The organism is Pseudomonas sp. TZ252 (assembly GCF_056110345.1).
Genome location: NZ_CM148566.1, coordinates 1,408,612 through 1,450,000 on the forward strand (window position 1 = coordinate 1,408,612; position 41,389 = coordinate 1,450,000).

The 41,389-nt window shown below is 65.4% G+C and carries 37 protein-coding genes, 2 tRNA genes, 2 rRNA genes and 2 pseudogenes (2 of these 43 running past the window's edge); 19 read left to right on the forward strand and 24 right to left on the reverse strand.

The features are described 5' to 3' along the window. On the reverse strand, positions 1-194 hold the beginning of the coding sequence (gene hemH, locus ACYAF3_RS06505) for a ferrochelatase (protein WP_003099324.1). It extends 829 nt beyond the left edge of the window; the window shows 194 of its 1,023 coding nt (coding positions 1-194); the start codon lies at positions 192-194; its stop codon lies beyond the left edge, outside the window. Beyond that, a pseudogene (locus ACYAF3_RS06510) lies at positions 191-1,108 on the reverse strand (TIGR01777 family oxidoreductase). The gene hemH and the pseudogene ACYAF3_RS06510 overlap by 4 nt, the downstream one beginning before the upstream one ends. 413 nt (positions 1,109-1,521) lie before the next feature. On the opposite strand from ACYAF3_RS06510, the gene ACYAF3_RS06515 reads away from it, so the two are divergent. The 4 genes from ACYAF3_RS06515 to phrB all read left to right on the forward strand — a co-directional run bounded on the left by ACYAF3_RS06515 (position 1,522) and on the right by phrB (position 5,965). Further along, positions 1,522-2,505: an NAD(P)/FAD-dependent oxidoreductase gene (locus ACYAF3_RS06515; protein WP_003099318.1), complete on the forward strand. Its 984-nt coding sequence runs from the start codon at positions 1,522-1,524 to the stop codon at positions 2,503-2,505. A gap of 152 nt (positions 2,506-2,657) precedes the next feature. Continuing rightward, positions 2,658-3,614 (forward strand): DUF523 and DUF1722 domain-containing protein, encoded by a 957-nt coding sequence (locus ACYAF3_RS06520; protein ID WP_003099314.1) that lies wholly within the window; start codon positions 2,658-2,660, stop codon positions 3,612-3,614. A 9-nt stretch (positions 3,615-3,623) separates the two neighbouring features. Next, on the forward strand, positions 3,624-4,523 hold the full coding sequence (locus tag ACYAF3_RS06525; RefSeq protein ID WP_003094990.1) for a MerR family transcriptional regulator: 900 nt from the start codon (positions 3,624-3,626) through the stop codon (positions 4,521-4,523). Next, positions 4,520-5,965 carry a deoxyribodipyrimidine photo-lyase gene (gene phrB / locus ACYAF3_RS06530; RefSeq protein WP_003121048.1) on the forward strand — a complete coding sequence of 482 codons (1,446 nt, stop codon included), beginning with the start codon at positions 4,520-4,522 and terminating at the stop codon, positions 5,963-5,965. Before ACYAF3_RS06525 ends, phrB begins: the two co-directional genes overlap by 4 nt. 125 nt (positions 5,966-6,090) lie before the next feature. On the opposite strand, the gene pagL is transcribed toward phrB, so the two are convergent. The 6 genes from pagL to hemA form a co-directional block, all read right to left on the reverse strand. Continuing rightward, entirely contained in the window at positions 6,091-6,612 is a 522-nt protein-coding gene (pagL, locus tag ACYAF3_RS06535; protein ID WP_003099307.1) for a lipid A 3-O-deacylase, read from the reverse strand. A gap of 133 nt (positions 6,613-6,745) precedes the next feature. Continuing rightward, positions 6,746-7,543, reverse strand: a complete 798-nt coding sequence (gene murI / locus ACYAF3_RS06540) for a glutamate racemase (protein WP_003099300.1) — start codon at positions 7,541-7,543, stop codon at positions 6,746-6,748. Continuing rightward, complete coding sequence (locus tag ACYAF3_RS06545) at positions 7,533-8,291, reverse strand: molybdopterin-synthase adenylyltransferase MoeB (RefSeq protein ID WP_003135128.1); 759 nt, start codon at positions 8,289-8,291, stop codon at positions 7,533-7,535. Before ACYAF3_RS06545 ends, murI begins: the two co-directional genes overlap by 11 nt. Continuing rightward, the gene (prmC, locus tag ACYAF3_RS06550; protein WP_031634520.1) at positions 8,285-9,115 is read right to left on the reverse strand and encodes a peptide chain release factor N(5)-glutamine methyltransferase; all 831 of its coding nucleotides are present in this window, start codon (positions 9,113-9,115) and stop codon (positions 8,285-8,287) included. The genes ACYAF3_RS06545 and prmC overlap by 7 nt, the downstream gene beginning before the upstream one ends. Position 9,116: 1 nt before the next feature. Further along, positions 9,117-10,199: a peptide chain release factor 1 gene (prfA, locus tag ACYAF3_RS06555; RefSeq protein WP_003099290.1), complete on the reverse strand. Its 1,083-nt coding sequence runs from the start codon at positions 10,197-10,199 to the stop codon at positions 9,117-9,119. Positions 10,200-10,216: 17 nt separating this feature from the next. After that, positions 10,217-11,485 carry a glutamyl-tRNA reductase gene (hemA, locus tag ACYAF3_RS06560; RefSeq protein ID WP_003095001.1) on the reverse strand — a complete coding sequence of 423 codons (1,269 nt, stop codon included), beginning with the start codon at positions 11,483-11,485 and terminating at the stop codon, positions 10,217-10,219. Between the two features lie 143 nt (positions 11,486-11,628). Between hemA and lbcA the strand changes: the two genes are divergently transcribed. The 9 genes from lbcA to ACYAF3_RS06605 all read left to right on the forward strand — a co-directional run bounded on the left by lbcA (position 11,629) and on the right by ACYAF3_RS06605 (position 18,734). Then, positions 11,629-13,401 carry a proteolytic complex protein LbcA gene (gene lbcA / locus ACYAF3_RS06565; protein ID WP_128669495.1) on the forward strand — a complete coding sequence of 591 codons (1,773 nt, stop codon included), beginning with the start codon at positions 11,629-11,631 and terminating at the stop codon, positions 13,399-13,401. Between the two features lie 4 nt (positions 13,402-13,405). Further along, complete coding sequence (gene lolB, locus ACYAF3_RS06570; RefSeq protein ID WP_003095005.1) at positions 13,406-14,023, forward strand: lipoprotein insertase outer membrane protein LolB; 618 nt, start codon at positions 13,406-13,408, stop codon at positions 14,021-14,023. 1 nt (position 14,024) lies between these two features. Beyond that, complete coding sequence (gene ispE / locus ACYAF3_RS06575) at positions 14,025-14,873, forward strand: 4-(cytidine 5'-diphospho)-2-C-methyl-D-erythritol kinase (protein ID WP_003099284.1); 849 nt, start codon at positions 14,025-14,027, stop codon at positions 14,871-14,873. 36 nt (positions 14,874-14,909) lie between these two features. Then, positions 14,910-14,984 (forward strand) — tRNA-Gln (locus tag ACYAF3_RS06580). A 55-nt stretch (positions 14,985-15,039) separates the two neighbouring features. Continuing rightward, positions 15,040-15,981, forward strand: a complete 942-nt coding sequence (locus tag ACYAF3_RS06585; protein WP_003099281.1) for a ribose-phosphate pyrophosphokinase — start codon at positions 15,040-15,042, stop codon at positions 15,979-15,981. 116 nt (positions 15,982-16,097) lie between these two features. After that, positions 16,098-16,712 carry a 50S ribosomal protein L25/general stress protein Ctc gene (locus ACYAF3_RS06590; protein ID WP_003099279.1) on the forward strand — a complete coding sequence of 205 codons (615 nt, stop codon included), beginning with the start codon at positions 16,098-16,100 and terminating at the stop codon, positions 16,710-16,712. A 41-nt stretch (positions 16,713-16,753) separates the two neighbouring features. Beyond that, positions 16,754-17,338 carry an aminoacyl-tRNA hydrolase gene (gene pth, locus ACYAF3_RS06595; RefSeq protein ID WP_003099278.1) on the forward strand — a complete coding sequence of 195 codons (585 nt, stop codon included), beginning with the start codon at positions 16,754-16,756 and terminating at the stop codon, positions 17,336-17,338. Between the two features lie 40 nt (positions 17,339-17,378). After that, the gene (ychF, locus tag ACYAF3_RS06600; protein WP_003099270.1) at positions 17,379-18,479 is read left to right on the forward strand and encodes a redox-regulated ATPase YchF; all 1,101 of its coding nucleotides are present in this window, start codon (positions 17,379-17,381) and stop codon (positions 18,477-18,479) included. Between the two features lie 178 nt (positions 18,480-18,657). Further along, a tRNA-Met gene (locus ACYAF3_RS06605) sits at positions 18,658-18,734 on the forward strand. A gap of 139 nt (positions 18,735-18,873) precedes the next feature. Here ACYAF3_RS06605 and ACYAF3_RS06610 read toward each other — a convergent pair. The 3 genes and pseudogenes from ACYAF3_RS06610 to ACYAF3_RS06620 all read right to left on the reverse strand — a co-directional run. Continuing rightward, positions 18,874-19,179, reverse strand: coding sequence for a HigA family addiction module antitoxin (locus ACYAF3_RS06610; RefSeq protein WP_003099268.1), 306 nt, complete (start codon positions 19,177-19,179; stop codon positions 18,874-18,876). An 11-nt stretch (positions 19,180-19,190) separates the two neighbouring features. Continuing rightward, a complete protein-coding gene (locus tag ACYAF3_RS06615) occupies positions 19,191-19,469 on the reverse strand; it encodes a type II toxin-antitoxin system RelE/ParE family toxin (RefSeq protein WP_003113526.1) in 279 nt (92 codons plus the stop codon). Positions 19,470-19,521: 52 nt separating this feature from the next. Next, positions 19,522-19,647 (reverse strand): annotated as a pseudogene (locus ACYAF3_RS06620) (phage integrase); the annotation flags it as partial. Between the two features lie 150 nt (positions 19,648-19,797). Between ACYAF3_RS06620 and ACYAF3_RS06625 the strand changes: the two are divergent. Beyond that, positions 19,798-22,026, forward strand: coding sequence for a TonB-dependent receptor (locus ACYAF3_RS06625; RefSeq protein WP_003099265.1), 2,229 nt, complete (start codon positions 19,798-19,800; stop codon positions 22,024-22,026). Between the two features lie 69 nt (positions 22,027-22,095). Here the strand turns inward: ACYAF3_RS06625 and can are convergent, their stop codons facing one another. From can to ACYAF3_RS06665, 8 genes are all read right to left on the reverse strand, one after another. After that, complete coding sequence (can, locus tag ACYAF3_RS06630) at positions 22,096-22,743, reverse strand: carbonate dehydratase (RefSeq protein WP_003095021.1); 648 nt, start codon at positions 22,741-22,743, stop codon at positions 22,096-22,098. A gap of 61 nt (positions 22,744-22,804) precedes the next feature. Further along, positions 22,805-24,043: a C69 family dipeptidase gene (locus ACYAF3_RS06635; RefSeq protein WP_003113524.1), complete on the reverse strand. Its 1,239-nt coding sequence runs from the start codon at positions 24,041-24,043 to the stop codon at positions 22,805-22,807. 198 nt (positions 24,044-24,241) lie between these two features. Continuing rightward, positions 24,242-24,694 (reverse strand): ribosomal protein S18-alanine N-acetyltransferase, encoded by a 453-nt coding sequence (gene rimI / locus ACYAF3_RS06640; RefSeq protein ID WP_003095025.1) that lies wholly within the window; start codon positions 24,692-24,694, stop codon positions 24,242-24,244. Next, entirely contained in the window at positions 24,691-25,392 is a 702-nt protein-coding gene (locus ACYAF3_RS06645) for a hypothetical protein (protein ID WP_003121053.1), read from the reverse strand. The genes rimI and ACYAF3_RS06645 overlap by 4 nt, the downstream gene beginning before the upstream one ends. A 259-nt stretch (positions 25,393-25,651) precedes the next feature. Further along, on the reverse strand, positions 25,652-26,188 hold the full coding sequence (locus ACYAF3_RS06650) for a DUF6160 family protein (RefSeq protein ID WP_003113522.1): 537 nt from the start codon (positions 26,186-26,188) through the stop codon (positions 25,652-25,654). 30 nt (positions 26,189-26,218) lie between these two features. Further along, positions 26,219-27,238 carry a hypothetical protein gene (locus tag ACYAF3_RS06655; RefSeq protein ID WP_003095031.1) on the reverse strand — a complete coding sequence of 340 codons (1,020 nt, stop codon included), beginning with the start codon at positions 27,236-27,238 and terminating at the stop codon, positions 26,219-26,221. Position 27,239: 1 nt separating this feature from the next. Continuing rightward, entirely contained in the window at positions 27,240-28,286 is a 1,047-nt protein-coding gene (locus ACYAF3_RS06660; protein ID WP_031755323.1) for a DUF6160 family protein, read from the reverse strand. Positions 28,287-28,490: 204 nt separating this feature from the next. Then, positions 28,491-29,093 carry a hypothetical protein gene (locus ACYAF3_RS06665; protein WP_003095035.1) on the reverse strand — a complete coding sequence of 201 codons (603 nt, stop codon included), beginning with the start codon at positions 29,091-29,093 and terminating at the stop codon, positions 28,491-28,493. A 284-nt stretch (positions 29,094-29,377) separates the two neighbouring features. Between ACYAF3_RS06665 and mksB the strand changes: the two genes are divergently transcribed. From mksB to ACYAF3_RS06690, 5 genes are all read left to right on the forward strand, one after another. Then, complete coding sequence (gene mksB, locus ACYAF3_RS06670; protein WP_003095037.1) at positions 29,378-30,676, forward strand: Mks condensin complex protein MksB; 1,299 nt, start codon at positions 29,378-29,380, stop codon at positions 30,674-30,676. After that, entirely contained in the window at positions 30,666-31,361 is a 696-nt protein-coding gene (mksE, locus tag ACYAF3_RS06675; protein WP_003095041.1) for an Mks condensin complex protein MksE, read from the forward strand. The genes mksB and mksE overlap by 11 nt, the downstream gene beginning before the upstream one ends. Next, complete coding sequence (mksF, locus tag ACYAF3_RS06680) at positions 31,358-34,204, forward strand: Mks condensin complex protein MksF (RefSeq protein ID WP_003106141.1); 2,847 nt, start codon at positions 31,358-31,360, stop codon at positions 34,202-34,204. The genes mksE and mksF overlap by 4 nt, the downstream gene beginning before the upstream one ends. Before the next feature lie 111 nt (positions 34,205-34,315). After that, positions 34,316-35,323, forward strand: coding sequence for an iron ABC transporter substrate-binding protein (locus ACYAF3_RS06685; protein ID WP_003095046.1), 1,008 nt, complete (start codon positions 34,316-34,318; stop codon positions 35,321-35,323). Positions 35,324-35,343: 20 nt separating this feature from the next. Continuing rightward, positions 35,344-36,882, forward strand: a complete 1,539-nt coding sequence (locus ACYAF3_RS06690) for an ABC transporter permease (RefSeq protein ID WP_003161946.1) — start codon at positions 35,344-35,346, stop codon at positions 36,880-36,882. An 80-nt stretch (positions 36,883-36,962) separates the two neighbouring features. On the opposite strand, the gene ACYAF3_RS06695 is transcribed toward ACYAF3_RS06690, so the two are convergent. From ACYAF3_RS06695 to ACYAF3_RS06715, 5 genes are all read right to left on the reverse strand, one after another. After that, complete coding sequence (locus tag ACYAF3_RS06695; protein WP_003107435.1) at positions 36,963-39,269, reverse strand: PqiB family protein; 2,307 nt, start codon at positions 39,267-39,269, stop codon at positions 36,963-36,965. Then, entirely contained in the window at positions 39,262-39,882 is a 621-nt protein-coding gene (locus ACYAF3_RS06700) for a paraquat-inducible protein A (protein WP_003107436.1), read from the reverse strand. The genes ACYAF3_RS06695 and ACYAF3_RS06700 overlap by 8 nt, the downstream gene beginning before the upstream one ends. Then, positions 39,869-40,576 carry a paraquat-inducible protein A gene (locus ACYAF3_RS06705; RefSeq protein ID WP_079380608.1) on the reverse strand — a complete coding sequence of 236 codons (708 nt, stop codon included), beginning with the start codon at positions 40,574-40,576 and terminating at the stop codon, positions 39,869-39,871. Before ACYAF3_RS06705 ends, ACYAF3_RS06700 begins: the two co-directional genes overlap by 14 nt. Positions 40,577-40,722: 146 nt before the next feature. Then, positions 40,723-40,838, reverse strand: a 5S ribosomal RNA gene (rrf, locus tag ACYAF3_RS06710). A gap of 144 nt (positions 40,839-40,982) precedes the next feature. After that, positions 40,983-41,389, reverse strand: a 23S ribosomal RNA gene (locus ACYAF3_RS06715); it runs 2,484 nt beyond the window's last position.

A 41,389-nucleotide genomic window follows, 5' to 3' on the forward strand; every position in this document is an offset into this window, starting at 1 on the left:
ATCGAGCTGTAGGCGTGCGCCGATTCGGCCGGACGCTTGATCAGGATCAGCGACACCAGCAGGCGCCGCAGCGGCCAGGGCAGGTCGACCACGTAGGGATCCATGAGGAACTGGTCGAGATAGCGGCGGACATCCTCCACCCGGGTCGAATCCGGGGAGCCCAGGTTGAGCAACAGCAGGGCATTCTCGGTCATGCCTGATCCTTTCGTCGGGCGTCCAGGACATCGGCCAGCGCCACGTCCAGGTCGGTGAATTGAAAACGGTAGCCGGCGTCCTGCAAGCGTTGCGGCAAGGCTCGCTGGCCGCCGAGCAGCAATCCGGACATTTCTCCCAGCCCGAGGCGCAGGACGAACCCGGGGGTCGGTATCCGCGCCGGCTTGTGCAGCGCCCGGCCCAGGGCCTTGGCGAAATCGCGGTTGCGCACCGGGTTGGGAGCGCACGCATTATAGGGACCGCTGGCATCGGGCCGCCGCAAAAGAAAATCGATCAGCTCGATTTGATCCTCGATATGAATCCACGGCATCCATTGCCGGCCGTCACCCAGCGGTCCGCCCAGGCCGAGCCGGTAGAGCGGCAACAGGCGCCCGAGGAAGCCGCCCTCGGGGGCCAGCACCAGGCCGGTGCGCAACAGCACGACACGGGTGCCGAGCTTCTCCGCCTCGCGGGCGATCTGCTCCCAGGCGAGGCATAGCTCGCTGGCGAAATCCTCGCCGGCCGCCGCCCCCTCCTCGGTCACCGGGCGCTCGCCGCTGTCGCCATACCAACCCACCGCAGAACCCGATAACAGAAGGTCCGGGCGCTGCTCGCGAGCGTCCAGCCATTCCACCAGGCGCTCGGTAAGGCGTACCCGGCTTTCCCACAGCAGCGCCTTGCGCTTGTGACTCCAGGGTTTGTCCGCGATCGGCTCGCCGGCCAGGTTGACCACCGCGTCGAGCGGCTGGTCGCCGTACTCGTCGAAACGATCGATGCCGCGCACGCCGACGCCGCACAGCGATTCCACCTACTGCGGCCGCCGGCTGAACACGGTCAGCCGGTGCCCGGCCTGTCGCCAGCGGGCGCACAGGCGGCGCCCCATCAGGCCGGTACCGCCGGTCAAGAGAATGTGCATGGCTGTCTCCTCGTTTTGCCTGCGTGCCCTTTCAGTCTGGACCCTGGACATCGATCTGCCCGATGACCGTGCATCCTCCCCCCATTCCAGCGTTATCCTGTGGATGGAAGATCCGTCGGCTCCGGCCGGGGAACCCTGGCGTCGTTTTCGACTCAGCCAAGGAACAGGGCTTGCATCGCACTGGTGCCTTAGTGAACGGCGCCAGCCGTCTATTCTTCAGATAACTCGGTTGATACTTCCGAACGGAACGTCTGAAGGTTCGACAGGCCAGGAAGCGAGCCGTGCGCCGCAGGCGCGCCATCGGCGCGATGCAAGGTGCGCCTCGAAGCACGCGCAATACTGTACATTAAATCAAGCTTGTACAAGAAACCTGATTCGCCTGTCCAGACGCTACACAACCAGAGAGGCATGTCATGAGCGTCCCCATCGCCATCATCGGTACTGGCATCGCCGGGCTTTCCGCCGCCCACGCATTGAGATCCGCCGGCCAGACCGTACAACTGTTCGACAAGGGCCACGGCAGCGGCGGCCGCATGGCCAGCAAGCGCAGCGAGGCCGGCACGCTGGACCTCGGCGCGCAATACTTCACCGCCCGCGACCGGCGCTTCCTCGACGCCTTGCAACACTGGCGCGAGGAAGGCTGGGTGGACGAGTGGAAACCCGCTCTCTACCAATACCGCGACGGCCAGCTGAGCCCCTCCCCGGACGAGCAGCCACGCTGGGTCGGCATCCCACGGATGAGTGCGATCACCCGCGCCCTGCTCACCGATCTGCAAGTGGTCTTCTCCTGCCGCATCACCGAGGTCTTCCGCGGCAAGCAGCACTGGCACCTGCAGGACGCCGAGGGACAGAACCACGGTCCGTTCAACCAGGTCCTGATCGCCATCCCCGCTCCCCAGGCCACGCCGCTGCTGGCCAGCGTGCCGAAACTGGCGGCCACCGCCGCGAGCGTGGTCATGGAGCCGACCTGGGCGGTGGCGCTGGGCTTCCGCGAGGTACTCGACACCCCGGTGCAGGGCTGCTTCGTGCACGACAGTCCGATCGCCTGGCTGGCCTGCAATCGCAGCAAGCCGGGGCGCGACACCACCCTCGACACCTGGGTGCTGCACGCCACCAGCCAGTGGAGCCGGCAGCACATCGACATGGCCAAGGAGGACGTGGTCGAGCACCTGCGCTGCGCCTTCGCCGAAGTGATCGGCTGCGCCGTACCGGAAGCCGCCTTCAGCATCGCCCACCGCTGGCTCTATGCACGCCCGGCGGAGGCCCACCAGTGGGGCGCCCTCGGCGATCCCGACCTGGGCATCTACGCCTGCGGCGACTGGTGCTCCAGCGGCCGCGTCGAAGGCGCCTGGCTCAGCGGCCAGGAAGCCGCGCGGCGCCTGCTGGAACATCTCTGAGGGGATCGGGCCGTCGCCTGGCGGCCCGATGTGACAAGAAAATACCTATACAAATACATTGACCTGTACAAGATAAGTTCTAGGATGTGTCGTATGACCGCCTGACTGTCGAGCTGCGCGCGAACCTCCTTTCCCCTCGGGAGACGACACCGATGCACGAATCTCACCCTTCCCTGACGCCCCGACTCGGCATCAGCGCCTGCCTGCTCGGCGAACCGGTGCGCTTCAACGGCGGCCACAAGCGATCCGCGCTTTGCGAGGAACTGGCGCGACACGTCGAGTTCGTCTCCTTCTGCCCGGAACAGGCCATCGGCCTGGGCACGCCGCGCCCGGCGATTCGCCTGGAAGGCACTCCGGAAGCCGCCGAGGCGCGGAGCCGCGACGGCCTGGCGGTCGGCGGAGCGCTCGCCGAATATGCGCGGCGGGTGGCGCAACGGGCGGATACGCTGGACGGTTTCATCTTCATGCAACGCTCGCCGTCCTGCGGGCTGCAACGGGTCAAGGTCTATCCAGAAGGCGGCGGCGCGCCGCGCGCCGAAGGCCGTGGACGCTTCGCCGCAGCCCTTTGCGAAGCCTTGCCGGAGCTACCGGTGGAAGAAGAAGGCCGGCTGCACGATCCGGTCCTGCGGGAGAACTTCCTCACCCGCGTGTATGCCCATGCCCACTGGCAGGCCCTGCGCCAGCGCGGCCTCAGCCATTCGGCCATCGTCGCCTTCCATAGCCGCTACAAGTACCAGTTGCTGGCCCATTCGCCGGAGCACTACCGCAGCCTCGGCCGCCTGCTCGGCGAAGCCGGCCACTACCAGCCGGAAGCCCTCGGCACTCGCTACTTCGGCGAGCTGATGCAGGGCTTGCGCCGCTGCGCGACCCGCGGCAGCCATGGCAACGTGTTGCTGCACCTGAGCGGCTACCTGAAACGCGACCTCGCAACCGAAGACAGGCGTGAATTGCGCGAGCTGATCGAGCAATACCGGCATGGCAGCGTGCCGCTGGTGGTACCGCTGACCCTGCTAAAGCACCACTTCCGTCGCCACCCGCATGCATACATCGCCCAGCAGGCCTACCTGCAACCGCACCCGACCGAACTCGGCCTGCGCAACGCGCTCTAGGATTTCCCGATGAACTCGCCCCACCTCGAACGCGGCGGCCTGCCGATCCGCGAAGTCACTCGTCTGACCGGCGTCCATCCGGTCACCCTGCGCGCCTGGGAGCGCCGCTATGGCCTGGTGGTGCCGCAACGCACCGGCAAGGGGCACCGGCTCTACAGCGAAGAGCAGGTCGAGCGCATCCGCCGGATACTCGTCTGGCTCGAGCGTGGCGTCGCCATCAGCCAGGTGCGCGCGCTGCTGGAGCGTCCGGAGGAAACCCCGGCGGCGGATGTCGAATCCCCCTGGGAACGCCTGCACGAACAGCTGCTGGACGCCATCGCCGCGCTGGCCGAGCGACGCCTCGACGATCTGTTCAACCAGGCCGCGTCGCTCTATCCGGTAGCGACCCTCTGCGAAAAGCTTCTGCAACCCTTGCTGCAGCACCTCGAACGACGCTGGCAGGGACAGTTCGGCGCGCGCATGGAGCGGGCCTTCTTCTTCTCCTGGTTGCGCAGCAAGCTGGGCGCCCGCCTTTATCACCAGCAACGGCTGCAACAGGGCGCGCCGCTGCTGCTGGTCAACCAGTCCGAGCTGTCGCTGGAACCGAACCTCTGGCTGTGCAGTTGGTTGCTCGGCAGCGGCGAGGTGCCGCTACAGGTCTTCGACTGGCCGCTGCCACCGGCCGAACTGGCCCTGGCCTGCGAACGCCTGGAAGCTCGCGGCGTGTTGCTGTACGCCAGTCATCGCCTCAATCCGGAGCACCTGCCGCGCCTGCTGGCAGGGGTGAGCTGCCCGGTGGTGCTGGTCGGACCGGCCGTGGAGATCCAGCGCGAAGCCTTCGAAACCCTGGCGCTAACTGGCCTGCTGCTGGCGAGCACGCCCCTGGAAGCCCGCCGCCTGCTCGGCGAACGAGGTCTGTTGAACCCATGAACGGACTTCCGATGAACCTGATCTGGTTTCGCTGCGACCTGCGAACCACCGATAACAGCGCGCTCCTCGCCGCCGCCGATGGGCGCCCTTGCGTGGCTCTCTACCTGCTCAGCCCGGCGCAGTGGCGGGAACACGACGATGCGCCCTGCAAGGTCGACTTCTGGCTGCGCAACCTGGGCGAGCTGCAACGCCAGCTCGCCGCGCTGAACATCCCGCTGCTGGTGCGCGACTGCGGCCACTGGCGGCAAGCCCCGGAAGTCATCGGCCGGCTCTGTCGGGAGCTGGGAGTCGGCGCGGTACACGTCAACCAGGAATACGGGGTGAACGAGGAACGCCGCGACCAGGCCGTCGGCCAACGCCTGCGTGAACAGGGCGTGGCCTTCCACAGCCACCTCGACCAGCTGTTCTTCGCCCCCGGCTCGGTGCTGACCCGAACTGGCGGCTATTTCCAGGTGTTCAGCCAGTTCCGCAAGGTCTGCCACGAACGGCTGTACCAGGCCCTGCCGGGTGTCCGCCCGCGTCCGCAGCCCCAGCCACCGCACGCGCTGGCCAGCGACCCGCTGCCGGATGCCGTGCCCGCCTTCCCGCGGCCGGCCGATAGCTTGCGCCGCCTCTGGCCGGCAGGCGAAGAGGTAGCGCAGGAACGCCTGCGCGACTTCGCCGACCAGCATCTGGCCGACTACCATGAACGGCGCGACTTCCCGGCGCTTCCCGGCACCAGCCAACTGTCGCCCTACCTGGCCGCCGGCGTACTCTCGCCCAGGCAATGCCTGGACGCCGCGCTGGTTGCCAACCGCGGCGAGTTCAGCGGCGGCCAGCAAGGCGCCGCGACCTGGATCAACGAGCTGCTCTGGCGCGAGTTCTACAAGCACATCCTGGTCGGCTACCCCCGGGTCTCTCGGCACCGCCCCTTCCGCGAGGAGACCGAAGCCCTGCGCTGGCGCCAGGCCCCGGCGGAACTCGAAGCCTGGCAACAGGGGCGCACCGGCATACCGATCATCGATGCAGCAATGCGCCAGTTGCTCGCCACCGGCTGGATGCACAATCGCCTGCGGATGGTGGTAGCGATGTTCCTCAGCAAGAACCTGCTGATCGACTGGCGCGAAGGCGAACGCTGGTTCATGCGCCACCTCATCGACGGCGACCTGGCGGCGAACAACGGTGGCTGGCAGTGGAGCGCATCCACCGGCACCGACGCCGTCCCCTACTTCCGCCTGTTCAATCCGCTCTCGCAGTCCGAACGCTTCGATCCACGCGGCGAGTTCATCCGCCACTGGCTGCCGGAACTGGCCGGCCTGGAGCGCAAGGCGATCCACGATCCGTCCAGCCTGGGGCTGTTCGCCGGGGTCGACTATCCACGGCCGATGGTCGACCTGAAGGCCAGCCGCGAACGGGCGCTGGCGGCTTTCCGCAACCTGCCGCCGCGCGATGGTCGCGCGTAGGGCGCGTCAGCGAGCTATCGCCTCCCGCCAAATGGCTCGCTCTTTCCATAGGGCGGTGCGGCGTGGTGGAAGAATCGCAGGCATGAAAAAGCCGGGATGAACCCGGCTTTTTTCGACCGTGCCGACTAGATCGGGATCTTGTAGAACAGGCTGTAGGACTCGATACCGTCGTTCGGCTGTTTCAGGCCGGCGTTGGAATAGTGGATCGCCCGAACGCCGACCGACTGGCCGTTGGCGAACTTCAGGCCGGCGCCGATGCGGTCTTCGAAGTTCAGGGAGGAACCCAGGTTCTGGTCGCCGACACGGGTGCCGGAGAACGCCGCCACGCCGATACCGGCCTCGATGAATGGCTTGATCGAGTCGCCGGCGAACTCGTAGACGAATACCGGAGCGAACGACAGCGAATGCTTGCCGGCGCCTTCATCGCCACCTTCCCAATAGGTGTAGCCCGCATCCCAGTAGCCGGTCAGGCGCCCGGTGGAGGTCTGCCACCAGCTCTTGTCCCAATCCCAGCTCAGGCCCAGGCGATAGGTCATGCCCGACTGGCCGGTCGCACCGACGGCGGCCGAGACGTCCGCCGCCTGGGCGGAGGCCACGTGGACGGAGGAAAGTGCGGCCAGAACGGCCAGCGGAAGTAGTTTCTTCATTGAAACGTCCTTTTCGAAAGTTGCATGAAAGCCCCCGCATTCAAGCTGCGCATTATAAGAGCGCACTTACTAAAGCAGATACTAGACCAAACGCTTTAGTTCAAAAAATCGCTGTCACGTCTGCCAGGAACGACTAAACGACTAATTTTCCTACGCTTTCCGGGCTTCCCCAGAGGATCGGCAGGATCCTTTCCATCTCCTCCGGCAGCGCGCTGGTCCAGAAACGCGGCGTCGCGGCCTGGCCAGAGGCCAGTAGCGCCCGCGCCGACAATACGCGCTCCAGCTGCCGGGCGACAGCCGCTCCCGTATCGATCACCGCCATCTCCGCCGGGATCAGCTCGGCCAGCAGGGGTTTGACGAAGGGATAATGAGTACAGCCGAGGATCAGCGTATCGCAGCCCTGTTCGAGGATGGGCGCCAGCAGGCGTTCCAGCAGTGCCCGGGTTTGCGGCCCATAGAGATCGCCGGCTTCGATGCGCTCGACCAGCCCCGGACAGGGCTGAGTGAAGACCTGTACGTCGCTGGCGAAGCGGTCGAGCAAGGCGGCGAAACGCGCGCTCTTCAGAGTTCCGGTGGTGGCGAGGACGCCGACCCGACCGTTGCGGGTGGCCGCCGCGGCCGGCTTCACCGCCGGCTCCATGGCCACCAGCGGCACCTGCGGATAACGTTCGCGCAATTCCGCCGCAGCCGCTGCCGTCGCGGTATTGCAGGCCAGTACCAGAGCCTTGGCGCCCTGCTCCAGAAGGAAATCACCGATCCGCTCGCAGCGTTCGCGGATGTACTCCGCGCTCTTCTCGCCGTAGGGCACATGGGCGTTGTCGGCGACGTAGAGCAACGATTCGGATGGCAGGCGCGCACGAATCTCACGCAATACGCTGAGCCCGCCGACCCCGGAATCGAAAACGCCGACCGCGGCCGACTCAACCGCCATGGCGTTGCCCGCAGACGGCACAGGAAGGATCGCGACGCACCCGCAATTCGCGGAAGCGCGTGCCGAGGGCGTCCACCAGCAGCAGGCGGCCCACCAGCGGTTCGCCGAAACCGGCCAGCAGCTTGAGCGCCTCCAGCGCCTGCAGGCTACCGACCAGCCCCACCAGCGGACCGATCACGCCGGCCTCGCTGCAGGTCAGCTCGGCCTCGCTGCCGTGCCCGTAGAGGCAGTGGTAGCAGGGGCTTGCGTCGCGGCGGGTATCGAATACCGAAAGCTGGCCCTCGAGACGGATCGCCGCGCCGCTGACCAGGGGCTTGCCGGCGCGCACGCAGGCGACGTTGACCGCCTCGCGGGTGGCGAAGTTGTCGGTGCAGTCGAGCACCAGGTCGACCGCCGCCACGGCGGCATCGAGGGAGTCCTTGTCCAGCGCGGCGCTATGGCTGACCAGGCGGATCTGCGGATTCAGCGCGCCCAGCCGGCGCATCGCCGACTCCACCTTGCCGACACCGACGCTGGTGCCATCGTGGATGACCTGCCGTTGCAGGTTGGTCAGGTCGACCGTATCGAAATCCGCCAGGTGCAGCTCGCCGACCCCGGCCGCGGCCAGGTACAGCGCCACCGGCGAACCCAGGCCGCCAAGACCGACGATCAGTGCGCGGCTGCGCTTCAGGCGCAGCTGGCCCTCGACGTCGACCTGCGCCAGCAGGATCTGGCGACTGTAGCGCAGCAGTTCCTCGTCGCTCAGCATACCCATTGTCCGAGAGTGATCCGCTCGTTGCCGCCGAGGTCGCGCAACGTATGTACCCCGGCGAAGCCGCGGGCGCCGAGCAGTTCGCGCACAGCCGCCCCTTGATCATAGCCGTGCTCGAGCAGCAACCAGCCTTCGTCCAGCAAATGCTGCGGCGCCTGGGCGACGATCTGGCGGATATCGTCGAGGCCATCGCTACCCGCGACCAGCGCGCTCTTCGGCTCGAAGCGCACGTCGCCCTCGCTCAGGTGCGGATCGCTGGCAGGGATATACGGCGGATTGCCGACGATCATCCGGAAGCGTCGGCCATCGAGAGCGGAGAACCAGTGGCTGCGGCGCACCTCGACGTTCTCCAGGAGCAGCCGCTGGCGATTGCGCTCGGCCAGCGCCACGGCCTCTTCCACGCGGTCCACCGCAGTCACCGTCCACAGCGGCCGTTCGCTGGCCAGGGCCAGGGCGATGGCGCCGGTGCCGGTGCCCAGGTCGAGCACGGTAGCGGTGTCCGCCGTGAGGGTCGCCAGCGCGGTTTCCACCAGCAGTTCGGTGTCCGGGCGCGGGATCAGGGTGTGTGGCGCGACCTCCAGGTCCAGGCTCCAGAAGCCCTGGTGGCCAAGTATGTAGGCCACCGGCTCGCCGTTGCGCCGACGGGCGATCCAGTCGTCGAACAGCTCGTTGGCCTCGCGCGGCACGATGCGCTCCGGCCAGGTACGCAGGAAGCTGCGCGGCTTGCCCATCGCCGCCGCCAGCAGCAACTCGGTGTCGAGCCGGGCGCTGGGCGAATCGGGCAGTTGGGAATCCTTGAGAAGGGTACAGATAGTGGTCATGTCAGTCGCCCAGGGCCGCCAGTTGATCGGCCTGGTATTCCTGCAGCAGCGGCTCGATCACCTGTTCCACCGCGCCCTCCATCACCTCGCCCAGGGAGTACAGGGTGAGGTTGATGCGATGGTCGGTGACCCGCCCTTGCGGGAAGTTGTAGGTACGGATGCGCTCCGAGCGGTCGCCCGAGCCCACCAGCAGCTTGCGCGTGCTGGCGATCGCCTGCTGCGCCGCGGCCTGCTGCTGGTCGTTGAGCTTGGCCGCCAGCCAGGCCATGGCCTTGGCGCGGTTCTTGTGCTGCGAGCGCTCTTCCTGGCACTCGACCACGATGCCGCTGGGAATGTGGGTGATGCGCACCGCCGAGTCGGTCTTGTTGACGTGCTGGCCGCCGGCACCGGAGGAACGGTAGGTGTCCACCCGCAGGTCGGCCGGGTTGATCTCGATCGCTGCCTGCTCGTCCGGCTCCGGCAGCACCGCGACGGTGCAGGCGGAAGTGTGGATCCGGCCCTGGGATTCGGTTTCCGGCACCCGCTGCACGCGGTGCGCGCCGGACTCGAACTTGAGCTTGGCGTAGACGTTGTCGCCCTCGACCCGGGCAATCACTTCCTTGTAGCCACCGTGCTCGCCCTCGTTCTCCGACAGCGTCTCGACCCGCCAGCCCTGGCGCTCGGCGTAGCGCGAATACATGCGGAACAGGTCGCCGGAGAAGATCGCCGCCTCGTCGCCACCGGTGCCGGCACGGATCTCCAGGAACACGTTGCGGCTGTCGTTGGGATCCTTCGGCAGCAGCATGCGCTGCAGGCTGTCGCCGAGGGCGGCGAGGCGGCCGCGCGCTTCGGCGACCTCCTCCTCGGCGAGGTCGCGCAACTCCGGGTCGCTGTCCTTGAGCAACGCCTGGGCACCCTCGAGGTCGGCCTGCACCTTGCGGTAGTCGCGGAACGCCAGGATCACCGGTTCGACCTCGGCGTACTCGCGGGAATAGGCGCGGAAGCGGGTCTGGTCACTGATCACCTCGGCGTCGCCGAGCAGCGCCGTCAGTTCTTCGTAGCGATCGCTGAGGACATCCAGCTTTTTCAGCAGAGAAGCTTTCATGCAGGCATAGGTACCGGTCAGTGGCGCGGCGCGCCCTCGTCGAGGGCGAACAGCTCCTGGGCCAGGGCCAGCGCGTCGATGCGGCCCTCGGCGGACATTTTCTTCATCTGCACGCTGGGCGCGTGCAGCAGTTTGTTGGTCAGGCCGCGGGCCAGCTGGGCCATCACCTCGGCGGGGTCGGCACCGTTGGCCAGTTGCCGCTGGGCCTTGCCCAGCTCCTCATCGCGCAGGCGCTCGGCCTGCTGCCGATAGGCGCGCAGCACGTCCACCGCGGCCAGTTCGCGCAGGCGCTGCATGAACTCGGCGACGCCGCTGCCGACCAGTTCCTCGGCGGCCTGGGCAGCGCCCTGGCGGCTCTTGAGATTCTCCGCCACTACTTCGTGGAGGTCGTCGACGCTATAGAGGTAGACGTCGTCCAGTTCGCCGACTTCCGGCTCGATGTCGCGCGGCACGGCGATGTCGACCATGAACATCGGCTTGTGCTTGCGCTGCTTCAGCGCGCGCTCCACGGCGCCCTTGCCGAGGATCGGCAACTGGCTGGCAGTGGAGCTGATGACGATATCGCTGTTGGCCAACTCCTCGGGTATCTCCGAAAGCAGCACCGCATGGGCGCCGAACTGCTCGGCGAGCAGGCTGGCGCGCTCCAGGGTGCGGTTGGCCACCACGATGCGCTTCACGCCTTGCTCGAACAGGTGGCGCGCGACCAGGGTGATGGTCTCGCCGGCGCCGATCAGCAGCGCCTGGCTGCGGTGCAGGTCGCTGAAGATCTGCTTGGCCAGGCTCACCGCGGCGAACGCCACGGACACCGGGTTCTCGCCGATGGCGGTATCGGTGCGGACGGTCTTCGCCGTACTGAAGGTGGCCTGGAACAGGCGGCCGAGCAGCGGACCGACGGTGCCGGCCTCGCGCGCGACGGCGTAGGCCGACTTCATCTGGCCGAGGATCTGCGGCTCGCCGAGGACCATCGAGTCGAGGCCGGAGGCCACGCGCATCATGTGGCGCACCGCGTCTTCGTCCTGGTGCACATAGGCACAGGCGCGCAACTCGTCGAGAGTCAGGCGATGGTAGTCCGCCAGCCAGGCGAGCACGTCGTCCGCGGTCGGATGGTCGATCTCCAGGTAGAGTTCGCTCCGGTTGCAGGTCGACAGGATGGCCGCCTCGCGGCTGGTGGTCAGGCGGCAGAGCTGCTGCAGCGCCTCGACCATCTGTTCCGGAGTGAAAGCCACGCGCTCGCGGACAGCCACCGAGGCGGTCTTGTGATTGATGCCGAGGGCAATGAAGGCCATGCAGGATCGCTGAGCTAATCGGGGAAACGCGCAATTCTCCTACTTCGCCAAGGGCAGGACAACCATTGCCGATGTATTGACCCCATAGACAGCTTCGTCGACGCCCGTCCCGGCCCCCTTGGGCTTGCCGGACGGCTTATGTCATGATGGCGCCACCCTCGCAGGTTCAAGGCCGGCTTTCTTCCTCTATGAACAAATCCCTTGCGCTGCTGACCGTCACGCTGCTGCTCGGCGGCTGCCAGTCACTTATCCACAAGACTCCCGATGGCACCCCGCCGGTGGAAGACACCGCGGTCGAGACCAAGGCCAAGCCGGAAAAGTACGGCTCCTTCAGCGAGGACAGCCTGTATTCGCTGCTGGTGGCCGAACTGGCCGGGCAGCGCAACCGCTTCGACATCGCCCTGAGCAACTATGTGGTGCAGGCGCAGAAAACCCGCGACCCCGGGGTTTCCGAGCGCGCCTTCCGCATCGCCGAATACCTCGGCGCCGACCAGGAAGCCCTCGACACCTCCCTGCTCTGGGCGCGCAGCGCGCCGGACAACCTCGATGCCCAACGCGCCGCCGCGATCCAGTTGGCCCGCGCCGGGCGCTACGAGGAGTCCATGGTGTACATGGAGAAGGTCCTCAACGGCCAGGGCGACACGCACTTCGACTTCCTCGCCCTGTCTGCCGCGGAGACCGACCCGGATACCCGCGCCGGCCTGCTGCAGAGCTTCGACCACCTGTTGAAGAAATACCCGAACAACGGCCAGTTGCTGTTCGGCAAGGCCCTGCTGCTGCAACAGGACGGCCGCCCGGACGAAGCCCTGACCCTGCTCGAGGACAACTCCGCAAGCCGCCACGAAGTGGCCCCCCTGCTGCTCCGCTCGCGCCTGTTGCAGAGCATGAAGCGCAGCGACGAGGCCCTGCCGCTGCTCAAGGCCGGGATCAAGGAACACCCGGACGACAAGCGCGTGCGCCTCGCCTACGCGCGCCTGCTGGTGGAGCAGAACCGCCTGGACGACGCCAAGGCCGAGTTCGCCGGACTGGTCCAGCAATTCCCCGACGACGACGACCTGCGTTTCTCCCTGGCGCTGGTCTGCCTGGAAGCCCAGGCCTGGGACGAAGCCAGGATCTACCTGGAAGAACTGGTCGAGCGCGACAGCCACGTCGACGCCGCCCACTTCAACCTCGGCCGCCTCGCCGAGGAACAGAAGGACACCGCGCGTGCCCTCGACGAGTACGCCCAGGTCGGCCCGGGCAATGACTTCCTCCCGGCGCAACTGCGCCAGACCGACGTCCTGCTCAAGGCCGGTCGCGTCGACGAAGCCGCCCAGCGCCTGGACAAGGCGCGCAGCGAGCAACCCGACTACGGCATCCAGCTGTACCTGATCGAAGCCGAGGCGCTGTCCAACAACGACCAGCAGGAAAAGGCCTGGCAGGCCATCCAGGAGGGTCTGAAGCAGTACCCGGAGGACCTCAACCTGCTCTACACCCGCTCGATGCTGGCGGAGAAGCGCAACGACCTGGCGCAGATGGAAAAGGACCTGCGCTTCGTCATCGCCCGCGAGCCGGACAACGCCATGGCCCTCAACGCCCTCGGCTACACCCTGGCCGACCGCACAACCCGCTACGGCGAGGCCCGCGAGTTGATCCTCAAGGCGCACAAGCTGAACCCGGACGACCCGGCGATCCTCGACAGCATGGGCTGGATCAACTATCGCCAGGGCAAGCTGGCCGACGCCGAGCGCTACCTGCGCCAGGCGCTGCAGCGCTACCCCGACCACGAGGTCGCCGCGCACCTGGGCGAAGTCTTCTGGGCCCAGGGGCGCCAGGGCGACGCCCGGGCCATCTGGCGCGAATACCTCGACAAGCAGCCCGACAGCGACGTGCTGCGCCGCACCATCAAGCGCCTGACCGGCGCCGAGACTCCTTGAAACCATGCGTCTACGTCTTTTCCTCGCCGCCTCCGCGCTGGCCCTGCTCAGCGGCTGCGCCGGCCTGACCTCCCACGAAGCCCTGGAAGGCCAGGGCGATGCGCAGACCTGGAAAACCCACAAGCAGCAGCTCAGCGAGCTGGATGCCTGGCAGATCGACGGCAAGGTCGGCATCCGCGCCCCGCGCGACTCCGGCAGCGGCACCCTGTTCTGGCTGCAGCGCCAGGGCTACTACGACATCCGCCTGTCCGGCCCGCTCGGCCGCGGCGCAGCACGCCTGACCGGGCGTGAAGGCGCGGTGAGCCTGGAAGTCGCCGGTCAGGGCCGCTACCAGGCGGAGTCCCCGGAAGCACTGCTGGAAGAACAACTAGGCTGGCGCCTGCCGGTCTCGCACCTGCTCTGGTGGGTACGCGGCCTCCCGGCGCCGGACAGCAAGAGCCGCCTGACCCTCGACGCCGACAGTCGCCTGGCGCGCCTGGAACAGGACGGCTGGCAGATCGAATACACCCGCTACGCCGAACAGAACGGCTACTGGCTACCCGAGCGCCTGAAGCTGCACGGCCAGGACCTCGACGTCACCCTGGTGATCAAGGACTGGCAGCCGCGCCAGCTCGGCCGCTGACATGAGCGTGCGCCTCAGCCTGCCAGCCCCGGCCAAGCTCAATCTGTTCCTGCATATCCTCGGCCGCCGCGACGATGGCTATCACGAGTTGCAGACCCTGTTCCAATTCCTCGACCACGGCGACGAGCTGCATTTCGAAGCCCGCCAGGACGGCCAGGTACGCCTGCACACGGAAATCGCCGGGGTGCCGCACGACAGCAACCTGATCGTGCGCGCCGCGCGCGGGCTGCAGGAAGCCTCCGGCAGCCCGCAAGGCGTCGACATCTGGCTGGACAAGCGCTTGCCCATGGGGGGCGGCATCGGCGGCGGCAGCTCCGACGCCGCCACGACGCTCCTGGCCTTGAACCATCTCTGGCAACTCGGCTGGGACGAGGACCGCATCGCCGCCCTGGGCCTGCGCCTGGGCGCCGACGTGCCGGTCTTCACCCGCGGACGCGCAGCTTTCGCCGAGGGCGTGGGCGAAAAGCTCACCCCGGTGGACATCCCGGAGCCCTGGTATCTCGTCGTGGTTCCGCAAGTACTTGTCAGCACAGCAGAAATTTTTTCAGATCCACTGTTGACACGCGATTCTCCCGCCATTAAAGTGCGCACCGTTCTCGAGGGGGACAGCCGAAACGACTGTCAGCCGGTAGTCGAGAGGCGTTACCCAGAAGTTCGTAACGCTTTGATCTTGCTAAACAAATTTGTTTCAGCTAGATTAACCGGCACTGGAGGTTGTGTGTTTGGGAGCTTCCCAAACAAAGCTGAAGCTGATAAAGTCTCGGCCCTTCTTCCAGACCACCTTCAGAGGTTCGTCGCCAAAGGAAGCAACATCTCGATGTTGCACCGGAAGCTGGAAACTCTGGTCTGAGAAAGGAATGCCGAAACGGCATTCGAGCAATACCACAGGGGCGTCGCCAAGCGGTAAGGCAGCAGGTTTTGATCCTGCCATGCGTTGGTTCGAATCCAGCCGCCCCTGCCATTTTCCTCTTCTGTATTTCATCCGGATCCCTTCGGTCGACACAGGTACCTGTAGCGTGTCCAAGATGATGGTCTTCACGGGGAACGCTAACCCCGATCTTGCACGACGCGTCGTGCGTCAGCTGCACATTCCTCTTGGCGATGTTTCAGTTGGCAAATTCTCCGATGGCGAAATCAGCGTCGAAATCAACGAAAACGTCCGCGGCAAGGACGTATTCCTGATTCAGCCGACCTGCGCGCCGACCAACGACAACCTGATGGAACTGGTGGTGATGGCCGATGCCTTCCGCCGCTCCTCGGCCACTCGTATCACCGCTGTCATCCCCTACTTCGGCTATGCCCGCCAGGATCGCCGTCCGCGTTCCGCCCGCGTGGCCATCAGCGCCAAGGTAGTGGCCGACATGCTGACCGTCGTCGGGGTCAACCGTGTCCTCACGGTCGACCTGCACGCGGATCAGATCCAGGGCTTCTTCGATATCCCGGTAGACAACATCTACGGTTCCCCCGTGCTGGTGGACGATATCGAAGACCAGCGCTTCGAGAACCTGATGATCGTCTCCCCGGACATCGGCGGCGTGGTGCGCGCGCGCGCCGTGGCCAAGTCCCTGGGCGTTGACCTTGCGATCATCGACAAGCGTCGTCCCAAGGCCAACCAGTCCGAAGTGATGCACATCATCGGTGACGTCGAAGGCCGTACCTGCGTACTGGTAGACGACATGGTCGATACCGCCGGCACCCTCGGTCACGCCGCCAAGGCCCTGAAAGAGCACGGCGCCGCCAAGGTCATCGCCTACTGCACCCACCCGGTGCTGTCCGGCCGTGCCATCGAGAACATCGAGAAATCCGTACTGGACGAGCTGGTGGTGACCAACACCATCCCGCTGTCCGCCGCTGCCCAGGCCTGTGGCCGCATCCGCCAGCTGGACATCGCTCCGGTCGTTGCGGAAGCCATGCGCCGGATCAGCAACGAAGAATCGATCAGCGCGATGTTCCGCTGAGGCCCAGCCTCGGCGAACGCGCCTGAACGAAAACGCCCCGCTCCGGCGGGGCCTTTGAAATCGCCCGAACGCTGGTCGCAAGCGTTCGGGCGCATTGTTATTTTTGGAGATACACAATGGTCGACTTTATTCTGAATGCCCAAGTGCGTTCCGATCTGGGGAAAGGTGCGAGCCGCCGCCTGCGTCGTAACGCCGGTCTGGTTCCTGCTGTCGTTTACGGCGGCGACAAAGAGCCCCAGTCCGTAACCCTGGAACTGCGCGAAATCGCCAAGCTCCTGGAAAACGAGGCTGCCTTCAGCCACGTGATCGCCCTGAACGTTGGCGGCGCCAAGGAAACCGTACTGATCAAGGCCCTGCAGCGCCATCCGGCGAAAGGCTTCGTGATGCACGCCGACTTCCTGCGCGTGGTCGCCGACCACAAGCTGACCGCCCACGTACCGCTGCACTTCATCAACGAAGAAGTAGCCGTTGGCGTCAAGCAAGCCGGTGGCGAGATCTCCCACACCATCTCCGAAGTCGAAGTTTCCTGCCTGCCGAAAGACCTGCCGGAATTCATCGAAGTCGACATGGCCAAGGTCGAGCTGGGCCAGATCGTTCACCTGTCGGACCTCAAGGCTCCGAAAGGCGTCGAGCTGGTACAACTGGCCCACGGCAACGACCTGGCCGTTGCCAACATCCACGCTTCCCGCGTGGTGAAGGAAGAAGGTAGCGAAGAAGGCGCCGCCGAGTAATTCATTACTCGATCGCCTTTTTATAGAGAGGGGCTCCCGTCGTGACTGCCGTACAACTGATCGTTGGCCTGGGAAACCCGGGTCCTGAATACGACCAGACCCGGCATAACGCGGGGGCCCTTTTCGTTGAGCGCCTGGCGCATGCCCAGGGCGTCAGCCTCGTGGCTGACCGCAAGTATTTCGGCCTGGTCGGCAAGTTCAGCCACCAGGGCAAGGACGTTCGTCTGTTGATCCCGACCACCTACATGAACCGCAGCGGCCAGTCCGTGGCGGCGCTGGCGGGATTCTTCCGGATCGCCCCGGACGCCATCCTGGTGGCCCACGACGAACTCGACATGCCCCCTGGCGTCGCCAAGCTCAAGACCGGCGGCGGACACGGCGGGCACAACGGGTTGCGCGATATCATCGCCCAGCTCGGCAATCAGAATTCTTTCCATCGCCTGCGGCTTGGCATCGGCCATCCGGGGCACAGCAGCCTGGTTTCCGGTTACGTGCTCGGCCGCGCCCCGCGCAGCGAGCAGGAACTGCTCGACACCAGCATCGACTTCGCCCTCGGCGTGCTGCCGGAAATGCTCGCCGGGGACTGGACCCGGGCGATGCAGAAGCTGCACAGCCAGAAGGCCTGAACCACTTTTCTAGCGCCTGTCTGAGCGCGAGGGACATAGCATGGGATTCAACTGCGGCATCGTCGGCCTGCCCAACGTCGGCAAGTCCACCCTGTTCAACGCCCTGACCAAATCCGGTATCGCGGCGGAAAACTTCCCGTTCTGCACCATCGAGCCGAACAGCGGCATCGTGCCGATGCCCGACGCGCGCCTGAACGCCCTGGCCGAGATCGTCAAGCCCGAGCGCGTACTGCCGACCACCATGGAATTCGTCGACATCGCCGGCCTGGTGGCGGGCGCCTCCAAGGGTGAGGGCCTGGGCAACAAGTTCCTCGCCAACATCCGCGAGACCGACGCCATCGCCCACGTGGTGCGCTGCTTCGAAGACGACAACGTGATCCACGTGTCCAACAGCGTCGACCCCAAGCGCGACATCGAGATCATCGACCTCGAACTGATCTTCGCCGACCTCGACAGCTGCGAGAAGCAACTGCAGAAAGTCGCCCGCAACGCCAAGGGCGGCGACAAGGAAGCCCTGGCCCAGAAGGCCCTGCTGGAAAAGCTCATCCCCCACTTCACCGAAGGCAAGCCGGCGCGTTCGCTGCTGAAGAACCTCGGTGACGAGGAGAAGCGCCTGGTGCGCAGCTTCCACCTGCTGACCAGCAAGCCGGTGATGTACATCGCCAACGTCGCCGAGGACGGCTTCGAGAACAACCCGCACCTGGATGTGGTGAAGGCCATCGCCGAGGAAGAAGGCGCGGTGGTGGTGCCGGTGTGCAACAAGATCGAAGCCGAGATCGCCGAGCTGGAAGACGGCGAAGAGAAGGACATGTTCCTCGAGTCCCTCGGTCTCGAGGAACCCGGCCTGAACCGTGTGATCCGTGCCGGCTACGGCCTGCTCAACCTGCAGACCTACTTCACCGCCGGGGTGAAGGAAGTCCGCGCCTGGACCGTCCGCGTCGGCGCCACCGCCCCGCAGGCCGCCGGCGTGATCCACACCGACTTCGAGAAAGGCTTCATCCGCGCCGAAGTGGTCGCCTACGACGACTTCATCCAGTTCAAGGGCGAACAGGGCGCCAAGGAAGCCGGTAAATGGCGCCTGGAAGGCAAGGACTATATCGTCAAGGACGGCGACGTGATGCATTTCCGCTTCAACGTGTAATCCCCTTCCCGTCCCAGGAAAGCCCCGGCCAAGCGCCGGGGCTTTTCGCTCCTGCCCCTCCCCATCGCCCTCTCTCCGGCGATCCGACCCCTTCCGTCTAAACGATTGAAAGATCAGAAAATTATCTAGCCCCAGGGGTTGACAGCCCCGCCCGAGATACGGAAAATGCGCGCCACTCGGCTACATAGCTCAGTCGGTTAGAGCGCAGCATTCATAATGCTGATGTCCCAGGTTCAAGTCCCGGTGTAGCCACCATATTTTTCAAGGGGTTAGCGCAAGCTAACCCCTTTTTGTTTTGGTCGGCAGACTACAAACCGTCTACGCCCCCCTTTACCGATTTACGGTTCGCATAAAAAAGCCCCGCATCTGCGGGGCTCTACGATCAACGTCACTGCTATCCGTGAGCAAGCAGCGGCTCAATCTCATGTTCGATCTGCTTGCCATTCGCCGCATAAGCAGTTGCTAACGAATACTCACTCTGGAGATTCATCCAGAACTGAGCGGACGTATCAAAGTAACGCCCCAGACGAATCGCCATATCTGCGGAGATACCACGCTGCTCACGAACGATATCGTTCACTGTCGGAGCGGAGACTTTCAAAGCGCGTGCTAGAGCAGCTGGAGAGATATCCAACTCCATCAGAAACTCATCGCGCAATATTTCCCCAGGATGGATGGGGCGCATACCATTGGTAGCCATGGTCCACCTCCTCAGTGGTAATCAACTATTTCGACTTCTTCGGGACCCGCATCCGTCCAGACGAAACAGACACGCCACTGGTCATTGATCCTGATGCTATGTTGGCCCGCCCGCTTTCCCTGCAACGGCTCCAACCGGTTTCCAGGTGGAGAGCGCAGGTCTCGAAGCTCCGTAGCCGCATGAAGCATTGCAAGCTTACGCGTAGCGACTGTGAGGATCGCTCCCCACCGCCTCGAAAGACCCGTCTCAAAAAGCTGACGAGTCTCGTCGCAGCGAAAGGTCAGAATCATTCATTAACCCTTAACGTTAAGCGTTAACTTCACTACAGATTACCACAGATCCTCATGTGGTCAATTTGTAGCCAGACTGAGTAATCGGAGAAAAGCGCATCGCCGATTCCAAGTGCTCCGGCGACAGATGTGCATACCGCATCATCATCGAGGAATGCCCGAGGATCCGCTGTAGGGCCACGCCATGCGCAGCGCCCCGTGTCAGGCATTTCATCTTGCTTTGGATGCCAGGCATGCCTCATTGAAACAGTTCGAATCATTTGATAATCATTATCGATTTGTTTAGCTTTGCCGCCCATCAAAACAACAGCAACTCGGAAATCTCCTCATGCCCCGCTCCATCCCTTTGCGCCCGGCTCCCCTGGCGCTTTCCCTGTCCCTCTTCGCTTCGTTTTCCGCTCCTGCGCTGGCTGCCGATCCGGTGGAGCAGCAGATGGTGGTGATCGGCTCGCGCGCGCCGACCAGCATCAGCGAGTTGCCCGGCACGGTCTGGGTGATCGAGCGCGAGCAACTGGACCAGCAGACCCAGGCCGGCGTGCCGCTGAAGGAGGCGTTGGGACAATTGATCCCGGGCCTGGATATCGGCTCCCAGGGTCGTACCAACAACGGCCAGAACCTGCGCGGACGCAGCGTACTGGTGATGATCGACGGGGTGTCGCTGAACAGTTCACGGGGCATCAGCCGGCAGTTCGACTCCATCGACCCATTCAACATCGAGCGCATCGAGGTGATGTCCGGCGCCAGCGCGGTGTACGGCGGCGGCGCCACCGGCGGGATCATCAACATCGTGACCAAGAAGGGCGTCGGCGGCGACACTCGCTTCAACACCGAGCTGGGCGCCCGCAGCGGCTTCCAGAGCCATGAGGACCACGACCTGCGCGCGGCGCAGTCGATCAGCGGCGGCAACGACCTGTTCAACGGCCGCCTGGCCATCGCCTACCAGAAGAACGGAGCGGCCTACGACGGCAGTGGCGACCAGGTACTGACGGACATCACCCAGACCGACCTGCAGTACAACAGGTCGGTGGACCTGATGGGCAGCCTTGGCTTCACTTTCGCCAATGGCCACAGCCTCGATCTCGGCCTGCAGTACTACGACTCCGGCTACGACGGCGACCGCGGCCTCGATCTTGGGCGCAACTTCGACGCCCTGCGCGGACGGGCACCCTATTCGATCAAGGGCGGCGTCGACCTCGACCGCGAGCCGGAGAGCAAGCGCCATCAGTTCAACGCCACCTACCACGCGCCGGAAGTGCTGGGTCACGACCTCTACCTGCAGGCCTACTACCGCAACGAGAAGATGGCCTTCAATCCCTTCCCTACCATCCGCTACAGCAATAGCGGCGCGATCAACTACGGCACCTCCTACTACTCGGCCTCGCAGCAGGACACCGACTACTACGGGATGAAACTGGCCCTGGTGAAGACCTGGGAGCGCGCCAGCCTGACCTACGGGGTGGACCTGGACCGGGAAAAATTCACGTCCGACCAGATGCTCTTCAACCTGCCGCTCGCCGCCGCCAGCGGCGGGCTGGTAGCCAGTGAACAGGCCAAGCTGGGCCGCTACCCGGACATCGATACCGACAGCCGCGCCTTCTTCCTCCAGGGCAGTTGGAAGGCCACCGACGACCTGACCCTGAGCGCCGGCGTGCGGCGCCAGTCGATGAGCACCGACGTCAGCGACTTCGTTGCGGCGAACCAGCAGATCCTCATCGCCAACGGCCTCGGCAAGACCGCCGACGCGGTTCCGGGCGGGAGCAAGGACTACGACGTCAACCTGGTCAACGTCGGCGCCATCTACAAGCTGAACCTGCAACAACAGGTCTGGGCCAACTACAGCGAAGGCTTCGAGCTGCCGGATCCGGCCAAGTACTACGGTTTCGGACGCTACGGCGCAGCCGACGGCAATGGCCACTACCCGCTGTTGCAGGGGGTCAGCGTGAACGACTCGCCGCTGGACGGGATCAAGACCAAGCAGGTCGAGCTGGGCTGGCGGCACACCGACGGTGCCCTGGATACCCAGGTGGCGGCGTTCTATTCCTGGTCGGACAAGAGCATCAAGTACGACTCGAAGACCCTGGCGGTGCTGCAGCAGGACACCAAGAAGCGCAACTACGGCCTGGAGGGCCAGGCTACCTACTGGCTGGACGATCACTGGCAGGTCGGCGTCAACGGCCTGGCCATCCGCTCCCAGGAGAAGGTCGACGGCCGCTGGCTGAAGCAGGACGTGACCTCGGCCAGCCCGTCCAAGGCCGGCGCCTTCGTCGGCTGGAAGGACGACCAGCGCAGCCTGCGCCTGCAGGGCGTGCGCACCTTCAACCTGAACGACGAGCCGGGCAACAAGATCGACGGCTACGCGCTGTTCGACCTGCTCGGCACCCAGGCGCTGCCGGTGGGCACCCTCACCGCGGGCATCCAGAACCTGCTGGACAAGGACTACACCACGGTCTGGGGACAACGCGCGCAGGTCTACTACGGCGGGCTCGCACCAGCGGGACTGTTCGACTACAAGGGACGGGGGCGGACCTACAGCCTGACGTATAGCGTGGAGTTCTGAAGCCGTCCTCGACAGTTCCCCTGTCCCTCCAGGGAGAGGGGAACTCGTGGGAAAGAGCTTCCGCCTCTCTCAGCAGCAACCGCCCAGCGGACTCAAGCGATACTGCGGCGGCAACTGGTCGAGGCCGCTGACGGTGACGTTGAGGTTCTTCCACAGGCCATCCTTGATCCCGTAGATGCAGCCATGCACGGACAGCGACTGGCCGCGGTGCCAGGCGTTCTGGACGATGCTGGTGTGGCTGACGTTGGCCACCTGCTGGATCACGTTGAGCTCGCAGAGGCGGTCGACGCGCTCTTCCTCGGTCGGCAACTGCTCCAGGTGCTCGCGGTATTCGTAGGCGAGGTCGCGAATGCTGCGCAGCCAGCCGTCGATCAGGCCGAGCTGGTCGTTGTGCAGGGAGGCGCGCACGCCGCCGCAGCCGTAGTGGCCGGTGACCAGGATGTGCTTGACCTTGAGCACGTCGACGGCGAACTGGATCACCGACAGGCAGTTGAGGTCGGTGTGCAGCACGACGTTGGCGACGTTGCGATGGACGAACAGGTCGCCGGGCAGCATGCCGACGATTTCGTTGGCCGGCACCCGCGCGTCGGAGCAGCCGATCCAGAGGTACTCGGGGGTCTGCTGGCGGGCCAGCTTGGCGAAGAAGTCCGGGTCTTCCTGCTTGATCGCTTCGGCCCAGCGGACGTTGTTCTCGAACAGTTGCTGCAAGTCGCTCATGGCATGCCCCTCGTTTGACCGGTGCAGCACCTTACGGAAGGCGATGCCCGTTTGACAAGCGTCACAGCGCGGCGTGGCTACGCCACCAGCGCTGCTGCGCCAGCGGCTGCATGGCGACCTGATCATGCCAACAGGCGTGCCAGGCTGCGGCATCCTCTGCCAGGCGCGGCCAGTCGGGCTGTTCGAGGTCGGCGAAGAGTTCCCGTTCCAGCCAATCGCGGCCGCTGCGCAGGAGCCGGCGGAAGGCGCGGTCGGTGAGCGCGCGGCGGTGCACCGCCTCGAAGCGCCACCAGGGGGACTCCTGTACCGCCTCGCGCGGCTGGCTGAGCACGGCGGCGCCGGAGGCCGGATCGAAGGACAGCGGCTGGAACAGTCCCAGGCACGGCGCCGAAGTACCGGTGGCGGCCAGCAACGGGCCGTCGTCGCGCAAGCGGGCGACCAGACTGGCGGTGGTCTGCGAAGGCCGCCAGAAGCTGCCGGCGTGCATGCATACCTGGCGGTTGTTGTGGCGGCGGAAGTGGTCCCCGCGCGGGCCATGGTGGCGCAGCGCGGCGAACAGCGCGTGCCAGTCCGGCTCACCAGGCAGGCTGTCGAGGAAGCGCTGGTTGATCCGACAGCGCCGGTGCGCGCCGCCGACCCAGGGTAGCAGGCGGGTGTCGAAGACCCGCGCGAAGTGGAAGTCGCCGCGACCATCCCAGCAGCCCTGGCGGCGAGCCTGGTCCTCGAGGTCGCGGCTGCACAGGTCGAATTCGTGGCCAAGGGTCAGGGCGTTGGAGATGGCCCAGCGCTCGACCTTCTTCGCCGCCCACAGGTTGCCGGCGGTTTCCAGCACCCAGGCTTCGCCGGGGTCGGCGATGAGGAAGCTGTTGTCGTAGCGGATGCGCTTGTCGCGGTAGCCGGCCGGGCCGCCCTGGCCGTAACGCTGCAACAACCCGGTGATCACCTCTAGCGCCTCGCGGGCGCTGGCGCCGCGCTCCAGTCCCAGGCGCAGCAGGTCCATGCCGAGCAGCGCGGTGCCGCGCTGACGGGTCAGCTTGGTGAACACCGCTTCGTTGCCGATGGCCACGCCGTGCTCATTGACGCCCATTTCCGCGCCCCAGATCCAGCTCGGCTGGCTGATCACCAGCGCATGTCGCTGGGCGGTCTGGGGAATGTCGAGATAGGTGGTGCGCAAGCGCGCTTCCGGATCGTTGCGCACCGCCGGCAGGCGCAGCAGACGCTGCGGTTCGGCGGGCTCGCGGTCACTGTTCTTGGCGAACCAGGTCTGGCCCTGGTGGCGAAGGATCAGGGTGTCGCACATGGGGGGCTCCAGTCTGCGCATCCTGCCACCGGCCGCTGTCGACCTGACTTCGCACTCCCGCGAAGGGTTACCGCATGAAGGGACCTGCCTGCGGTATGCAGGCGAGAATCGGAATGCTGGTAAGGGTACGGCGGTGCCAGAAGGCCAGCCAGCTACTCCAAGTGATAGCTAGTTGCCGGCAGGGAAGCGGAGCAAGCCTCAGTCGAACAGGGTACAGGCCATGACCAGGGCGTCTTCGCGCCCGCCGACGGCGGGGTAGTAGTCGCGACGGCGGCCGATCTCGTTGAAACCGTAGCGTTCGTAGAGGCGGTAGGCGGCCTGGTTGGAAGCGCGCACTTCGAGGAAGCATTCGCGAGCCTGGTGGCCGGCCGCCTCGCGCATCAGGTGTTCGAGCAGGCGCAGACCGAGGCCACGCCCCTGGCTTTCGGGCTTCACCGTGATATTCAGCAGGTGCGCCTCGTCGAGGATGATCTGGATGACGCCATGGCCGACCTGCTGGCTACCCTCGAACATCAGCCAGCAATGGTAGTTCTTCAGGCCTTCGCTGAAGATGCCACGGGTCCAGGGGTGGCTGAAGGCGGCATATTCGATTTTCAGCACGGCATCGAGGTCCGCCTCGGTCATCGGGCGGAAGGAAATCGCATCGCTCATTGAATCTCGCTCGACCAGCGCTGACGGACACGGCGCATGGCGCGCCACAGCTCGCCCTTGAGGGCGGGTTCTTCCATGAGGGCTTCCAGGCCTGGCACGGCCCAGGTTGCGCCCAGACCGTCCACCTGCAGCTCGCGGAACAGGCTGCCCTCGTCGCCCTCGCCGGCGAAGCGGATCGCCGGCAGGCCGACCAACCACAGGCAGCGGCTACGCTCGCTCTCCTCCATGCGCGCGGCGACGAAGCTCTGGACGAACTCCAGGGCCGCCTGCGGCCCCTGGTCGAGGTTGCCGCGCGCCAGCAGCGGCCAGCGTACCGGTTCGCCGATCAGCCGCGGGCTGTCCGGCAGGCCGGCGGCGCGCAGCAGGTCGCGCAGCAGCAGGTAACCCGGATCGCGGCTGGCGAAGGGTTCGCCGGTGGGCAGTTCGACCAGCAGGGTGCAGGAGCCCGCCTGCAGCAGTTGCAAGGCGAAGCGCGGCGGCGGGGCCTGGACCGCCGGCGACTCGGCCGGGGCCTCTTCGACCGGCGCGACCGGCTCGGCTTTCTTCGCCGCCGGGGCGCCCGGCTTCGGCAGGCTGATCGGGATCCCCCGGCCTTCCACGGGCGCGGCGGGAGCCACGCTCGGCGCGCTGGCCGGCGCCTCGGCTTGCGGGACGCGGGCCTGCGGCGCATCGATCGCGGCGCGCGCACGCACAGGCACCGCCGGCTCTTCCCGGGGCGGGGTCTCCAGCAACTCCGGCCGCGAGGGTGCGGCGAACGGCAACGGCTGGCGGGGCAGCCAACTGGTTATCTGCATCGCGCCCAGGAAGGCGCGGCGACGCTGTTCTTCGATCAAATCTCGGGCACCGGCAATTAGGCGATGCGCGGGGACGGTTTCGCCCCCGGCGTTCAGGCAGGCAATGATAGCGGTTCTTCGACCTCGGCGGAGCGGCTTTGTCCCGCCATGCGACGGTTCGCCCTCAACGCGGGGCGACGGTGAAGATATTGACGTTGCCCTGCAGCTTGAGGGTGCCGTCGATGCGTGCGCTGACCAGGTTGGTCTGCACCAGCCCGGGATCGGTACCGCGCGCCTTGTTGGCGCCAGCGATGGTGAAGCTCAGGTCCTGGAAGCTGGTGTCCTTCAGGCCGACGCGCAGCACCGGGCGGTTGAAGGCGGCGCCGTCGCCGCCGAAGCCGTCCTTGATGGTCACCACGTCCAGGGTGACTTCGTCGAAGCTGAACTTGCCGCTGATATCGTCGATCACCAGGTAGTTGTTGCCGCTGCCGGCCGGCTGGATCGCCAGGCGCGCGCCGCAGCCGCCGGCGCAGCGCGTCTGCGAAGGATTTTCCTGGAGATTGAGCGAGGCGCTGATGCTGATCCCGGCCTGGCCGACCACGTCGTCCAGATCGCTATCGCCCAGCGAGCGCAACTCGGCCCCGGCCGAAGCGCTGAACAGCAGCGCCAGCGCCGCGAGGATGCCGATGCCGCCTGCCAGTGGATGAGTCTGCTTGGCCATGTGCTGCGTACCTCGTTTCCCGCCGCCACCTCAGAGGTTGTGCGACGTCACCTTCAGGTAGTTGAAGCTGAGCCCGGATATCTCGTTGCGGCCCATGTTGTAGCCGCCGGTCGGTACCTGCCCGTAGCCTGGCCGGGTACCGCCGATGTTGAGGTTCTCGATCACCAGGCTGGTGCGCGGCGCATTGGCGTAGAAGTCAGCGGCGTTGGCCAGGGTCAGCTTGGGCAGTTCGAAAGTGAAGTTGCCGTCGGCGGTGACCGAGAACAGCAACGGCTGCGACTTCCCGTAGCCAAGCGCGACGCTGGCATAGGCGTTGGTCAGGTAGACGGTGCGCGCGGCCTGCTCGGCGGCGCTGACGCAACTGGGCGAGCCAGCACCGCAGGACATGATCTCGAAAGTCTTGGCGTAGAGGTTCAGGCGCATCTCGCCAACCAGTTGGCTGCGCGCGTTGGCGCCCCAGAAGCGCAGGTAGGAACCGTCCATCGCCAGTTCGGAGAAGTCCAGGTTGAGCACATCGGTGCGCGTGGAAGTGACGCCGAAGTCGAAGCGGATGCCGGCGTCGACCTTTTCGCTGGCCCGGCTCGAGCAGTTGCTGCCGGCACCGGCGTAACCAGCGATGCACGGCTGGCCGCCGGCGCCGCTCACCAGGCTGGGGAAAGCCAGCTCGATCACGTCCGCGGTGTCCGGCAAGGTGCTGACCACCCGCCCGTCGTCGAGCTGGGTGGTCAGCACCGAACCCTTGGCCAGATTCAGCTTGAACGGGAAATTGAGACGGCCGAGAGTCACCGGCGCCAGGGTGCTGCCCTTGTTGCTGCCAGTGGCGGCGACGTACAGCTCCTTTACCGTGATCGGCACGTTCTGCCCGGTGGCGGTGTTGGTCACGCCATTGATCGCGATGGTGGCCTTGTTGCCGTCGACCATGGCGCTGTCGAGGACGAAGCCGATGCCGGCACCCTGCACGTCCGACAGTTGCTCGTCGTCGAGCGCTGTCATCTCGGCATGGGCGAAGGGGGCGGCCAGCAGGGCCGCGAGCAGGCAGGCGCGACTCATCTCAGCAGCCCTTGTTCAGGCCGCCCAGGCAGGTGTCCTGCCGTGGAATGCCATTGAAGGCCTGACCGAAGTCGACCTTGATCGGCGCCGTTCCATCGGCGTTGCGCGACATGTTGAGGAAGGCACCGGCCAGCGCGGCGACCAGCTTGGAGGGATCCTGCTGGTCGCGCCACTGGACGTTCTGGCTCTGCATCGAGATGAAGAAGCCTTTCGACGAGTCGATGAAGTTCTGCGCGTTGTTCGGATCCACGGTGCCGATCGGGAACGACTGGTACTGGGCCAGGTTGAAGCAGGTCTGGGCGCCCATCAGCTTGCAGTCGTTGGAGGTCAGGAAGGGCAGCAGGACGTTCACCAGGCTGCCGATGATGGTGCTGTCGTGCATGTCCAGGGCCGTGCCGTTCTTCAGGCCGATCATGGCAGCGCGGATCGGGTCGGGGTTGCCGGAGCTGTTCACCAGCTCTGCCTGGGCGGTGTACTGAGAGCTGCCGGTGAGAGTGATGGCGGTCTTCGCCGCCAGGCAGTCGAGGGCCAGCAGGCCGCAGGAAATGCTGCCTCCCAGTTGGCTGCCGGTGCCGTACAGGTCCACCGGCACGTTGCCGGTGAGGGTCTTGATATCGCCCGAGAGGTAGCCCTTGGCTTCGCCGAAACCGATACGGATGCCGACCATCTTGCTGCCGTCGTAGGCGAACTCGATGTAGGGATTGCTGATGAGGAACGGGCTGATCGCGCCGGTGGTGTCGTTGACCGTGCCCAGGGCGAAGTTGTCGATGGCGATGTCGGCACTGCCGGCAAGCTCGCCGCTGCGGTTGTACTGGCCCAACTGCAGCTTCTTCATGTTCAGTTGGGTCTCGATGTCGGCGCCGAAGTTGATGCGGGTGAAGTTCAGTCCGTTGGCGGCGTCGGTGGTGAGGTTGATGAAGGCCTGGCCGACCACGTCGGAAAGCTGGTCGTCGTCCAGCGACTCCATCCTCGCCTGGGCGGTGGCAGCCAGCAGACCGGCGCCGCAGAACAGCGCGCAACGCAGCAGGAAGGGCAGACGACGGGACATGGGCTCACCTCTTGTTCTTCTCGTGGCCGACGGCAGAGACACTGCGACCTGTAGTCACTATAGAAAGCCCCGGGCGAATCGGGGCCGACCCATAGTCGAGAAAAACCGGCGAACGACGCGGTCGCCGCGCTCGCTGCAGCGGATGAGCGGTCGCTCGGCCAGGATGGATGTTACCCATCGTCACACGGGGGTAACGTCAGCCTTTCACTGCTGGCGGAACAGGCCGATCAGATGGTCGGCGATGGCGCCCTTGATGGCGTTGAGGCTGAGCAGGGAGTGTGCGCTGAGGCGGGCGGGGTTGATCCGGTGCAGGTGTAGCGAGGGCATGCGCGCTTCGTACTCGCGCAGGTCGCCCTTGACCAGGATCGGCAGGAACACGTCGTCGTGAGCCTGGTAACGCTGGATCAGCAGTTTCAACCCTTCCTGGAACGGCAATTCCTTCGACGCCACCAGGCGGTGCTCGCCGGGAATCTTCAGGTAGAGCCCGCGATAGCCCATGGTCTCGCCCGGCAGGATATGGATCCCGGTGGGCTCCACCGCGGCCAGCGGGATATCGTGGAAGGTGTCGTGCCAGGCCTGCTCGCTGGGCAGGATGGTGATGCCGCCATGGTCGCTCTCGGGAATCACGAAGCTGTAGTTGCTGTAGAGCTTCTCGACATAGGCCGAGTAGATGCACAGGCGGTTCTCGAAACGTTTGAGGAAGGCGATCGCCTCGCTGCGGTTGGTGATGGCATCCAGGTCCCAGGCAAGGTCACCCTGGTTCTGCAGTTCGGCCCAGCGGGCCTCGGCGTAGGCGGCGTCGTTCAAGAGTCGGCATTCATTTGGAATAGACAGGCCAGGGGACTTCAGCAGAAAGCGTGCCAGCCCCTGGAAGCCCCATTCCCCGGACCAGGCGGGGCAGGAAAGTCCTTACGCAGTCATAAACTGCCGCTTTTCGACACTTCGGTGATAGCCAGATGCCATCCACCGATACCGGGCCCGTACCTGCGCCGCAGACGTGTCGACGGCCTGCATCGCACTCATCGGCGGCGTCTGCGTCGCCCGTGCCTTTGCAGTACAATCGGCGCTTTTTCCACGGACCGGCCCTCCCGATGATCGACCCCCGACGCGTACTGCGTGCGCTTGCCGAACACTGGGCCCTGCTCGAGCCTCTCTGCGAGCGCTTCGATGCCGGCACCCTGAGCCTGGCGGAACTGCGCAGCCAGTTGAACACCCAGTTACCGGAAAGCAACCCGGCGGAAATCACCGCCCTGCTCGACCAGTGGATCCGCCTGGATATCCTGGTCCCGGTGGCCAAGAGCCCCAACCGTTTCGAGCTGAACGCGCAGATCCACGACTTCCTCGCCTACCTGCGCCACGAGCATCGCCTTGGTCTGTGCCTGGAGATCGAGGCCTACCTGCGCCATCTGGAGCGCCTCGCCGGGTACATCCAGGACGCCTTCGAGACCCGCGACAGCCAGGACCTGGCGCGCCAGCTGCGACTACTCGACATGCGCGTGCGCGATGTACTGAAGAAGCTCGGCAATGACGAGCAGGCACTGATCGGCGTGGCCGAGCGGGCCAAGACCAGCGACCGGCAGATTCCCCTGGCGCAGCGCTACGCGGAGGTCCTGGCGACCTGGGACGAGTACGTCGAGCCGATGATCCAGCTGGTCAGCGCCGACGGCGCCTTCGAGCAGGGCGTGCGGCGGGTCGAACAGGTCCTGCTGCGCCTGCTCGGCGAACAGCAGCGCCTCGGCCACCTGGTCGACGACGACCTGGTGCTGCGCACCCACGCGCGCATCCTCGAGATGCAGACCAACGCCCAGCTGACCCTGCGCCGCGCCCGCGAATTATTGCTGCCGCTGCGCGAGGAAGCGCGCCGGCACAACGCGGTGACCCGTGGCGCCGCCCTGGCGCTGGCGGCGATCCGGCGCAAGGGCCTGGACGCCGTGCCGCAGGCGGCGATGCCGCTGTTCACCCGGCCGCAGAGCACCTTCCTCGGCACCGCCTCGCAGGTCGAGAGCTACGTCTTCGCCCTCGCCCGCTTCGAGCCGAAGCCGGCGCAGTTCCCCAAGTCCAGCGGCACGCGCAAGAGCAACGGGCCGGCGCGACCACCGCGGACCGCGCGGGAAATGATCGAGCGCTGCCAGGCGGCGCTGCCGCTGCCGGACCTCATGCAATGGCTGCTGGCCCAGGAACCGGACGGCGCCACCGACGAGTTGCTCTACTGGTTCTCCCGGCTGTCGCGCGACGCGCGCTTCCAGCGCGAACGCCTGCAACGCCGCGAGTACGAAACCACCGAACATTGCGTCAGCCTCTGCTCCTTCGCCCTGAACCCCGCCGCCAAGGACAAGGGCCAGGCCAGGGACGCAGACACCCTTTCCGCGAGCGAAACCCATGCATCTTGATCTCTCCGAACTGACCCAGCTCGCGCCGATCTTCCGCGAGCTGTTCAAGGGCTACCACATCAGCCACCGCGACCCCGAGCTGTACACCCAGCTGTCCTCGCACCAGGACCAGTACCGCGGCCTGTTCCGCGCCATGGGCTTCGAGCTGGTCTGCGACACCCGCGGCTTCTACTACTTCGTCCCGGAGCAGGTCGGCGCCCAGGTGAACAAGACCGCCCAACGCCTGGCGCTGTTCACCTTCATCCTCGTCGAACACCTCGCCGACCAGGGCCGCGACCCGCTGTCCGTGCTGGACGGCGGCAGCATCGGCCGCGAAGAGCTGCCGCCGCTGCTGGAGAAATACCGCGACCTGTTCCTCCAGGCCGAGGTGCAGACCCAGGAAGAACTGGAAGAGAAAGTCATGCGCCGCCTGACCCAGCTCGGCTTCGCCTCCGAGGACAGCGGCGTGTACCGCTTCATGCCGCCGATGCACCGTTTCCTCGACGTCTGCCTGTCGGTGCAGCAGGACCGCAACCTGTCCGCCAGCCTGCACGCCGACCTGCCGTTGCAGACGCCGGTGCTGGTCGATGACGGCGAGATCGAACCGCTGATGGCCAGCGACGAAGAATTGTCCGAAGAGAGCGAGGAAGACGCCCTCGCCCGCGCCATCGCCGAAGAACACGCGCAACAGGAGGCTGACGCATGAGCCAGACCCGCTACGGCATCCGCCGCTTCGCCCTGCTCAATACCGCCGGCTACAGCCTGGGTATCTTCCCGCTGGAAAACCCGCTGTCGATCTACGGCGCCAACAACCTGGGCAAGAGCGCCTCGATCAACGCCCTGCAGTTCCCGATCCTTGCCCGCCTGTCGGACATGAGCTTCGGCAAGTACAGCATGGAGCAGTCGCGGCGCTTCTACTTCGCCTCGGACACCAGCTACATCCTCCTCGAACTGATGCTGCCCCACGGTCCGCACGTGATCGGCGTGGCCGGGCGCGGCCCGGGCGGCGGCTTCGGCCACCAGTTCTTCGCCTACGCCGGCGAGCTGAGCCTGGACCACTACCAGAAGAACGGTACCTGCCTGCGCCAGCGCGAGCTGTTCGCCAACCTTGAGCGCGAAGGCATCAAGGCCTACGAGGTGAAGCCGGAAGAGCTGCGCCGCCTGCTGGTCGGCGGGCACACGTCGATCCCGCTCGACCTGACCATGATCCCGCTGCGCTCCACCAGCGAGCAGAGCCTGAAGACCTTCCGCTCGCTGTTCATCAACCTGCTGCACATGCGCGAGATCACCGCGGCCAAGCTCAAGCAGCTGTTCCTCGACGCCTTCGAGCACAGCCTGCGCTCGGGTAATGTCGACTACATCGCCGCCTGCGAGGAGGCCTTCCGCGACGTGCGGCGGATGGAGCAGGACTACCAGGCGCTGGTCGCCGCCGGCCCGCTGGTGGAAGCCCTGGCCAACGGCGTGACCCAGCGCGACGTACTGCGCGGCAAGATGCACCGCCTTTCACCGCTGCTCGACAGCCTGCTCGGCACCTGGCACGACTACGCCGGGGCGCGCCGCGAGGAACTGCTGATCCAGCACGAGCAATACCGCGCCGAGCAGGACGGCCTGCAGAACGAACAGCGTGGCGGCACCCAGGAGCTGATGCGCCTGGAGCGCGAGATCGCCGGCATCCAGCGCTGGCTCGGCGAGCTGTCGGTGCTCAAGACCCGCTTCGCCCTGGTCGACGACGCCAAGGTCCTCGAACAACAGCTGCTCGCCGCCAAGGATGCCCACGACGAACTGGCCGGCGCCCTGGCCCATTCGCGGCAGTTCTCCAGCGAAGACCTGGAAGAGCGCCTGCGCGACCTGGAAAAACGCCTGAAGAACGTCCGCCAGCAGCTCGAACACGCCGACAACAACAGCTACGCACGCCTGCGCGAGGAGTTCAGCCAGCAGGACGTGGAACGCCTGATGCGTCTGTTCAACGGCGCGCTGTTCAGCCTGCCGCTCGGCGAGAACGGGGTGAACCTGGATGACGGCGACGTCTGGGTGAAGAGCGTCGAAGCCATCCTCGACCACTTCAAGGGCGAGCATTTCGAGGCTCCCGGACTGAGCATCGACCTGTCGCACATCGAACCGCCGGCGTTGCAGGCCCTGGCCGACCGCGCCGCCCTGCGCGACCAGAAGGAACGCCTGGAGAAGGAGCTGAAGCAGCTCAAGACCCAGCAGAGCGTCGCCGCCGACCGCGCCGCGAGCAAGGCCCAGGCGGAGAAGCTGTACCAGGACGTGCTGGATGCGCAAAAGGCCCTGGAAGACTTCCGCCGCACCCAGACGCTGACCGCCGAGGAGCCCGAGAAGCTCGCCGAACTGGCCCAACTGGAGGCGTCCCAGGACGAACTCAAGCGCTCCAGCGACGCCTTCGCCGAGCGCGTCCAGCAACTCTCCGCGCGCCTGCAACTGGTGGCCCGGCAACTGGGCGACCTGGAGGCCAAGGAGCGCACCCTGGAAGATGCCCTGCGCCGCCGCCAGCTACTGCCGGCCGACCTGCCCTTCGGCACGCCGTTCATGGAGCCGGTGGACGACTCGCTGGACAACCTGCTGCCGCTGCTCAACGACTACCAGGACACCTGGCAGGCGCTGCAGCGCATCGACGGGCAGATCGAGGCGCTGTACGCCCAGGTGCGCCTGAAGGGCGTCGCCAAGTTCGATAGCGAAGACGACACCGAGCGCCGCCTGAAGCTGTTGATCAACGCCTACGCGCATCGCCAGGACGAGGCCCTGACGCTGGCCAAGGCGCGCCGCGCGGCGGTCACCGACATCGCCCGGACCCTGCGCAACATCCGCAGCGACTACGACAACCTGGAACACCAGTTGGCCCTGTTCAACCGCGAGATCAACAAGCGCCAGGTTTCCAACCTGCAGAGCTTCCGCATCGTCCTCGCGCCGAACAAGGATGCGCTCAAGCACATCGACCAGATCATCCACAGCGCCGGCCAGTACGAGGAAGGCGAGAACCTCTCGGTGTTCGACCTGACCCAGAGCGCCGAGCAGGACGCGAAGAACGAGGAGGCCAAGGAATACCTGGCCCGCCTGGTCGCCGCCAACCACAACCAGTTGGGCCTGAAGGACCTGTTCGAACTGGCCTTCGAGATCACCAAGGTCAACGGCCAGCCGATCATGCACACCGACATCGACGGCGCCGCCTCCAACGGCACCACCATGACCATCAAGGCGCTGACCAACATGTACCTGTTGCTGCACCTGATGGACCGCGAGCAGGCCGGGCGCGTGCGCCTGCCCTACTACCTGGACGAGGCGGCGGACATCGACGAGCGCAACCAGGCCGCGCTGCTGGAGACCAGCCTGCAACTGGGCTTCGTGCCGATCCTGGCGAGCGTGAAGCCGCAGGTTTCCGCACACGTGGCGATCGACCTGGAAGGCGGTAGCGGCCCGAACGGCATCTATATCGACGAAGCGGACTGGAAATACATCCGTCGCCGGGATGCCGCCGCCAGCGGCGAAACCCGCGCAGCCAGCGAGCCGGAGGAAGCCGGCGAACCGGCGTGAAGCGTCTGCCACGGCCCTGCCTGACAGGGCCGTGGACTTTTCCGATAGGCCCGAGGCTCCCGCGAAGATATAATTGGTTACATTCGCATTTGTAACCCACGGGGAGAATCCATGCCTGTTCGACTTCTCAACCGTTTCCGCCACGCCGCCCTGGCGTGCCTGCTCGGTTCGCTTTCCCTCAATGCGGCGGCCGATCCCGTCACCCTTACCCTCTACAATGGCCAGCACGCCGCCACCGGTATCGCCATCGCCAAGGCCTTCCAGGACAAGACCGGCATCCAGGTGAAGATCCGCAAGGGCGGCGATGGCCAACTCGCCAGCCAGATCACCGAGGAAGGCGCACGCTCGCCGGCCGACGTGCTCTACACCGAGGAATCGCCACCGTTGATCCGCCTGGCCAGCGCCGGCCTGCTGGCCAAGCTGGAGCCAGAGACCCTGGCCCTGGTCGAGCCGGAGCACGCCGGCGGCAACGGTGACTGGATCGGCATCACCGCCCGCACCCGGGTACTGGCCTACAACCCGAAGAAGATCGACGAGAAGGATCTGCCGAAGAGCCTGATGGATCTTTCCGATCCGTCCTGGTCCGGCCGTTTCGGCTTCGTGCCCACCAGTGGCGCCTTCCTCGAACAGGTCGCCGCAGTGATCAAGCTCAAGGGCCAGGAGGAAGCCGAGGATTGGCTGACCGGCCTGAAGGCCTTCGGCTCGATCTACACCAACAACGTCACCGCCATGAAAGCCGTGGAGAACGGCGAGGTCGACATGGCGCTGATCAACAACTACTACTGGTACACCCTGAAGAAGGAAAAGGGCGAGTTGAACTCGCGCCTGCACTACTTCGGCAACCAGGACCCGGGCGCGCTGGTCACCGTCTCCGGCGCCGCGGTGCTCAAGTCCAGCAAGCACCCCAGGGAAGCCCAGCAGTTCGTCGCCTTCATGCTCAGCGAGGAAGGCCAGAAGGCGATCCTCAGCCAGTCCGCCGAGTACCCGATGCGCAAGGGGATGCAGGCCGATCCGGCGCTGAAGCCGTTCGCCGAACTGGACCCACCGAAACTGACCCCGGCCGATCTGGGTGAGGCCAGCGAGGCCCTCAGCCTCGAACGCGACGTTGGCCTGAATTGATCGGCGCCGCCTCCACGCCCGTGCGCCTGCGCACGGGCTCGCGCCGGCGAACGCCATTCTGGCTGCTCCTGCCGGTCCTGCTCCTCGCCCTGCTGGCCAGCCTGCCGCTGCTCTACGTCGCGGCCAAGGCCTGGGACGCCGGCTGGCACAGCGCCTGGCAACTGCTCTGGCGCCCCTACGTATTCCGCTTGCTGGGCAACACCCTGTGGCTGATGTTCGGCGTGACCCTGCTCAGCGCCCTGCTCGGCCTGGCCCTGGCCTGGTGCGTGGAGCGCAGCGACCTGCCGGCGCGGCGCTTCTGGAACGTGGTGCTGTGCCTGCCGTTCGCCATCCCCGCCTTCGTCAGCAGTTTCACCTGGGTTTCGCTGAGCCCGATGTACGAAGGCCTCGGCGGCGCCATCCTGGTCATGACCATGTCCAAGTATCCGCTGGTCTACCTGCCGGTAGCAGCGACCCTGCGCGGCATCGATCCTTCCCTGGAGGAGTCGGCGCGGATGCTCGGTCTGTCGCGGCGCCAGGTGTTCCTGCGGGTCACCCTGCCGCTGCTGCGCCCGACCCTGGCCGCCACCGGACTACTGGTGGCGCTGCACATGCTGGTGGAGTTCGGCGCGCTGTCGATCCTGCGCTACCAGACCTTCACCACAGCCATCTACCAGGAGTTCGAACTGGAGTTCAGCAACGCCACCGCGGCGATGCTCTCCTCGGTACTCCTGGCACTGTGCTTCCTGCTGCTCTGGCTGGAGTTGCGCATGCGCGGCCGCGGCCGCCTGGTACGCACCGGCCAGGGCAGCGCGCGGCGGGCCGAACGGGTCCGCCTGGGGCTTGGCAAGTGGCCGATCCAGGCGCTGCTGGCGACGCTGGTGCTGGTCGGTACCGGTATCCCCCTGGTGATGCTCGGTTATTGGCTGTACGAAGGCTCCTCGGCCAGCTTCCCGCTGATGGAAATCGCCTCGACCCTGCTTTCCTCCCTGTCGCTGGCCTTCGGCGGGGCCCTGCTCAGTTGCCTGCTGGCGCTGCCGGTAAGCATCCTGGTGGTGCGCTACCCCGGCGCCCTGGCGCGCTGGACCCAGCGCCTGCCGTACCTGCTGCAAGCGTTGCCGGGACTGGTGATCGCACTCTCGCTGGTGTACTTCTCGCTGCACTACCTGCCAGCCACCTACCAGACCACCGGCTTGCTGCTGGTCGCCTATGCCCTGCTGTTCATGCCGCTGACCCAGGCACCGATCCGCGTGGCCCTGGAAAAGGCCTCGCCGCAGTTGGAGGAAGCCGCCCGCACTCTCGGCCAGACGCCCTTGATGGCCTTCCTGCGGATCACCCTGCCGATCATCTCGCCGGCCATCGGCGCCGGCTTCGTGCTGGTGTTCCTCGACACCATGAAGGAACTGACCGCCACCCTGGTGCTAGGTCCCACCGGGCTGTCGACCCTGGCCACCTCGGTCTGGGTGCACACCGCCAACCTGGAGTACGCTGCCGCCGCACCCTACGCCGCGCTGCTGATCCTGATCTCCGGCTTGCCGGTGTACCTGCTGACCACCCGGGCGCATCTCAGCACTCACTGACACCCACTTCCCAGCAGGCAGGCATGAACGAAAACGCCGCTTACCCAGGTAAGCGGCGTTTCTTTTTGCCGGTCCGACAATCAGCGGCGGGCGGTTTCCTTCAGAGGAATCTTCGGCGCCCACTCCAACCATTCGTCATTGGCCGAATCGAACAGGGCGAAGGTCTGCCCCGGCTTGGCGGGCTCGCCCATCTGCGCATTGTTCGGGGTGGCGAAGGCAATGCCGCCCTCCATCAGCGCCTCCATCGACTCGGTGCGTAGCGACAGACCCTTGAACAGGCTGGCGTCGACGCCGAAGCCGCTGGCATTCCAGAAACGGCTGCCGGTACGCACCAGCGGTACGTAGCGCGGTTCGATGAGGATGCTGATCAGCACCCGGTCGGCCTGTTCGCCCAAGGCCAGGTCGACGACCTTGCCCACCGGGATCTGCCGGTAGGTCACCAGGTTGCCCGGCTTGATAGAGCCCTTGCGCGGCGCACTGAGGGTCAGCCGCAGGCCGTTTTCCCGACCCAGCAGGTTGGGTGCTTCGGCGAGAGTCTGGAAGCGTGCCTGGCGCTCGCCCGGCGTGCTCGACGGCAGCGCCTCGATATAGGGGCCGCTGACCAGGGTTCCGAGGTTCTCGGTACGCAGCAGGCCGAGCGCCGGACGCACCACCCAGAAGCGGGTTCCGCTGCGGGCGACGCGCTCGCCGGCGGAAGTCAGGCGGGCCTTCATCAGTACCCCGGAGAGGTCCGGGTTCAGCTCGACGCTTTCGATCTTGCCGATGTCCAGGCCCTTGAAGCGGATCGGCGTGCCTTCGCGCAGGCCGTCGGCATTGTCGATGCTCAGCTGGATTTCCACGCCACGGGCCATCGCCGCCTCCTCGCTGTCGAAGAGGGTGAAGCGACGCACCTTGGTCACGGTCGGCGCCTTCGGATCGAGGGTGTCGAAGGAAATCCCGCCGGTGATCAGGGTCTGCAGCGACTCGCTCTTCACCTGCACGCCGCTGAGGTTGCCGGTCAGGGTGATCCCGCTGGAGTTCCAGAAGCGCGTCGAGGTATTCACCAGGTGCGCGTACTCCGGCTCGATGTGCACACCCACCACCACTCGCTGGCGGTCGCGCGACAGCTGGTAGCTCTGCACGCTGCCGACGCGGACCTGGCGGTAGAGGATCGGCGCACCGATATCGATCGAGCCGAGCTTGTCGCTGGTCAGCACCAGGTGCAGGCCGGGCGCGTCGGTGTTCAGCGGCGGCGCTTTCGGGCGGATGGTGAACTCGCGACTCGGCGCGCCGCTCTTGGCGAAGCGCACGTCGATATAGTTACCTTTCACCAGGGCCTCGAGGCCGGTGATGCCGGCCAGGGAGATGCTTGGCTTGACGGTCCAGAATTCGGTGCCTTCCAGCAGCATGTCCTCGACCCGCGGATCCATCGCCAGGTCGGCAGTGGCGCTGCTGTAGTCCTTGCCCATGTCGATCGACTTGACCAGGCCGACCTGCACGCCGTTGAACATCACCGGAGTGCGGCCCGGATCGATACCACTGACGTCGTTCATCTTCAGCTTCACGCGCAGACCGGCCTGGGCCGCGTCGTAGTCGTCGTACAGGCGGAACGGCTTGCTCGGATCGGTCGGCGGGCTGTCGGTGCGGTTCTCCGGGGTGGAGAAGGCGATACCGCCGGCGACCAGGGTCAGCAGCGACTCGCTGTGCACCTTGAAGCCGGACAGGCCGCCGGAAATGGAGATGCCGCTGGCGTTCCAGAATCGCGTGTGCTTGCGCACCAGGTCGGCGTAGGCCGGCTCGATGTGCACCTTGATCTCGATGGTCCTCTGGTCATCGCCTAACTGGAAGCTCTTCACCTGGCCGACCTGGATCTGCCGGTAGAACACCGGGCTGCCCTGCTCCAGGGAGCCCAGGCGATCGGCCTTGAGGGTCAGGTGCAGGCCGGGCAGCTTGTCGGAAAGGGGTGGCGGCTCCTTCAACGCGGTGAAGTAGCGTTCTTCCTTCTCGCCCTTCACCGGATCGACCGCGATGTAGACGCCGGAGACCAGGGTTTCCAGGCCGGTGACGCCAGCCAGGGAAACCCGCGGCTTGACCAGCCAGAAGCGGGTGTCCTTGCTCAGGTACTCCTGGGCTTCCTTCTTGATCTCGATGGTCGCGACCACGCCCTTGATGTCCTTGCTGACATGCAGGTCGGTCACCTTGCCCACCGAGATGCCCTTGTACAGCACCTCGGTCTTGTTGGCCTGGATCCCGTCGCCGCTCTCGAAGCGAACCTGGATGTCCACGCCAGCCTGGTCGAAGGCACGCCACGCCAGCCAGGCACCGATGGCCAGGGCTACCAGCGGCAGCACCCAGATCGCCGACCAGTTCGAGGTCTTGTGTTTCTTCGGACTTGGCAGATCACTCATTCTCGTCATCCAGATTGGTGTTGTCCCAGATCAGCCGGGGGTCGAACGTCACGGCGGCGAGCATGGTGAGCACCACCACGCTGGCGAAGGCGGCGGCGCCGAGGTTGGCCTCGATGCTCGCCAGGTTGCCGAAATTCACCAGCGCCACGAGGATGGCGATGACGAAGATATCGAGCATCGACCAGCGCCCGATCCATTCGATGAAGCGATACATCAGGATACGCTGGCGGGCCGACATCGGCTGGTGCCGCTGCACCGAATAGAGCAGCAGGGCGATGCCCACCAGTTTGAAAGTAGGAACCAGGATACTGGCGACGAACACCACCATGGCGATGGGGAACATGTCGGCATGCACCAGTTCGACCACGCCCTCCATGATGGTGGCGGGCATTCCGCTGCCGAAGAGGTTGACCGTCATGATCGGCAGCAGGTTGGCGGGTATGTAGAGAATCGCCGCGGTGATCAGCAACGCCCAGGTGCGCGTGAGGCTGTTTGGGCGCCGGGCGTGCAGCACCGCACCGCAGCGGCTGCAACGCGGATGCTCGTCCCCGTCGGCGCGATTCAACTGGTGGCACTCGCCGCACACCAGGATTCCGGCATCAAGCGCGCGCATCGTCGTCCTCGCCGCCCAGCGCTTCCCATACCTGGTGCGGCGACATGGTGACCTCCAGCCAGACCTGGGTGAACAGCAGCGCCACGAAACAGGCCAGGCCGATGCCCAGGCTGAGGTCGGCCATGTCGATCAGCTTGACGATGGAAACCAGGATACCCATGAGGTAGACCTCGAGCATCCCCCACTCGCGCAGATGGTGATAGCCGCGGTAGAGCAGCATGCCGATGTGACGGGCGATGCCGAAACGCACGCTGATCATCACCAGCAACTGGCAGAGCAACTTGACCAACGGGATCACCATGCTGCACAGGAATACCAGGATGGCGACGCCCTGCATGCCACTGTCGTAAAGACCGAGCACTCCCGTCCAGACCGTATCGCTGCGGGTCTGGCCGAGCAGGCTGAGATTCATGATCGGCAGGAAATTGGCTGGGATATAGAGGAATAGCGCCGTCAGAACCAGCGCGAAGCAACGGCGTTGCCATTGATGGCGATGCGCGGCCAACTCGAAACCGCAGCGCGGACAATTGGCTTTCTCGCCCGGTCCCAGGGGTTCCCGGCGCATCAACAGATCACACTCATGGCAAGCAACCAGTTCTTCCAGGGGAAGATCCTGCAGGCCACGGACATCGGTATCGGACATGAATGAGCTCGGCTGGATTTGTCGGCTATTGTAGACGAGCGCACAGTGCAAATCGCGTCTCCCATGCCCTCGGAAGTACGCCGCCCGGCAGCTCTCGAAGTTTTTCGATTACCGTCCGCAGCGCTGCTGGCTTGCCACTTTTCCGCGCGCAAAAGCAAAACCCCCGGTCATCGCTGACCAGGGGTTTTGGGATAGGAGCTTGACGATGACCTACTCTCACATGGGGAGACCCCACACTACCATCGGCGATGCGTCGTTTCACTTCTGAGTTCGGGAAGGGATCAGGTGGTTCCAACGCTCTATGATCGTCAAGCAATTCGGTTGGATATCCGTTCGCTTGGGCTTACGTCTATCCGGATTCAGGTATGTGATTTCAAGGTGTTTTGCGGTTCATGCGAACTTTCGGTTCGTCGACTTCACCTTACAACACACAATCATCAGATTGTTTGGGTGTTATATGGTCAAGCCTCACGGGCAATTAGTACTGGTTAGCTCAACGCCTCACAACGCTTACACACCCAGCCTATCAACGTCGTAGTCTTCGACGGCCCTTCAGGGGAATCAAGTTCCCAGTGAGATCTCATCTTGAGGCAAGTTTCCCGCTTAGATGCTTTCAGCGGTTATCTTTTCCGAACATAGCTACCCGGCAATGCCACTGGCGTGACAACCGGAACACCAGAGGTTCGTCCACTCCGGTCCTCTCGTACTAGGAGCAGCCCCTCTCAAATCTCAAACGTCCACGGCAGATAGGGACCGAACTGTCTCACGACGTTCTAAACCCAGCTCGCGTACCACTTTAAATGGCGAACAGCCATACCCTTGGGACCGGCTTCAGCCCCAGGATGTGATGAGCCGACATCGAGG

Excerpts from the sequence above, each read along its gene's own strand:
- ACYAF3_RS06515 (WP_003099318.1), top strand. The coding sequence starts at position 1,522 with ATGAGCGTCCCCATCGCCATCATCGGTACTGGCATCGCCGGGCTTTCC.
- ACYAF3_RS06520 (WP_003099314.1), top strand. The coding sequence starts at position 2,658 with ATGCACGAATCTCACCCTTCCCTGACGCCCCGACTCGGCATCAGCGCC.
- ACYAF3_RS06525 (WP_003094990.1), top strand. The coding sequence starts at position 3,624 with ATGAACTCGCCCCACCTCGAACGCGGCGGCCTGCCGATCCGCGAAGTC.
- phrB (WP_003121048.1), top strand. The coding sequence starts at position 4,520 with ATGAACGGACTTCCGATGAACCTGATCTGGTTTCGCTGCGACCTGCGA.
- pagL (WP_003099307.1), bottom strand. The coding sequence starts at position 6,612 with ATGAAGAAACTACTTCCGCTGGCCGTTCTGGCCGCACTTTCCTCCGTC.
- murI (WP_003099300.1), bottom strand. The coding sequence starts at position 7,543 with ATGGCGGTTGAGTCGGCCGCGGTCGGCGTTTTCGATTCCGGGGTCGGC.
- ACYAF3_RS06545 (WP_003135128.1), bottom strand. The coding sequence starts at position 8,291 with ATGCTGAGCGACGAGGAACTGCTGCGCTACAGTCGCCAGATCCTGCTG.
- prmC (WP_031634520.1), bottom strand. The coding sequence starts at position 9,115 with ATGACCACTATCTGTACCCTTCTCAAGGATTCCCAACTGCCCGATTCG.
- prfA (WP_003099290.1), bottom strand. The coding sequence starts at position 10,199 with ATGAAAGCTTCTCTGCTGAAAAAGCTGGATGTCCTCAGCGATCGCTAC.
- hemA (WP_003095001.1), bottom strand. The coding sequence starts at position 11,485 with ATGGCCTTCATTGCCCTCGGCATCAATCACAAGACCGCCTCGGTGGCT.
- lbcA (WP_128669495.1), top strand. The coding sequence starts at position 11,629 with ATGATGGCGCCACCCTCGCAGGTTCAAGGCCGGCTTTCTTCCTCTATG.
- lolB (WP_003095005.1), top strand. The coding sequence starts at position 13,406 with ATGCGTCTACGTCTTTTCCTCGCCGCCTCCGCGCTGGCCCTGCTCAGC.
- ispE (WP_003099284.1), top strand. The coding sequence starts at position 14,025 with ATGAGCGTGCGCCTCAGCCTGCCAGCCCCGGCCAAGCTCAATCTGTTC.
- ACYAF3_RS06590 (WP_003099279.1), top strand. The coding sequence starts at position 16,098 with ATGGTCGACTTTATTCTGAATGCCCAAGTGCGTTCCGATCTGGGGAAA.
- ychF (WP_003099270.1), top strand. The coding sequence starts at position 17,379 with ATGGGATTCAACTGCGGCATCGTCGGCCTGCCCAACGTCGGCAAGTCC.
- ACYAF3_RS06610 (WP_003099268.1), bottom strand. The coding sequence starts at position 19,179 with ATGGCTACCAATGGTATGCGCCCCATCCATCCTGGGGAAATATTGCGC.
- ACYAF3_RS06615 (WP_003113526.1), bottom strand. The coding sequence starts at position 19,469 with ATGATTCTGACCTTTCGCTGCGACGAGACTCGTCAGCTTTTTGAGACG.
- ACYAF3_RS06625 (WP_003099265.1), top strand. The coding sequence starts at position 19,798 with ATGCCCCGCTCCATCCCTTTGCGCCCGGCTCCCCTGGCGCTTTCCCTG.
- can (WP_003095021.1), bottom strand. The coding sequence starts at position 22,743 with ATGAGCGACTTGCAGCAACTGTTCGAGAACAACGTCCGCTGGGCCGAA.
- ACYAF3_RS06635 (WP_003113524.1), bottom strand. The coding sequence starts at position 24,043 with ATGTGCGACACCCTGATCCTTCGCCACCAGGGCCAGACCTGGTTCGCC.
- rimI (WP_003095025.1), bottom strand. The coding sequence starts at position 24,694 with ATGAGCGATGCGATTTCCTTCCGCCCGATGACCGAGGCGGACCTCGAT.
- ACYAF3_RS06650 (WP_003113522.1), bottom strand. The coding sequence starts at position 26,188 with ATGGCCAAGCAGACTCATCCACTGGCAGGCGGCATCGGCATCCTCGCG.
- ACYAF3_RS06655 (WP_003095031.1), bottom strand. The coding sequence starts at position 27,238 with ATGAGTCGCGCCTGCCTGCTCGCGGCCCTGCTGGCCGCCCCCTTCGCC.
- ACYAF3_RS06660 (WP_031755323.1), bottom strand. The coding sequence starts at position 28,286 with ATGTCCCGTCGTCTGCCCTTCCTGCTGCGTTGCGCGCTGTTCTGCGGC.
- mksB (WP_003095037.1), top strand. The coding sequence starts at position 29,378 with ATGATCGACCCCCGACGCGTACTGCGTGCGCTTGCCGAACACTGGGCC.
- mksE (WP_003095041.1), top strand. The coding sequence starts at position 30,666 with ATGCATCTTGATCTCTCCGAACTGACCCAGCTCGCGCCGATCTTCCGC.
- mksF (WP_003106141.1), top strand. The coding sequence starts at position 31,358 with ATGAGCCAGACCCGCTACGGCATCCGCCGCTTCGCCCTGCTCAATACC.
- ACYAF3_RS06685 (WP_003095046.1), top strand. The coding sequence starts at position 34,316 with ATGCCTGTTCGACTTCTCAACCGTTTCCGCCACGCCGCCCTGGCGTGC.
- ACYAF3_RS06695 (WP_003107435.1), bottom strand. The coding sequence starts at position 39,269 with ATGAGTGATCTGCCAAGTCCGAAGAAACACAAGACCTCGAACTGGTCG.
- ACYAF3_RS06700 (WP_003107436.1), bottom strand. The coding sequence starts at position 39,882 with ATGCGCGCGCTTGATGCCGGAATCCTGGTGTGCGGCGAGTGCCACCAG.